The 57155-nt window shown below is 60.8% G+C and carries 56 protein-coding genes (2 of these 56 cut by a window edge); 45 read left to right on the top strand and 11 right to left on the bottom strand.

The window, feature by feature from the left end; genetic code table 11:
* The 8 genes from NA8A_RS11785 to NA8A_RS11750 form a co-directional block, all read right to left on the bottom strand.
* A protein-coding gene (locus NA8A_RS11785) for a YfcC family protein (protein WP_009450511.1) crosses the window boundary here: on the bottom strand, nt 1-1103 show its 5' portion. The gene continues 331 nt to the left of window position 1, outside the view; 1103 of the gene's 1434 nt are visible here — the first part of the coding sequence; it begins with the start codon at nt 1101-1103; the stop codon falls past the left edge of the window.
* Nucleotides 1104-1464: 361 nt separating this feature from the next.
* A complete protein-coding gene (locus tag NA8A_RS11780) occupies nt 1465-2115 on the bottom strand; it encodes a CBS domain-containing protein (protein WP_009450508.1) in 651 nt (216 codons plus the stop codon).
* A 37-nt stretch (nt 2116-2152) separates the two neighbouring features.
* The gene (adhP, locus tag NA8A_RS11775; protein ID WP_040672457.1) at nt 2153-3193 is read right to left on the bottom strand and encodes an alcohol dehydrogenase AdhP; all 1041 of its coding nucleotides are present in this window, start codon (nt 3191-3193) and stop codon (nt 2153-2155) included.
* An 85-nt stretch (nt 3194-3278) separates the two neighbouring features.
* Nucleotides 3279-4391: an ABC transporter permease gene (locus NA8A_RS11770; protein WP_009450506.1), complete on the bottom strand. Its 1113-nt coding sequence runs from the start codon at nt 4389-4391 to the stop codon at nt 3279-3281.
* A 3-nt stretch (nt 4392-4394) separates the two neighbouring features.
* The gene (gene rbbA, locus NA8A_RS11765) at nt 4395-7181 is read right to left on the bottom strand and encodes a ribosome-associated ATPase/putative transporter RbbA (protein WP_009450505.1); all 2787 of its coding nucleotides are present in this window, start codon (nt 7179-7181) and stop codon (nt 4395-4397) included.
* Nucleotides 7178-8245 (bottom strand): HlyD family secretion protein, encoded by a 1068-nt coding sequence (locus NA8A_RS11760; protein ID WP_009450504.1) that lies wholly within the window; start codon nt 8243-8245, stop codon nt 7178-7180. Before NA8A_RS11760 ends, rbbA begins: the two co-directional genes overlap by 4 nt.
* Nucleotides 8246-8683: 438 nt before the next feature.
* Nucleotides 8684-9718 (bottom strand): Lnb N-terminal periplasmic domain-containing protein, encoded by a 1035-nt coding sequence (locus NA8A_RS11755; RefSeq protein ID WP_009450503.1) that lies wholly within the window; start codon nt 9716-9718, stop codon nt 8684-8686.
* 44 nt (nt 9719-9762) lie between these two features.
* Nucleotides 9763-10155, bottom strand: coding sequence for an HdeD family acid-resistance protein (locus NA8A_RS11750; RefSeq protein WP_157174143.1), 393 nt, complete (start codon nt 10153-10155; stop codon nt 9763-9765).
* Between the two features lie 400 nt (nt 10156-10555).
* On the opposite strand from NA8A_RS11750, the gene NA8A_RS11745 reads away from it, so the two are divergent.
* From NA8A_RS11745 to NA8A_RS11570, 37 genes are all read left to right on the top strand, one after another.
* On the top strand, nt 10556-11212 hold the full coding sequence (locus tag NA8A_RS11745; RefSeq protein ID WP_009450501.1) for a TetR/AcrR family transcriptional regulator: 657 nt from the start codon (nt 10556-10558) through the stop codon (nt 11210-11212).
* A gap of 83 nt (nt 11213-11295) precedes the next feature.
* Complete coding sequence (locus NA8A_RS11740) at nt 11296-11571, top strand: hypothetical protein (RefSeq protein ID WP_009450500.1); 276 nt, start codon at nt 11296-11298, stop codon at nt 11569-11571.
* Between the two features lie 115 nt (nt 11572-11686).
* Nucleotides 11687-12886, top strand: a complete 1200-nt coding sequence (gene gltS / locus NA8A_RS11735) for a sodium/glutamate symporter (RefSeq protein ID WP_009450499.1) — start codon at nt 11687-11689, stop codon at nt 12884-12886.
* 37 nt (nt 12887-12923) lie between these two features.
* Entirely contained in the window at nt 12924-14093 is a 1170-nt protein-coding gene (locus tag NA8A_RS11730) for an HlyD family secretion protein (RefSeq protein WP_009450498.1), read from the top strand.
* 63 nt (nt 14094-14156) lie between these two features.
* A complete protein-coding gene (locus NA8A_RS11725; RefSeq protein ID WP_157174142.1) occupies nt 14157-15125 on the top strand; it encodes an FUSC family protein in 969 nt (322 codons plus the stop codon).
* A 188-nt stretch (nt 15126-15313) separates the two neighbouring features.
* Nucleotides 15314-15931: a TetR/AcrR family transcriptional regulator gene (locus tag NA8A_RS11720; RefSeq protein WP_143088034.1), complete on the top strand. Its 618-nt coding sequence runs from the start codon at nt 15314-15316 to the stop codon at nt 15929-15931.
* Nucleotides 15928-17709: a PHA/PHB synthase family protein gene (locus NA8A_RS11715; protein ID WP_009450495.1), complete on the top strand. Its 1782-nt coding sequence runs from the start codon at nt 15928-15930 to the stop codon at nt 17707-17709. Before NA8A_RS11720 ends, NA8A_RS11715 begins: the two co-directional genes overlap by 4 nt.
* Before the next feature lie 7 nt (nt 17710-17716).
* Nucleotides 17717-19132, top strand: coding sequence for a bifunctional enoyl-CoA hydratase/phosphate acetyltransferase (locus tag NA8A_RS11710; protein WP_009450494.1), 1416 nt, complete (start codon nt 17717-17719; stop codon nt 19130-19132).
* Nucleotides 19129-20304 carry an acetate/propionate family kinase gene (locus NA8A_RS11705; protein WP_009450493.1) on the top strand — a complete coding sequence of 392 codons (1176 nt, stop codon included), beginning with the start codon at nt 19129-19131 and terminating at the stop codon, nt 20302-20304. The genes NA8A_RS11710 and NA8A_RS11705 overlap by 4 nt, the downstream gene beginning before the upstream one ends.
* 3 nt (nt 20305-20307) lie before the next feature.
* Nucleotides 20308-21081, top strand: a complete 774-nt coding sequence (gene fabI / locus NA8A_RS11700) for an enoyl-ACP reductase FabI (RefSeq protein ID WP_009450492.1) — start codon at nt 20308-20310, stop codon at nt 21079-21081.
* Between the two features lie 118 nt (nt 21082-21199).
* A complete protein-coding gene (locus tag NA8A_RS11695; protein WP_009450491.1) occupies nt 21200-22318 on the top strand; it encodes an alpha/beta hydrolase in 1119 nt (372 codons plus the stop codon).
* A gap of 48 nt (nt 22319-22366) precedes the next feature.
* Complete coding sequence (locus NA8A_RS11690) at nt 22367-22954, top strand: HdeD family acid-resistance protein (protein ID WP_009450490.1); 588 nt, start codon at nt 22367-22369, stop codon at nt 22952-22954.
* Nucleotides 22955-23304: 350 nt separating this feature from the next.
* Nucleotides 23305-24153, top strand: coding sequence for a universal stress protein (locus tag NA8A_RS11685; protein WP_009450489.1), 849 nt, complete (start codon nt 23305-23307; stop codon nt 24151-24153).
* 76 nt (nt 24154-24229) lie between these two features.
* Complete coding sequence (locus tag NA8A_RS11680; protein ID WP_009450488.1) at nt 24230-24760, top strand: DUF1269 domain-containing protein; 531 nt, start codon at nt 24230-24232, stop codon at nt 24758-24760.
* 71 nt (nt 24761-24831) lie between these two features.
* Nucleotides 24832-26079 carry a Na+-translocating NADH-quinone reductase subunit A gene (locus NA8A_RS11675; RefSeq protein WP_009450487.1) on the top strand — a complete coding sequence of 416 codons (1248 nt, stop codon included), beginning with the start codon at nt 24832-24834 and terminating at the stop codon, nt 26077-26079.
* On the top strand, nt 26076-26882 hold the full coding sequence (locus NA8A_RS11670) for an RnfABCDGE type electron transport complex subunit D (RefSeq protein WP_009450486.1): 807 nt from the start codon (nt 26076-26078) through the stop codon (nt 26880-26882). Before NA8A_RS11675 ends, NA8A_RS11670 begins: the two co-directional genes overlap by 4 nt.
* Entirely contained in the window at nt 26875-27693 is an 819-nt protein-coding gene (nqrC, locus tag NA8A_RS11665; protein ID WP_009450485.1) for an NADH:ubiquinone reductase (Na(+)-transporting) subunit C, read from the top strand. The genes NA8A_RS11670 and nqrC overlap by 8 nt, the downstream gene beginning before the upstream one ends.
* Nucleotides 27690-28349: an NADH:ubiquinone reductase (Na(+)-transporting) subunit D gene (locus NA8A_RS11660; protein WP_009450484.1), complete on the top strand. Its 660-nt coding sequence runs from the start codon at nt 27690-27692 to the stop codon at nt 28347-28349. The genes nqrC and NA8A_RS11660 overlap by 4 nt, the downstream gene beginning before the upstream one ends.
* The gene (gene nqrE, locus NA8A_RS11655; protein ID WP_009450483.1) at nt 28346-28948 is read left to right on the top strand and encodes an NADH:ubiquinone reductase (Na(+)-transporting) subunit E; all 603 of its coding nucleotides are present in this window, start codon (nt 28346-28348) and stop codon (nt 28946-28948) included. Before NA8A_RS11660 ends, nqrE begins: the two co-directional genes overlap by 4 nt.
* On the top strand, nt 28945-30165 hold the full coding sequence (gene nqrF / locus NA8A_RS11650) for an NADH:ubiquinone reductase (Na(+)-transporting) subunit F (RefSeq protein ID WP_009450482.1): 1221 nt from the start codon (nt 28945-28947) through the stop codon (nt 30163-30165). The genes nqrE and nqrF overlap by 4 nt, the downstream gene beginning before the upstream one ends.
* Nucleotides 30166-30169: 4 nt before the next feature.
* Nucleotides 30170-31144, top strand: coding sequence for an FAD:protein FMN transferase (locus NA8A_RS11645; protein ID WP_009450481.1), 975 nt, complete (start codon nt 30170-30172; stop codon nt 31142-31144).
* 4 nt (nt 31145-31148) lie between these two features.
* Entirely contained in the window at nt 31149-31310 is a 162-nt protein-coding gene (locus NA8A_RS25260; RefSeq protein WP_167495040.1) for a hypothetical protein, read from the top strand.
* Nucleotides 31307-31702: a CBS domain-containing protein gene (locus NA8A_RS11640; protein WP_009450480.1), complete on the top strand. Its 396-nt coding sequence runs from the start codon at nt 31307-31309 to the stop codon at nt 31700-31702. Before NA8A_RS25260 ends, NA8A_RS11640 begins: the two co-directional genes overlap by 4 nt.
* Before the next feature lie 31 nt (nt 31703-31733).
* Nucleotides 31734-32396 (top strand): nitroreductase family protein, encoded by a 663-nt coding sequence (locus NA8A_RS11635; RefSeq protein WP_009450479.1) that lies wholly within the window; start codon nt 31734-31736, stop codon nt 32394-32396.
* A gap of 70 nt (nt 32397-32466) precedes the next feature.
* The gene (locus NA8A_RS11630) at nt 32467-33435 is read left to right on the top strand and encodes a calcium/sodium antiporter (protein ID WP_009450478.1); all 969 of its coding nucleotides are present in this window, start codon (nt 32467-32469) and stop codon (nt 33433-33435) included.
* 587 nt (nt 33436-34022) lie between these two features.
* Nucleotides 34023-35339, top strand: coding sequence for a purine-cytosine permease family protein (locus tag NA8A_RS11625; RefSeq protein WP_009450477.1), 1317 nt, complete (start codon nt 34023-34025; stop codon nt 35337-35339).
* Between the two features lie 69 nt (nt 35340-35408).
* A complete protein-coding gene (locus NA8A_RS11620) occupies nt 35409-36431 on the top strand; it encodes an alpha/beta fold hydrolase (protein ID WP_009450476.1) in 1023 nt (340 codons plus the stop codon).
* 75 nt (nt 36432-36506) lie between these two features.
* Nucleotides 36507-37646, top strand: coding sequence for a transporter substrate-binding domain-containing protein (locus NA8A_RS11615; protein WP_009450475.1), 1140 nt, complete (start codon nt 36507-36509; stop codon nt 37644-37646).
* 56 nt (nt 37647-37702) lie between these two features.
* Nucleotides 37703-38356, top strand: coding sequence for an ANTAR domain-containing response regulator (locus tag NA8A_RS11610; protein ID WP_009450474.1), 654 nt, complete (start codon nt 37703-37705; stop codon nt 38354-38356).
* 222 nt (nt 38357-38578) lie between these two features.
* The gene (locus NA8A_RS11605) at nt 38579-39826 is read left to right on the top strand and encodes a transporter substrate-binding domain-containing protein (RefSeq protein WP_009450473.1); all 1248 of its coding nucleotides are present in this window, start codon (nt 38579-38581) and stop codon (nt 39824-39826) included.
* Between the two features lie 72 nt (nt 39827-39898).
* Entirely contained in the window at nt 39899-40768 is an 870-nt protein-coding gene (urtB, locus tag NA8A_RS11600) for an urea ABC transporter permease subunit UrtB (protein ID WP_009450472.1), read from the top strand.
* 31 nt (nt 40769-40799) lie between these two features.
* A complete protein-coding gene (gene urtC / locus NA8A_RS11595; protein ID WP_009450471.1) occupies nt 40800-41930 on the top strand; it encodes an urea ABC transporter permease subunit UrtC in 1131 nt (376 codons plus the stop codon).
* Nucleotides 41927-42691: an urea ABC transporter ATP-binding protein UrtD gene (gene urtD / locus NA8A_RS11590; RefSeq protein WP_009450470.1), complete on the top strand. Its 765-nt coding sequence runs from the start codon at nt 41927-41929 to the stop codon at nt 42689-42691. The genes urtC and urtD overlap by 4 nt, the downstream gene beginning before the upstream one ends.
* Nucleotides 42684-43379 (top strand): urea ABC transporter ATP-binding subunit UrtE, encoded by a 696-nt coding sequence (gene urtE, locus NA8A_RS11585; RefSeq protein ID WP_009450469.1) that lies wholly within the window; start codon nt 42684-42686, stop codon nt 43377-43379. Before urtD ends, urtE begins: the two co-directional genes overlap by 8 nt.
* A 37-nt stretch (nt 43380-43416) precedes the next feature.
* A complete protein-coding gene (locus NA8A_RS11580) occupies nt 43417-44454 on the top strand; it encodes an aliphatic amidase (RefSeq protein WP_009450468.1) in 1038 nt (345 codons plus the stop codon).
* Between the two features lie 108 nt (nt 44455-44562).
* Nucleotides 44563-45426, top strand: a complete 864-nt coding sequence (locus tag NA8A_RS11575; protein ID WP_009450467.1) for a CbbQ/NirQ/NorQ/GpvN family protein — start codon at nt 44563-44565, stop codon at nt 45424-45426.
* 11 nt (nt 45427-45437) lie between these two features.
* Nucleotides 45438-47690: a nitric oxide reductase activation protein NorD gene (locus tag NA8A_RS11570; protein ID WP_009450466.1), complete on the top strand. Its 2253-nt coding sequence runs from the start codon at nt 45438-45440 to the stop codon at nt 47688-47690.
* Here NA8A_RS11570 and NA8A_RS11565 read toward each other — a convergent pair.
* The 3 genes from NA8A_RS11565 to NA8A_RS11555 all read right to left on the bottom strand — a co-directional run bounded on the left by NA8A_RS11565 (nt 47680) and on the right by NA8A_RS11555 (nt 49541).
* Nucleotides 47680-47901: a hypothetical protein gene (locus NA8A_RS11565; protein WP_009450465.1), complete on the bottom strand. Its 222-nt coding sequence runs from the start codon at nt 47899-47901 to the stop codon at nt 47680-47682. The two genes, NA8A_RS11570 and NA8A_RS11565, sit on opposite strands and share 11 nt — an antisense overlap.
* Before the next feature lie 132 nt (nt 47902-48033).
* Nucleotides 48034-48672: a cupin domain-containing protein gene (locus tag NA8A_RS11560; protein ID WP_009450464.1), complete on the bottom strand. Its 639-nt coding sequence runs from the start codon at nt 48670-48672 to the stop codon at nt 48034-48036.
* Nucleotides 48669-49541 (bottom strand): alpha/beta hydrolase, encoded by an 873-nt coding sequence (locus tag NA8A_RS11555; RefSeq protein WP_009450463.1) that lies wholly within the window; start codon nt 49539-49541, stop codon nt 48669-48671. Before NA8A_RS11555 ends, NA8A_RS11560 begins: the two co-directional genes overlap by 4 nt.
* A 152-nt stretch (nt 49542-49693) precedes the next feature.
* Here NA8A_RS11555 and NA8A_RS11550 point away from each other — a divergent pair, with 152 nt between their 5' ends.
* The 8 genes from NA8A_RS11550 to NA8A_RS11515 all read left to right on the top strand — a co-directional run.
* A complete protein-coding gene (locus NA8A_RS11550; RefSeq protein ID WP_202802940.1) occupies nt 49694-50848 on the top strand; it encodes a mandelate racemase/muconate lactonizing enzyme family protein in 1155 nt (384 codons plus the stop codon).
* Nucleotides 50835-51872 (top strand): ABC transporter ATP-binding protein, encoded by a 1038-nt coding sequence (locus NA8A_RS11545; RefSeq protein ID WP_009450461.1) that lies wholly within the window; start codon nt 50835-50837, stop codon nt 51870-51872. The genes NA8A_RS11550 and NA8A_RS11545 overlap by 14 nt, the downstream gene beginning before the upstream one ends.
* Nucleotides 51869-52879, top strand: a complete 1011-nt coding sequence (locus NA8A_RS11540; RefSeq protein WP_009450460.1) for an ABC transporter ATP-binding protein — start codon at nt 51869-51871, stop codon at nt 52877-52879. Before NA8A_RS11545 ends, NA8A_RS11540 begins: the two co-directional genes overlap by 4 nt.
* Nucleotides 52863-53831: an NAD-dependent epimerase/dehydratase family protein gene (locus NA8A_RS11535; protein ID WP_009450459.1), complete on the top strand. Its 969-nt coding sequence runs from the start codon at nt 52863-52865 to the stop codon at nt 53829-53831. Before NA8A_RS11540 ends, NA8A_RS11535 begins: the two co-directional genes overlap by 17 nt.
* Nucleotides 53828-54286 (top strand): RidA family protein, encoded by a 459-nt coding sequence (locus tag NA8A_RS11530; RefSeq protein ID WP_009450458.1) that lies wholly within the window; start codon nt 53828-53830, stop codon nt 54284-54286. Before NA8A_RS11535 ends, NA8A_RS11530 begins: the two co-directional genes overlap by 4 nt.
* A 97-nt stretch (nt 54287-54383) precedes the next feature.
* A complete protein-coding gene (locus tag NA8A_RS11525; RefSeq protein WP_009450457.1) occupies nt 54384-55988 on the top strand; it encodes an ABC transporter substrate-binding protein in 1605 nt (534 codons plus the stop codon).
* A 91-nt stretch (nt 55989-56079) separates the two neighbouring features.
* Nucleotides 56080-57024: an ABC transporter permease gene (locus NA8A_RS11520; RefSeq protein ID WP_009450456.1), complete on the top strand. Its 945-nt coding sequence runs from the start codon at nt 56080-56082 to the stop codon at nt 57022-57024.
* Between the two features lie 13 nt (nt 57025-57037).
* A protein-coding gene (locus NA8A_RS11515) for an ABC transporter permease (RefSeq protein ID WP_009450455.1) crosses the window boundary here: on the top strand, nt 57038-57155 show its beginning. Its footprint extends 743 nt past the window's final position; 118 of the gene's 861 nt are visible here — the first part of the coding sequence; the start codon lies at nt 57038-57040; the stop codon falls past the right edge of the window.

Genomic DNA, 57155 nt, shown 5'->3' with positions numbered 1-57155 from the left:
AGGCCTGCGACCGAACCTTCGGCCCAATGCAGTATGGTGTCGGTAATCTTGCCCTCATCCATGATGACAACGATGCCGCGCGCCAGACCTATGATCAGGGCAACACCGAGAAGGTCGCGTGCTCCGTTAACGAAGGCATCCGTGAAGTTCTTCTCACCCGTTCGCGCAATGACGCCTATGACAATGGCGGAGGCGAGGAAGAGACCGCTCATCTCGCCCATCCACCAGCCGCCCTTGAGCACACCCCAGATCATCACCACGAAGGTGATGCCGAAGACCGCAAGCACGACCTTGTGTACCAGGGTGAAGTCGATCGTCCCCTCGTGATGAGCGCTGAGGAAAAGCTTCTCGTTGTCGGCTTTCATGTCGTAGACGAGCGATTTGCTCGGATCGAGCCGAACCCGTTCCGCATAGCGCATGACGTAGGCAACGCAGGCGAGCCAGCTCAGCCCGAGAATGACGACGCGCAAAACCAGCCCTTGCGTGAACGGCACGCCGGCCGCGTCAGAGGCGATAACGGTGGCAAATGCGTTGACCGTGGACCCCAAGACACCAACGCCTGCTCCAAGGAGGATGATGGCGACGGCGGTAACCGCGTCATATCGCGCGGCGATCATAATCGGGATCAGCAGCATATAGAAAGCGAGCGTTTCTTCGGCCATTCCATAGGTGGTGCCGCCGAAGGCAAACAGCGCCATCAGGAACGGGATCATCCACTTTTCCCGTCCCTTGAGCTTGGCCATAGCGCGCTCGATTCCGGCATTTATCGCGCCTGTCGAGGTGACGACCCCGATGAACCCGCCAATCACCAGGACGAAAAGAGCGACATCGATGGCGTTTGCGGTGCCGGCTGCGGGGTCGTAGAACCCGCGGATTGGCGCCATGATGATGTCGACTATCCCCTGCGGCGCCGGCTCAGCGACCGCATAGGTCCCGGCGACGGGCACTTGCTTGTTCAGGGCCGCATTCTGAACACGGTCGTACTGCCCGGCCGGTATGATCCATGTGAGTGCGGCGACTAGAACGATCAAGCCAAAGAGGATGGTGAATGCGGTTGGGAACTGAAAACGTCGTTCCTCCGGTGCTTCAGAAACAGTGCTCATACCCCCTCCCAGGAAATAGTTGACAAGCTAAGCTGGCATCTGACCGCAAGCGAATGCTCCGGAACAGAGAAAGGCTTCTCCATCGAGCCAAAGTGACCATTGCTTATTTTCTAGGCCAGGGAATTGATCTGAGTCAACAGATGATGACTAGTAGAATTCAACGCTATGGCACTTTCCCGAAGGCTGATTCCTGGGCTGTTGTGTTCAACCAAAGCGTCGGTCAACGATCTCGCGCTGCATTGTCTGCTTGCTGACCGAATTCTGGGAAAGGAGCCGCGCTTCGATATCCGGCGCAGTCAGGTAAGGTATACCGGATGCCAAGCGTAGATATCGATCAACATCGGTTTGGGCGAAGACAATATCAAGTCGGTTTGCCGGAGAAGCTCGCACCCGGTATGCCCTCGATGACACATTTCACGGCCCGGAGTTGAAGATCTGTCAAATGTACTCCGGTGACCGCGACCGTCCCGCCGTGCACGTCGATCTTCAGCCTTTCCGGATCAAATCCGAGGTCATTGCGGATACGCGCCGAAGCTGCAAGCCTGATACCTTCGTCTCCACGCGCAATGTGTTCGATACCCGAAAAGGAGGTCGCCTTTAAAAGGTCGCGGCGGCTGACGATCCCGATAACCGCACGGTCGGACGTTACCGGAATACGCTTGATGTTGCGGCTCAGCATCATCTCGGTCACCGTCGCCAAGGAGGTGGTATCAGCTACTGTCACAACTTCCGGGGACATGACATCACCAACGCGCCAGCTGTTGCAATGAATGTAATTTTTAAGATCGTTCTCATCGGTCATCGGATGGTCCTGCCGATCGAGCAAAGACCTTCCGATCTCCTTGCGGGACATCAGATCGCCTTCCGTAATGATCCCAACGAGCTTTCCGTCGCTATCCGTCACCGGCAGACCGCTGACGCCACGCTCCAGCATGACTGAAACAGCGTGACGCACATGAGCATCCACACTGATCGTGGCAACGTCCCGCGTCATGATGTCGGATGTGATCATGTCTAACCCCTTTTCAAAAACCGCAGCGCCAAACTGATCAGGCTGCCTTGCCTGTCATGTCGAGAACCACACGGCCGTCGACGCGGCCGGCTTTCAGCTCCTGAAATATCCGGTTGATGTCCTCAAGCGGCGCCGGCGTGACCTGAGCCTTGATTTTGCCTTCGGCAAAAAAGGCGATGGCCTCGTCAAGATCCCGGCGCGTGCCGACGATTGAGCCCCGCACGGTTATGCGCTTCAGGACGACATCGAAAATAGGGGTCGCGAATTCGCCTGGCGGCAATCCGACCAAAGCAACGGTGCCTTTTCGTCGAACGAGCTGGAGCGCCTGCGAGAACGCCGGAGGCGATACCGCGGTGACGAGCACTCCGTGTGCTCCGCCGCCTGTTGCTTCGAGGGCCTCGGCGATGGCGTCCGGGGACCGCGCGTCAAGCGCCAGATCGGCTCCGGTTCTTCTGGCCAATGTGAGCTTCTCAGACGCCAAATCCAGTGCAACGACCTTCAGTCCCATTGCTTTGGCGTATTGGATGGCTACCTGGCCCAGGCCGCCGATGCCGGAGATTGCGACCCATTGCCCGGGTCGCGCTTCGGTTTCCTTGAGCCCTTTGTAAGTCGTGACCCCGGCGCAGAGAATAGGCGCGACCGCCGCGAAATCAACGTCGTCAGGCAGTCTTGCGGCGAATGCAGCATTGGCAATCGCGTATTCCGCGAAGCCTCCATCGCAGCTGTAGCCCGTATTGTGTTGATGCTTGCAAAGCGTCTCCCAGCCGGTTTCGCAATGTTCGCACCGCATGCAGGCGTCATGGAGCCATGCGATGCCGACGGCATCGCCGATTACAAAGTCCGTGACACCTGGACCGAGTGCCGCGACGGTGCCTGCTACCTCATGGCCGGGAATGAAGGGCAGGGATGGCTTGACCGGCCAGTCGCCGGAGGCGGCATGCAGATCGGTGTGGCACACGCCACAGGCGGCCACTTTCACCAGCAGTTCGCCCGGGCCGGGTACGGGTATCGGAACGTTTTCGATCAACAGTGGCTTTCCGAATTCATGAACAATTGCAGCTTTCATAAGTCCTTGCATGACGACAAACCTCCCGTTCGAATAAATCGCTGCTGTATTTCGATCGATTACCTGGATAAGGCTGCGCGGATCACCGCGGCCTCACTTATTGCAAGAAGGTTCGGAAGCGGCGGAGCGCAAACACAAAGAGCGCCGCGCCGATCAGCACGAGAGCCAGCAGCTGTGGCCAGACCACATCGAGGCCCGCGCCGCGAAACAGGATCGATTGTGCAAGGATCACGAAGTGGGTGTTTGGCGCCGCGAGCATGATGTCCTGAATGATCTGCGGCATGCTTTCGCGCGGTGTGAGGCCGCCCGAAAGGACCTGAAGAGGAAGCAGGACCAGCATCAGCAGCAGGCCGAACTGCGGCATCGAGCCGGCGATGGTGGCAAGGAAAATTCCCATGCATGTGGTGGCGATGAGCTGCAACGCTGCACCCGCCAGAAAAAGGCCGACGGAACCCTGGATCGGCACCTGAAGAACCCCCTGCACGACGAACACGATCGACACGGCGCAGGCAACAAGCACGACCAGCCCCATCGACCATATTTTGCTCAGCATGATCTCTGTCGGCGTCACCGGCATCACGAGAAGATGCTCGATGGTGCCATGCTCGCGTTCACGTATGAGCGCCGCGCCCGTGAGCACGATCGAAAGCATCGTGATCGATGAGATCACATTGGAAATGGCGCCGAACCAACCCTTGTTGAGCTCCTGGTTGAAGCGAGAACGCAGAGCGAGATCCACAGGAACCTCGGTGGTTCCACGGTAGCGGTCGAGATACTCGTTGACTTCGCTGGAAACGATGGACTGGATATAGCCGCCGCCGCTGAAGGCCTGCGACATGCGGGTGGCGTCGACATTGAGCTGGATCGTCGGCGTTCGACCGGCAAGCAGATCACGCTGGAAATTCGGGGGAATGTCGAGGGCGAAGGTGTCGAGCCCCGCATCCATGCGACTGTCCATCTCATGCTGCGATATGATCTTGGGAATGGAAAAATAAGGCGGATAGAACGCGGTCAGGATCCGGGAGGAGACAGGCGACTGGTCCTCGTCGACGACGGCGATGGCTGCCTTGTTGAGCGTCTCGGGCATCGAGGTCGAGGCCGTGTAGATCGACAGGGTGAAGGCATAGAGGATAAGGACGACAAGCATAGGGTCCCGGGCGAGACCGCGTAGCTCCTTGACGCCGAGTTGAAGGATATTGGCCAAGCGCATGGATCACCCCGCCTGTTTCTTGAGGAGCGCCGCGCTGCTGGCGAGAAGAACCGGGACAGCGATCAGGAGCGGGATGAAGGACGCTGCGAGATCGCGGAACTCCAGCGCTTTGGAGAACGTACCGCGGGCGATTGTGACGAAGTAGGTCGCCGGATAGATCTGTCCGATAAATGCGCCGGCCCCCTCCAGGGAGGAGACCGGATCGATCATTCCGGAATACTGGACGGCCGGAATGAGTGTGATCAGCGCGGTCCCGAAGATCGCAGCGATCTGGCTGCTCATGAAGGTGGAAATGAGAAGTCCCAGCCCGGTCGCCGCCGTGACGTAGAGAAGTGCAGCACCGGTCAGCGTCAGGAAGCTGCCTGTCACCGGCACCCGGAACACGAAGATCGCGAAGGCCGTCAACATGAAGAAGTTGAGCATGGCAAGCGCGGTATAGGGTAACTGCTTGCCGAGGAGGAACTCCACCCGAGTGACGGGCGTCACGTAGAAATTGATGATAGAGCCGAGTTCCTTTTCGCGCACGACGCTCAGAACGGCGAGCATGGCGGGGATCATCATCAACAGCATCGGGATGACGGCCGGCACCATGGCCTTGAGGCTCTCGACGCTCGGATTGTAGCGGTATCGAAGGGCGATCTGGAAGGTGCCGGTGGTTGCCGCGTCGCCATAGAGTTCACGTGCCTTCTGGGTGAGCCATGTCTGATGCATGCCTTGCACATAACCCCGCACAGTCTCGGCCCGCGAAGGCATTGCACCGTCGATCCAGGCGCCGATTTCGACCTTGGTGCCCCGCGCGACATCGCGCCCGAAGCCTGGCGGGATCTCCAGTGCGAGGCTGAGTTCGCCATTGCGCATGCGTCGATCGAGGTCGTTGTAATCGACGATCGGCGCCTTCTCCGTGAAATAGCGGGATCCGGCGATCTGGAGTGTGTAGTCGCGGCTGATCGTGGTGTCGTCCCGGTCGAGCACGGCAAAGGACAGGTTCTCGATATCCATGTTGATGCCGAAGCCCACGACGAACATCAAAATGACGCTGCCGAGAATGGCGAGCGTCGCGCGGATCGGATCCCGGCGCAATTCGAGCGATTCCCGCCGCGTATAGGCGAGCATACGGCGTAGGTTGAAAGTCGAGCTGGCGGATGAAGCCGGCGGGGGCGCGGCGGCTTCATCCGCCTCTTCACGCTGCGCGATTGGGGCGGACGCAGGTGAAGTCTTGTCGCCGATAGCCTCCTCCAGATAGGAAATGAAGGCTTCCTCCAGCGTCCCAGCTGAACGCTTTTCGATGATGCCGCGTGGCGTGTCGCTGACAAGCACTTTGCCGGCATGCATGAGTGAAATACGGTCGCAAAGCTCGGCTTCGTTCATGAAATGGGTCGAAACGAAGATCGTCACGCCATCCTTGCGCGACAGGTCGGAGAGGATCTGCCAGAACCCGTCGCGCGCCACCGGATCGACGCCCGATGTTGGTTCGTCCAGGATCAGAATGTCGGGCGCGTGGATCATCGCTACGGCGAGCGACAATCTCTGCCGGATGCCGAGCGGCAACGCATCCGGCAACGTATCCATGATTTCATCGAGGTCGAAACGTTCGGCCATGTCTGCAATGCGCGCCGGGATTTTATCGGGCGGCAGGTTGAAGAGCCTGGCGTGCAAGTCGAGGTTCTGGCGAACCGTAAGCTCGGTGTAGAGCGAGAAGGCCTGGCTCATATAGCCGACCTTCCGCCTGACCTCGATATCTTTCGGATCGACCTCGTGGCCGAACAGCTTTGCGGTTCCCTCGCTCGCCGGCAGGAGGCCGGTGAGCATCTTCATGGTCGTGGTCTTGCCGCAGCCGTTCGAGCCGAGGAACCCGAAGATTTCGCCGCGCGGAATCTGGAAGCTGACATTGTCGACGGCGGTGAAGTCGCCGAAACGCATGGTCAGGTGTTCGGCTTCGATGGCGAAGTCCGACCCTCCCTCATCGGATCGGGGCGGTATGACCACCTCGTGGTGACCGGAACGCCTTTCTTCAGGAAGAAGGGCGACGAAGGCGGCATCGAGATTGGCCGCTCCGGTGCGGGCGAGCAACTCCTGCGGCGTACCCGTGGCAAGGATCTTGCCGTCATCCATGGCAACCAGCCAATCGAAGCGCTGCGCCTCTTCCATATAGGCGGTCGCGACGACGACGCTCATCGACGGGCGGTCGCGGCGGATATCGTCGATCAGCTCCCAGAATTGCCTGCGTGACAGGGGATCCACGCCTGTCGTCGGTTCGTCGAGGATCAGCAGATCCGGGTCGTGGATCAGGGCGCAGCAAAGTCCGACCTTCTGCTTCATACCGCCCGACAGTTTGCCGGCCGGGCGGTCGGGGAAGGGGGCCAACCCGGTACGCCGGAGCAGGTCGTCGATGCGGAGTTCACGCTCGCGCTTGTCCTGGCCGAACAGGCGCGCGAAAAACTCGATGTTCTCGAACACCGACAGTGTCGGGTAGAGGTTCTTTCCGAGACCCTGGGGCATGTAAGCGATCTGCGGGCAGGTCCGGTCGCGGTGCTTCTTGTCGGCGATGTCGCCGCCTAGCACATCAATATGGCCGTCCTGGATCTTGTGGGCGCCCGCAATCAGGCTGAGCAGACTGGATTTTCCGACGCCGTCCGGGCCTATCAGCCCGACCATGATGCCGGCGGGAATGTCTAGGCTGACAGCATCAAGGGCGCGCGTCTTGCCGTAAGACAGGCTGACGTCCTTAATTCTTACCACTGCGGCAGAGGGCTCCTGCGCGTCGTGCACTCCCGACGACAGGCTGCTCATTTCACCAGGGCCTCGGTGAGATGTGCAGGCCATTCGGCATCCTGCGCAATGCGGACATAGGCCATCCCGGGGAGCCCCGTCTTGACGTACTGAATGTGCTCGCGCAGCAGTTCCGGCGATATTTTCGCCCTGATGCGGAACATCAGCTTCTGGCGTTCCTCCTCGGTCTCGACGGTCTTGGGGGTGAATTGCGCGACGTCCGCCACAAAGCTTGCGGTGGCGGGTATGACGTATTGAGGAGCGGCGTCGAGAACCAGACGAACCTCAGATCCCATCTGAATGCGGCCCGCTTGCTCGGTTGGCAGGAAGAAAGTCATGTAAACGTCGCTCAGGTCGACAATGTTGAGGACGCGGCCTCCCGACGACAGCACTTCGCCCGGCTGGGCTACGCGGTACTGTACGCGCCCTTCGCGGGGTGATCTCAGCGTGCTGTCATTGATATCCGCAACGATGCTTTCGATGGCCGCCTGGGCGGCCACGACAGAAGCTTCTGCATCAGTGATCTGGGCCTTGGCGGCACCGATGGCAGCATCGGAGGCGGAAAGTGAAGCCTTCGCAGCCGCGACGGCTGCCCGTGCTCTCTGTGCCGATGCCCTGTCGTCATCAAGTGTTTGCAGCGATGTCGTATTGGTTCTGATCAGTTGCTCGGTGCGTGCGAGTTTCCGCTCGGCAGCATCCTGCTCGGCTTCGTGTTGGCCGATCACCGCAGCGGCAGCTTCACGCTCCGCCTCGCGCTGCGACAGAAGGCTTCTTGCCGTATCGACGCTGATGACGGCGCGCTGCAGCGAGGCTTCTGCCTGTTTTTTCTGCGCCTCCAGCTGCTGTGTGTCCATGGTAGCGAGCACCTGGCCGGCTGTTACGAATGAGCCTTCCTCAACCAGGATCTCCTTGATCCGGCCCGCGGTCTTCGTGGAGATATCGATTTCCGTGGCCTCGATCCGACCGTTTCCGCCGGCGATCCCGGCCGGCAGCCCCGATGCATCATAAATGCGCAAGCCGTAATAGGCTCCGGCGACCACGGCAATGACGACGATCGCGACTATCCAGTTCTTGAGCGATTTCACGCGCGGACCTCCCCTTGCGGAGCGGCCGCACGAGCGTACCGCGGATGGCTATGGAGACTATCTGAGGTCATCATGCGAAATTTCATTGTCATGGAAAAGACCCTGTGTTGGTCATGGAAAGCGGCGCTCGGGCAAACACGAGACGGTCCCGCTTCCTTTCCCGGGTGCGAACGAGCGATTGATTGCGCGCGATAATCGAGAGAGCGTGGAAGTCGGGTGAGAATGAGCCGTCGCGGCGCTCTGCTGCCTTCGCACGGCCTGCAACTAATCTGCCTTGTGGTCTCGAGATTCAAACCTAATAGAAAGCTCGTCGTAGACGGGTTTTTTTGCACGTTCTTCATGGCACCAGAGTGTTTGCGTGAAGAACTGCTACTCGCCCCAGCCTCATCAACGCTTGTCTTGAAATCGCGAGCATATCATCACTCGATGACTAGAATGTCAACGGTGGACGCCGATTTGTCGTGAGCGGATGGTTTGGGAGTAGTCGGCCAAGGAAGAGGTCTGCCGGGCGATGTCGCTGATCACGGCCTCCCGTTTCAGTTCCTGTAGCGGACGATCTGTCCGGATGACCCCGAGATCATGGAGATAGTCGGGAAGATAGCCCGAGAAAAGGATGCGCCAGTCCGTGGGAATGCGCGGCTCCAGAAGCTGTGCCAGCTGGAAGATCACCGTCGTGCAGTTGGTCGTGATCGTGTGGTAGAATCGTGGTTCGGCGGCCAGTTCATTCGCCTTTCCGAGATAGGACAGGAACAGCGCCCTGGCCTGCTCGGGTGTCACCTCGAGAGGGAAAAGGGAAACCTCGTCCTTGCGGATATTGGTGCGCAAGCGGACGATGTCGTTCTCCTCTGCCGCGATCATGACCAGTTCGAACTCGCGGAAAAATCCGCCGATTTCGGAAAACGACTCATGCTCTTCCCGCCGGATCTCGGCAGAGAACACCAGATGCCGGCCGTCGGAAAAGCCGAAGCTGATCAGGGTGTGCGCGATGGCGGGGTTCGCCCATACGGAGCTGATCAGATCAACTTGGCCGATTTCGTTAAGGTCGTAGCGGCGCGTCTCCCAGCGCGGCATGAAGTCCTCGGCGCTACGCCATTCGAAGTTCCGGACGTTGCGGAGCGTCACCTGCGATCCGCTGATTTCGCCGGTCACGCCATGAGCCACATCGGCCGCCCAGTTGCGATCATTCGATGGCGTGATCGAACTCCACCAGACCGCGATGATGAAGACTTCGAGGACGAGCAGGAGCCAGGGCGACAGCCGCCGGCGCCTTCCAACGACAAGGATGGCGAGCGCTGCCGCCGCAGCGGCTGCTAGGGAGGGCCAGGTGAATGGTGGCTCAACCTGATGCCAGATCGCCAGCATCGTCCAGATCGATACCGACATGACGGCGAGGGCCAGCAAGGCACGGCCGACACGCGAGCGTGAGCGGCTTTCGGTCGTGAGGGCGAGGTCTGGCCTGACGCGGTCGCTCATTGTCTCTCCATGGCACGCGCCCTCCCAAAGGTGGCGAAAGAAACTCAAGCGGGTGACTGTGGTCGCCGCCTCAGCGCAAAGGCAAAAATGATCATGGCCAAGCCGTTGAAAAGGAGATCGAACCCCAGCAGCGCCCCGATCAGCCACAGGCTATTGACAGGCCATCCGGCAATCACGATCGCCCCGGCGACGAATGCAATAATACCCGCCGGCACTAGCCAGCCCCATCCTTGCGCGGGTCGCAACGCAAAGCCGGTAACGATACGCATAGCGCCCGCCGTGATGATGCTCAGAGAAAAAAGCAGCGTCAGGATCGTCGAGGCGAGAAGCGGGTTGGCAAATGCGAACAGACCGGCGACGATGTAAAAGGCACCGATCAGCAGCCAGCCGGCGAACTGTCTCCAACCTTTGACGTTGAAGGCGCAGATGACCTGCACGGAGCCTCCGACGAGCATCATCGCACCGACGAAGAAAACTGGCCGTGAGGACATTGGCGAGCGCCAGTACTCCAACTGCCGCAAGGGCGATGCCTGCGCCGCTCAGCACCTCCCATCTCGATCGCAGACGTTCGAGATCGTCCCGAGTGAGCTTCAATGAGTTCAATGCTGCCATGCAGCTCTCCTTATGTCTGTGCGGCGCAGAGCGATTCGCGATCGCCGCACCCAAGCCGTAAACCCCGGATGCAAAACGGTTGAAATTCTATATAAACAAAGTAAACGAAACCGTATCGTTTAACTAGCCAGCTCGTCAAGGAGCGGCATCTGAAGGAATGTTCCGTCTCCGGAGGCATTCCCTGCCAATCCCTGTTCATAAGGCAACGTAGCAAAAAGCGCTTCAATGACGCCGACCGACAAGATCAATCATGCGCGTGTGGCGAGCCACCACGGCGGACGGCCGACACCGGCGGAGTCTGAACGCATATCGGCCCGGATCATGGCGGCTGCGCGCAAGCTGTTCCTGCGAGACGGGTTTGCGCAGACGAGCATGGACGCGATCGCCGCGGAAATTGGAATTTCCAAGCGGACTCTTTATTCGCGCCATCCAGGCAAGGCCGCACTTTTCGAAGCGATTGTCCTCGATGTTGTAAACACGGGCCTATCGAATATCGTCACGGAGCAGTTGTCGGGCAAGACTCCGCGGGACAAGCTGCTGGCTTTGTCGTTGCGCATTCTAGAAGTAGCGACTGATCCGCTCATCATTTCCCTGGAAAGAGTTGTTGTTGGCGAGTCGTGGCAGTTTCCGAAGTTGGCGAGTCTCGTCGGCCAGTATGGAATGCCGCCGATCCGCGAGGAGGTAATGGCCGTGCTGCGCGACCACGGTGCAAGTGAACCCGGTCTGGCCCGTGATGCGGAGATATTCCTGTCCATCACGATGATACCGCAACTGCGGCAGGCCGTTCTTCAGCGGACGCCGCCGGGGATCGCGGGGATAGACCGGGCCGCCCTTGAACGCACCATCGATATCTTCGTCCGAGGAATTGAGATGGAACTATGAGTGGCATCCACACGATCGGAAAACGCCGCGCAATAACACGCTGGCTGCCTGTTTCGGACTGTGCTTCCCGATCTCAGGACACAATGGTTCCGAGCAGAGCCACGGTTGAAGGCGTCACGCAGGTGGGTGCGCTGGGGGCGGCGACGAGACACGCGAGCATCGATGCCGACGTTGGTCTGGGGGACCACCTCGGGGCGGGGGCGATGCAAGCAGCGCAGACCGTCGGCGTAGCGGCGAGCGTGGCCGTCAGTGCGCCGATCACTGTTTTCGAATCGACTATGCGGCGCAGCATCGGCGAGCAGGTCGAAAGACTTGGCCGCGCGGCAGGTAACGCGCTCGGATCGGCAGTAAGCCGATGACCCGAGCCTCTTCTGCAAACGCATGGAATCGAAAGGCCACCACTGGAATGGGTTGTCTGCGCACGCTTAGGGATGGTCCCGCCAGAAATCAATCAATGGAAGTCCGCCGAAAAAGATGATTCAAGTTAGCCCCTTTCTATCTTTCACGATTGCGGTCCTGCTCCTCATCGTGGGCAAGATCTTGACGATGAACATCGCGGTGCTGCGAAAGTACTCGATACCGGAGCCTGTTGTCGGCGGCATTTTGTGCGCCTTGCTAGTGGCTTTGGCCTACTGGATTGCGGGCTGGAGAATCCAGTTCGAACTCGGCGTGCGTGACCACCTGCTACTGCTGTTCTTCGCCAGCATCGGTCTGAAGTCGGATACGGCCACCCTTTTGCAGGGCGGCAGGCCGCTCATCGTGCTGCTCGCGCTCGCAACCGCGTTCATGCTCATCCAGAACGTCACGGGGATGGGGATCGCCGCATTGTTCGGGCTCGATCCGAAGGCCGGCCTGATGGTCGGGTCCGTCTCGCTGACGGGCGGGGTCGGCACCACGGTCGCCTGGGCGCCGATCTTCGTCGGGGACCTCGGGATCGCCAACGCGATGGAGCTCGGCATCGCCAGCAACACGGTCGGGCTGATCGCGGCATGTGTGATCGGCGGCCCCATGGCCGCCCTGCTGATCCGCCGCAATGGAATCGTCACCTCGGGCGACGCAGATATCGACGTCGGCGCCGCCCATGAGGAGCCGGAGCCGAAGATGGACTATTTCTGCCTGCTCTGGGCGATCCTGGCGCTCAATGTCGCGGTCATGCTCGGCATGGCGCTCGACTCCCTGATCGCGCTGACGGGCTTCAGACTCCCGACCTTCGTCAGTTGCCTGCTGGCCGGCATTGCAATCCGCAATCTGATGCCGCTGGCAGCCGGGGCGGCCATCACCCGCATCTGGCCCGGCGTGCGACAAGGATTGTCGCTTCTGTCCGACCTCTCTCTCGGCCTGTTCCTGACGATGGCGCTGATGGGCCTGCAACTGTGGCAGTTGAGCGGCGTCTTCACCTTTGTCGTCGCCGCGCTCGCGGTGCAGATCGCGCTCACGATCGTCTACACGGTTTTCATCGTCTTTCCCGCCATGGGGCGTGACTACGAAGCGGCCGTGATATCTGCCAGCTTCGGAGGCATCACGCTCGGATCCACTGCCACTGCCATCGCCAACATGACGGCCGTCACCCAGCAATATGGCGCGGCGCACAGGGCCTTCATCGTCGTGCCGCTCGTCTGCGGCTTCTTCATCGACCTCGTCAATGCGGTCGTGATCGCCATATTCGCAGGATAGCGCCGGCTACGTTTCGTCCGAACCCCAAGAGAAAAAAATGGATGATAAGAACCAACATGACCTGCCGACAGGCTCTTCTGAGGACAGGCCCGCCGACCGTGCCCCCGAAGCGTTGGCTGACGCTCCGGTCGAGGCGGGGCCGACCAGGACGGGAGTCCGGGTCGGCGTGCTCGTTATCGGGCTCATGGTCGCCTTCGTAGCCTGGTACGCCGTTTCCGACAAGCTCGCCCCCTATACCGACCGCGGCACGGTCAGCGGCTACATTGCCCGACTAGCGCCCCGTGTTTCAGGCCCGGTAATCAGCGTCCACGTTGAGGACAATACGATTGTCCAGGAGGGCGATCTTCTTTACGTGGTCGACCCGCGCCCGTTCGAGATCGCGGTCCAGCAGGCGGAAGTCGAACTCGAACAGGCGACCCAGTCAATCAACGCCTCGTCGGCGGCGCTGATCGCTGCACAGGCCAAGGTGTCGCAGGCCAGGGCCAAATTCGAAAACGCCAAGACCTCGAACGCCAGGACGCAAAGCCTTGTCCAGCGTGGTGTTGCCGCGCGGAAGCAGGAGGAAGCATCTCGCGCGGAACTCGAGGTCGCGCAGGCGGAGGTCGATGCGGCGGAGGCTGATCTGTCTAGCGCGGAAGCCGAGTTGGGGGCGGCGGGCGCCAGCAATCCGCGCATCAAGGCCGCTCGACTCAAGCTGGAAAGGGCGCAGCTCGACCTGATCTACACACGGGTCGTGGCACCGACGCTCGGCGTGGTCACGAATCTCGATCTAGCAGTCGGCCAGTACGTGAGCGCGGGTTCGGCCGCTCTCACCTTCATCGACGGAAGGGGAGCCTGGATCACGGCCGATATGCGCGAGAACCAGCTCGCCAATATCGAGCCGGGCAACAAGGTGGGCCTGCTTTTCGATGCCTTGCCGGGGCAGATTTTTACCGGGACCGTACACAGCGTCGGCTGGGGCATCGATACCGGACGGACCGCATCCAGCGGTCTGGTGCAGAACGAGCCGGAAACGCGCTGGTTCGAGCCGGCCCGCCGGTTTCCCGTGCGCATTGAACTCGATCGAGCGCTTTCGGAATGGCCTCGCACCGTCAGGGTGGGCGCGAAGGCCACCGTCGTGGTCTACGCCGCAGGCGAAAGCAATCCGTCAGCGTGGATCGCAATGGCCCTGCACCGCGCCCAGTCGCTTCTGTCCTATCTGTATTGAGGTGGGGCCATGTATGTTTCGCCCCGGCCGAGCTTTCGCGACGACCCAAATTTTCCTTTGCGCATGGCGCTGCTTGCGGTGATCTCGGTGGGCGCGATACCCTTTGTCATGCCCTCTATGCCGGCGCTGATGGCGGCCCTGCCGTTTGGCCTGATGGCCGGCATGCGCAAGGCCTTCGATCCGAAGAAAGCCATAGGAGGTCCTCTGGCGCTCATCATGATGATTTGGTTGGCAAGCGGCGTGCTCACCCTTCTCATGTCTTGGCCGGTGGCGTTCCTGATCGCGGTCGGCAGCCTCTATTTCGTCGCGTTCTATCTCATCCAGAGCACCGGCAACCCGATGGGGATGCTGATCCTGGTGTCCGTTGGCCTCGCCTCTATCCTGGGTATGAACTCCATCACTGCGCTCGACGCCCTAAGTGATTCGGTGGTCGAGGCGGGCATCCTCGCATTGATCGCGATTCCGGTCCTTTACCTCCTCATTCCGCCGGCTACCCAGGAGAAAATGATCGACGAATATACGCCCGCACCGGGCAATCACGTGCGATCGGCGCTCATCCGGGCGGTCGTCCTGCTCGGGCTCAGCTTCTGGCTCTACAGCTTCATCGATATGTCCAACATGATGATGGCGATCGCCGCGATATTCGTGCTGTGTTTCCCGACACGCGAGCAGTTGTTTGCAGAGGCCCGGGAACGGATCTTTGCGACGGTGCTAGGTGCATCCGCAGCGGGTGTCGCCCTGTTCCTGATGACCCTGAACGCCCATTTCTTCATGCTGGTCGGTCTGGTCTTTCTCACGGTGCTATATTTCGCCACCATGATGATGATCGGCCGCCATCCTCCGATGGTCTACCAGTTCAGCGCATCGGCCGCTCTGTCACTGATCGTTGGTGCCCTTACCACGCAGGAACCTTCCTATGCAGCGTTAACCCGCCTGGCACTGACCTTCGTCGGAACCGCAGTCGCAGCGCTGATGACGGCGACGCTCGAAAGCATGGCCAATGCGTGGGAACGACCAACCCTGCGGCGCTGAACGAAAGCAAGGGTTTGAACATTTTTAATGACTCGCGATCAAGCGCTCCTCTCTCAAGGTAATTTGGCGCGATTACTCCGAGTTTGTGAAAAAACGCGAAACGAAGAGCACATCACAGCGTCGGTCATCGGCTGTTGACTGCCTTTCGTTGCGCCGATAGACTGGACAACCGTTTATTTGGAGAAATTATGCCCAACCGAATGATCCGGCCCGTCCCGGAAGACACCACCCGTGAGCGCATCCTGAAAGCCGCGATACTTCGCTTCTCCACCCACTCCTATGAGGAAACCGGGTTGCGAGACATTGCCGCCGATGTCGGTGTCGACATGGCCTATGTTCATCGTTCCTTCGGTTCGAAGGAAGAGCTGTTCCGGGCAGCAGTCAAGGCGATACTTCAACCGGAGGCCTGGCTCGTCGGCGAGGCGAGCGAGTTGCATATGACGCTCGCGCAAGACATCCTCGCTGAGAAGGGCGCCAACGAAATCCGGCCTTTTGACATCCTTGCCCGTTCGTTTTCCAGTCCCGAGGCCTCGCGTGTTTTTCGCGAGCTTATAGACGACGGGTTTGTCAAGCCGTTTGCTTCCAAATGCCTGCTCATGTCCGAGCAGCGCGCGTCCATGGTCGCCGCGTTCCTGGCCGGCGTCAGCATCCTTCGTGACGTCATCGGTACGCCAGCGCTGCAGAGTGGTGGAAATGATCGTGAACTGATGGCTCTGGTCTCCCAGGTCGTCGAGTTCATCATGAACGAAGACAAGGGATGTCAAACCATGACGACCGCCGTGCCGATCAGTCGGGAGCCGCAATGAATGATTTGAGCCGGCGAGACATCAAGGCGGCGGACGCCCGCCACGACACTTTCGACACGGAAACCTACCGCGCAATCGATCGGATGCGCGAGGCGCTGAGCGCGCGGATGACTGGCGGGCTTTCTCCGGCGGCACTGGCGCTGGCCTTGTTCGACTGGTCGATCCATCTGGCCTCGGCGCCTGGAAAGCGTCTGGAACTTACCGACAAGGCCGTGCGGAAAAGCGCCCGGCTGTCGGGTTATCTCTGCGCCGCCAGTCTCGATGACGACACTCCATGCTGCATCGAGCCCTTGCCGGGCGACTACCGCTTCACCGGGGAGGCGTGGAAGGAACTCCCCTATGCGGCCTATGCTCAGGCGTTCCTGCTCGCCCAGCAGTGGTGGCACAATGCGACACGGGAGGTGCCAGGCGTCGCTCCTCACCACGAGGACGTGGTCTCCTTCGCCGCGCGGCAAGTGCTCGACATGTTCTCGCCATCCAACAATCCGTTCACCAATCCCGAGGTGATCAACAAAACCATCGCCACTGGTGGGGCAAACTTCCTCGCGGGGTTTCAGAACTGGTTCGAAGATATCAACAGGCTTGCGGGCGGTCGCCCGCCCGCGGGCACGGAAGGGTTCGTACCGGGGCGGGATGTCGCGGTCACTCCCGGAAAGGTCATCTTCCGAAACCATCTGATCGAACTGATCCAGTACAGTCCCACAACCGACACCGTTATGGCGGAGCCGGTGCTGATCGTGCCTGCCTGGATCATGAAATACTACATCCTTGACCTGTCGCCGGAGAATTCCCTGGTGCGCTATCTGGTCGGGCAGGGGCACACGGTCTTCGCCGTTTCCTGGCGAAACCCTGGGGCAGACGATCGCGATCTCACGCTGGACGATTATCGCCGTTTGGGTGTCATGGCCGCGCTCGACGTGATCGCCGCCATCGTTCCCGACAGCAGGATCCATGCGACGGGCTATTGCCTGGGTGGCACGCTTCTCGCGATCGCGGCGGCTGCGATGGGGCGCGCCGGCGACGGGAGGCTGGCAACGCTCACCCTTTTCGCAGCCCAGACGGATTTTTCCGAACCCGGCGAACTGGCGCTCTTCATCGACCCGAGCCAGATGCATTTCCTCGAAAGCATGATGTGGGATCGGGGTTATCTGTCGGCGGACCAGATGGCGGGTGCCTTTCAGATATTGAAGAGCAACGACCTCGTCTGGTCGCGACTGGTCCACGACTATCTCATGGGCGAACGCACGCGGATGAACGACCTTATGGCGTGGAATGCCGATTCCACGCGCATGCCCTATCGGATGCATGCTGAATATCTGCAACGCCTCTACCTCGACAACGAGCTTGCAACCGGCCGCTTCATGGTCGATGGCCGTCCGGCGGCGCTGCAAAATATCCGCGTGCCGATGTTCGTCGTGGGAACGGAACGCGATCATGTCGCGCCATGGAGATCGGTCTACAAGATCCACCAGCTAGCCGATACCGATGTTACCTTCGTTCTCGCCAGCGGCGGGCACAATGCAGGCATTGTCAGCGAGCCGGGCCATCGCGGTCGCCGTTATCGCATCGCGACCAGACTGGCAGTCGACATCTGCCTTGGCCCCGGCGAATGGGCAGCAGAGGCTGAGGCCCGGAACGGTTCCTGGTGGGAGGCCTGGCTGCCGTGGCTTGCCGCGCACTCAGGTAAGGATCGTGTTGACCCGCCTTCACTCGGTGCCGCCGACAAGGGCTTTCCTGCCATCGCCGAGGCGCCCGGCGCCTACGTATTCCAGAAGTGAGAGGGTGATGACCGACAGCTTGCTGACAAATCATACCTTCGCCGATTTACAGGTCGGCGATACCGCAAGCCTCACACGGGTCGCAGGGGATAACAACATCGATCTGCTGGCGGCGATGGCCGGTGGCAACAGGCTGGCTCCCGGTGACGCGGCAGCGAAGGCAACGACCCTCTTCAACGATATCGTTGCCAACGGGCTTTGGACGGGCGCGCTGGTCTCGCGCGTGATCGGGACAAGGCTTCCGGGGCCTGGGACGATCTATCTGGGACAGGATTTTCGCTTCGTGAAGCCGGTCGCCTCCGGCGACACGATCACGGCAACCGTGCGGGTTGTTCGCAAGAACCCCGAAAACCGGACGGTTGCGCTGGAGACAATCTGCGCCAATCAAAAAGCCGAACATGTCCTAACCGGCACGGCCATGGTGATCGCGCCCGACAAGTCGATCGAATGGACCGAAGCGTCGTCCTCCGTCGCATTGCCGGATACGAAACGTGCAAGCCGCTATGAAGGCTTTGTGGCGGAAGCCCACGGTTTGCCCCCGGTGCGGGCGGCCATCGTTCACCCATGCTCTGCCGGAGCAATCCTGGCTGCGGTCGAGGTCCGCCAACAGGGCCTGTTCGACCCGCTGCTGGTCGGGCCGGAAGCGAAGATCCGCGCCGCGGCCGAAGCCGCAGGGATCGATCTCGGCGACATGGCGATCGAGGATGTTCCCCATAGTCATGCCGCAGCCGCGCGCGCTGTCGAACTCGCGGTCGGCCGTGCGGTATCGGTTCTGGTCAAGGGCAGCCTGCATACCGACGAGCTTCTAGGTGCCGTCATCGCCACCGGGTCCGGTCTCAGGACGGAGCGGCGCATCAGCCACGTCTTCGCGTTCGACGTCCCGGCCTATGGCAAGCCGCTGATCGTCACCGATGCCGCGATCAACATTCAGCCGACGCTCGACCAAAAACGCGACATCTGCCAGAACGCCATCGACCTTCTTCGGACTCTTGGTGTCGATGAGCCGCGCGTGGCGGTGCTCGCAGCGGTCGAGACCGTCAATGCGAAGATGCCGTCGACTCTCGACGCCGCCGCGCTGACAGTGATGGCGGCGCGTGGTCAGATCACGGGCGGGCGTGTCGATGGCCCGCTTGCCTTCGACAACGCCATCGACCTTGATGCGGCGAAGACGAAGGGCATTGTCTCCCCGGTCGCGGGTGAGGCCGACATTTTGCTCGTGCCGGATCTTGAAGCCGGCAACATGCTCGCCAAGCAACTGATTTATTTCGCGGGGGCGACGGCGGCTGGCATCGTGCTCGGCGCCCGTGTGCCGATCGTACTGACCAGTCGCTCCGATCCGCTTTCGGCACGCATCGCCTCGGCAACGCTCGCAAGACTGCTCGTCGCCCGCAACCAGGTGCCCGGGGCGGGGGCCATCTCATGAGCCGGCAACTGCTTGTCACCTTCAATGCCGGCTCCTCCACGGTCAAGATCGGCCTGTTCGCCATTGAAGGCGGTGGCCTCACGCGAGTCGGCAAGGGAATGATCGATTTCCGCAAGGCCCCGTTGCGCTTCGAGCTTTCCGAAGGCCCGGATCGCTTCGATGTCGAGCTGGAAGCCAAAGCGGAGGAAGAATTGGACGAGGTCTTGCGCGAAGCGTTCGATCGGCTGTCCTGGCACTATGATTTGTCCGGCATCGCCGCTATCGGCCACCGCGTTGTGCACGGCGGTGACTTGTTTGACGGACCGGTGCTCATCAACGATCAGGCGATGTCGCAGATGGAAGCGCTGATACCGCTTGCGCCGCTCCATCAGCCCCAGGCGCTGCGCCTTGTCCGGGCGATCGCGCGCCTTCGTCCGGAAATCAGGCAGACCGCCTCCTTCGACACGGCTTTCCATCGCACGCATGCCGAGGTCGTCCGCCGCTTCGCCCTGCCGAGGCGGCTCTACGAAGAGGGTATCAAACGCTATGGCTTCCACGGCCTTTCTTATCGATCGATTGCCAACCAGCTTATCAGCAAATGGCCGGAGCAGGCGGCGGGCAAGGTCATCGTCGCCCATCTCGGTTCCGGCGCCAGTCTTTGCGCGATGCACAACTGCGTCAGCCGCGACACCAGCATGGGTTTCTCGACGCTGGACGGGGTGCCGATGGCGACGCGTTGCGGGGCGCTCGACGCCGGCGTGGTCATACACCTCTTAAAGGCCGGGCGAGATCCCGGCGAAATCGAGGATCTCCTCTATCACCGTTCGGGTCTGCTGGGCGCTTCCGGCATCAGCGCCGACAGCCGCGTGCTTCTGGAGAGTGATGAGCAGCAAGCCAAGGAAGCAATCGAGCTGTTCACCTTCAGGGTCGCCGGTGAGATTGCCCGGCTTGCCTCGACGCTGGGCGGCCTCGACACTCTCGTATTCACCGCCGGGATCGGCGAGCATCAGCCGACGATCAGAGCTGATATCTGCACCCGGCTGATGTGGCTCGGCATTGATCTCGATCCTGGAGCGAACGCCGGGAGCGGTCCCGTCATCAGCAGTCCTGCCAGTCGTCTTACCGTCCTTGTCATCCCGACCGATGAGGAGCAGGTGATCGCCACTGACGCCTTGAGAATCTCGGGAGGCTGAGCGATGGCTGCGATCGTTGATATATTCGGAAGACGTGGCCTCGTCGTCGGCATCGCCAACGATTCCTCCATCGCAGCCGGCTGTGCAACCGCGTTCAAGGCTGCCGGCGCCGATCTGGCGGTCACCTATCTCAACGATAAGGCTGTCCCGTTCGTACGCCCGGTCGCCGATGCCCTGGGCGCGTCGCTGTTCATGCCCTGTGACGTTCGCATTGATGGGCAGCTCGAGGCGGTTTTCGACACCATAGCAAATGAATGGGGCCGCCTCGATTTCTTGCTTCATTCGATCGCCTTCGCGCCACGACAGGACTTGCAGACGAGCATCGTCAACTGCTCCGCTGACGGTTTCGCGCAGGCCATGGATATATCGTGCCATTCCTTTATCCGAATGGCGCGGCTCGCCGCCCCGCTGATGAAGGAAGGCGGATCCTTGATAACCGTCAGCTTTTTCGGGGCTGAGCGCGTCGTCGACAACTACAATCTGATGGGACCGGTGAAGGCGGCCCTGGAAGCAAGCGTACGCTACCTGGCCGCCGATCTCGCAGCGCGGGACATCCGCGTCCATTGCCTGTCCACCGGGCCGATCGCCACCAGGGCAGCTTCCGGAATCGAGCGTTTCGATGAGCTCATCGACACGGTGCGTGAGAGAACACCATCGCGACGCCTCGTGAGCATCGCTGAGGTTGGGCGTATCGCCGCATTCCTGGCAAGCGAGGCGGCAACGCCTCTGTCGGGGTCGGTGGTATACGCCGACAACGGTTTCCACATCACGGCCTAGCCAGAAGGCGGGCTGATGCAAACTAAGTCGGGGTCGCCGCTCGCGCGGCGACAGGGTGAACTCTGTCATATCGAGAGCGCGATGCTTCGAATGCATAAGTAAGAAATCGGTTCAGTCAATGCGTGAATTCAGTCTACGCCTTACGCTACTTCTTCTCACAAGCCTGCTTGCAGCCTGTGCCGGCCGCCCCGGCCCGGAACTGCTCGCCCAGAGGGCCGAAGCCGTTCCGGGGGCCAAGCTCACGACGGTTTATGTGGCGACCACGCGCAAGCGTGATGAGAACGGTATCTACACGTCGGGTCGTAGCCGCGAGGTTAGCTATATCCGCTACAGGGTCTCCATCCCGCCAGGTCACAAGACGGGCAATGTCGAATGGCCGAAATCGAAGCCGAACCCGAAGACGGATTTTGTCACCGTCGACCAGCACATTCTCGACGCGGCGACATTCGAGGCGGAAGTCACGCGTAAACACAACGGCAAACCGCCGAGTGTCGGCGTGTTCGTGCATGGCTACAACACCAATTTCACCGAGGCCGTGTATCGCATAGCCCAGATGACAGCTGACGCCGGCGTCGATGCCGCCCCGATCCTGTTTGCCTGGCCGTCCGAAGGCGCTTTGAGCGGCTACGTCGCCGACAAGGACGCGGTGACGTTCTCGCGGGACCAGTTGGCGGATCTGCTCAGCACCCTGGCGCGCAAACAGACCCAGGGTCCCATCACGCTCGTCGGCCACAGCATGGGGGGATGGCTGACGACGGAAGCCGTGCGCCAACTGCGGCTTACCGGCAAGGACGCGGCGATCCGTCGACTGCAGGTCGTGCTTGCGGCGCCCGATATCGATGTCGACGTGTTCCAGGCACAGCTTGCGACGATCGGGACACTGAACCCGCCGATGACAATCCTTGTTTCCAAGGATGACAGGGCGCTGAAGGTCTCGGAATTTCTATCCACAGAACGTCAGCGCCTGGGCAGGATTGACGTGACGGATCCGAAAATCGAGGAGGCGGCGCGCAGGGCGAATGTGCAGGTGATCGATATATCGGATATCGAGGCCTCAGACAGCTTCCGCCACAATCGTTTCGTCGGTCTCGCTGCCTACTATCCGAAGCTTTCGGGCCGGGATGGAACGAGCGACCCCCGAAATCTCAGGCAAGCCGGAGCGTTTGTATTCAATTCGGCTGGCGCGGTCCTTTCCAGCCCGTTTGTCCTTGCCGGCAAGATCGTCGGCGGAAACTGACACGACGCGAAGCAGCTTTCTTCACGCAACTATCGCAGGAGAATACTTATGATATTCAATTACACCGCAAGCCTCGACGCCGCCGACCTGCAACTGTTGCGATCGCGATGGCGATGGCTGCTGGTCGCCGGCATCGTGCTCGTGTTGATAGCTCTTGTCGCCCTCTCCAACCTGTTGCTGGCCACGGTCGTTTCCGTCCTCTTTGTCGGTGTCACGATGCTACTGGCGGGTGCGGCGCATATCGTCTTCGCATTTCAGATGAAGCGATGGGGCCAAACTGTCGGTTTGCTCGTTGTCGGTGTGCTTTATGTCGCGGCCGGTGTGATGACATTCTGGAACCCGGTCCTGGCATCCACTTTCCTGACACTACTGATGGCTCTCAGCATGCTCGTCGCAGGCATTGTCAGGACTGCCGCCGGTCTGGCGATCCGCCCGGCTTCCGGTTGGCTATGGCTCGCGGCGGCCGGCGCCGCGACGGTGCTTGTTGCACTTGTCATCCTTGCGGGCTGGCCGGTCAACAGTTTGTGGATCATCGGCGCACTGCTGGCGATCGACGTCATGGTGACCGGCTGTGCCCTGAGCGCATTGGCGCTCGCGCTGCGACGGTCCCTCAGGATCGACCGCAATCACGAATAAGAACCGGAGGTTGGAAACGACAATGAAGCAAACAACACCGTTCACCGTGGAGGTCCGAAAGAAACGCCGGATGCAACAGCACGAACTCTCTCCAAGCCGCGCCCTGAAAAAGACAGACGAGACCAGATCCGCGCCGGAAGGGGAAAACACAGCCCCGAATGAAATCACGCCTCAGAACGACCCTGCGGCCCACCGTCCCCGCACACGGTAAGGCTGAACGCTGGCCCGCCGGACTCCCTGACACAATCGTGAGGCACAAGAAAAAGGATTTTCGCCCTCTCAATCATCAGCTGTTGACTCACGGAGTATGTTCATTAGGGTAAAGCTGATGTTTGGTGACGAGGGGGGGAATGAAGACGCCAAAAGATATTGTCGTTTATATCGATACAGCCGATGTTTCTGTTTGTCGGGTTTATATTGATTATGCTGTCTCACTCGCAAGCGCATGGGATGCGCATGTCGTTGTGGCCTTCGTGCCGGAAGATTTAATCGCCACTCCCTCCCATGGCTTCGCCCGAGGGCAGGCGATCAACAGCATGATAACCTCCTTCGAAGGGCGCCGGCATGACGCCGAAGAGCAGCTGCGGGGGCTCCTTTCGGATGTAGCGTCCGCTACCGGCGTGAATTGCGAGCTTCGCATATGTTCCGGTGAAACGGGCGAGGCGCTGATGCTGCACGCCCGCCACGCAGCCTTGGCGATCGTCGGAACGGGGCGTGACCCGGACCGCGCTGAGACGGCTCTCACCGTCTCGGAGGATATCATCTTCGCCTCCGGTCGCCCTTCGATCCTTTTGCCCACATTCTGGCAAAGCGATGGCGCCGTGCCCGAGACGATCGTGGTTGGATGGAATGCCAGCCGGGAAGCGGCCCGCGCCATTGCCGATTCGATGGCGTTCCTGGCCACCGCTCGCGCCGTCCACGTCGTCGTTGTTCCCGAGCCCAAGGTCGCGCGGCTTCTGGGGGAGGACCCCGGAAGCGATATCTCTCTCCATCTCGCGCGCCATGGGATCAGGGTGACGCTTGACCGCCTGGAAGGCAGCAATGCCGGTGATCTGATCCTGTCGCGCGCGGAAGAGGTTGGCGCCGACCTGGTGGTCATGGGCGCCTATGGGCAGTCCCGGATCACCGAGTTCGTTTTCGGCAGCGCAACACGCACCATTCTGGCCAATCCGAAAATCCCGATCTTTCTTTCGCGATAAGACGTGATCGTCCAACAGGGTGGGTGGGCCCCGCAGGCCGTCGGCAAAAAGAGATTACAACACAGGAGAAGAAAACATGTCCGATCTGGTCGTCGTCGGTTTCGATACGGTTGATGAAGCCGACAAGGTGCTTCTCAAGCTCGCTGCTCTCAGAAAAGAATATCTGGTCGATCTGGAAGATGCCGTCGTCGTCGTTCGTGACGGCGAAGGCAAGGTCCATCTCAAGCAGAGCCTTAACCTGGCGGCTCTCGGCGCCACATCGGGCCTTCTCTCGGGAACGATCTGGGGCGGCCTTGTGGGCCTGCTCTTTCTCAATCCGCTTGCCGGCATCGCCATTGGCGGCCTGACGGGAGCGGGTGTCGGCGCCTTGTCCGGCTCCCTTGCCGACTATGGCATCGACGATACGTTCATCAAGTCTCTGGGCGAGACCATTCCAAGCAATTCGTCTGCGCTGTTCGTTCTTGTCCGCAAGGTCCAGCCGGAAAAGGTGCTGGCGGAGTTCGAAGGCCTGCGTGGTCGAGTTCTCAAGACGTCCCTGTCGCCAGAGCAGGAAGAGAAGCTGAGGATCGCCTTGTCCGAAAATGTAACCGGGTCAGGCAACGCCTAGGTGGCCACGCCCGGTTGATGTCCGATCGGGAAGGGAAACGTCCAGCATCGCTTACGTGGGAGGGGTATTTTTTGCAGGTACATATCAGGGGCGGGATCGATCTTCGATGGGAAGGCAAGCCGATAGACACGATTGAAGATGCGGTCGTGGCTCGCTCGGTTGCGCTTATGGGAGAAGATTACCCGCGCCTGCGCCCGGTTATCGATGTCGCGATCGGACAAGCCGTGCGAGCCGGCGAGCGGCTGTTTACGGATCGTCACCGCCCTCATCTGACGTTTACAGCCCCTGTTGCTGGAACAATCCGCGCAATCTCGCGCGGCGCGCGTAGAAGCCTCGATTCCATTATTATCGACGTCGAGGACGAAGCCGCCGTCGAATTCGACAGGCCCTCACGGCCAGATCGCATGACCATGCAGTCGCTCCTGCTCCAAAGCGGTTGCTGGCAGTCATTTCGCACCCGGCCATTCGGTCGGCTCGCCGATCCCCGGCAGGCTCCTGATGCGATTTTCGTAACAGCCACCGATACCGCGCCGCTCGCAGGTGATCCGGCCCCCGTCATAAGGCGCTTCGAATCATGGTTTCGTCTCGGCGCGGAGGCGCTGCGTCACCTGACCGACGGTCCCGTTTACGTCTGTCACGGGGCCGATGCCTCCCCGGCCGTTCCCGAAGCCGTCAAGGCTGTCTGTTTCGCGGGCAGGCATCCGGCGGGTCTGGTTGGAACCCATATCCATCATCTCAATCCTGTCGGTGTAAACAGGATGGTTTGGCACATCGGCTATCAGGACGTAATCGCGCTGGGATGCCTGCTCGATACGGGCCGGATATGGACACGGCGCGTCGTTGCGCTGACCGGACCGGGGACGTGCAGTCCGCGCCTCGTTGTCGCTCCCGCAGGCGCGAATCTGAAAGATCTTTTCGGCGCCTCGCTCACCGGTCCCTCGGTTCAGTTGCTTTCGGGCTCTCCGCTCGGCGGAACGGTCGAGCATTTCCTGCGGCGTTATGACGTGCAGGCCACCGCCATCCCACACAGGCATCCGCTCCGGCGCTCCTTTCTCATGCGCTACCTGACCTCATTCAACGAGCAATTTCCGGCGCCGCTCATTCCCAATGCCGTTCATGAACGGGCCGCGCCTTGCGGGATCCTGCCCGCGCCGTTCCTGCGCGCCATCAGCACGGGCGATGTGGAAACCGCCGCGAAACTTGGTGCGCTGGAACTTGTGGAAGAGGATCTGGCGCTCCTGAGCCATGTCGACGGGTCGGGCACGGATTATGGCGCCCTGTTGCGTGCGACGCTCGATGAGTTGGAGGAAGCGATATGATCGCCTTCTTCCATGACCTGCAGGCGGGCCGCGTCGGCCGCACCTTGTTGTCCGACAGCGCCACGCCCGCGCTGCTCGGCGTGATCGTCCCGGTCGTGTCCGCGCTTGTCGCAGATACGGAACAGTTCGCAGCGCGGCTGCTGATCTCTGTCAGCCTGACCCTTGCGTGGCAGCATGTCTTCACACGTGTCCGGGGTCTCAGGCCGGGACTTGACGGTATTGTCGCCGCCACGCTGATCGCCCTTCTTGTCCCGGCCGATGCGCCGCTCTGGCAGCTCGCTTTGGGCGTCAGCTTCGGCGTGGTGATCGCCGAACAGGTGTTCGGTGGGCGCGGGCGCAATTTCGTGCATCCTGCCGTCGCCGCCCTTGCCTTCGTGATGTTCTCCTTCACTGAAATCGACTATCGAGCCGGGCCAAACATTCCTCTGGCGGCATTGCTTCCGGCTTTGGTTCTCCTGCTCCTCAGCGGCCAGGCGTCATGGCGATTGCTGCTTGCGGCCTACTGCACGATGGCCCTCATGGTTTGGGCGCAGGGAAGCGATCCGTCGGTCAACCTGCTTTCGGGTGCGATCGGCTGCGCGATCCTCTTTCTGGCGGCAGATCCTGTATGTTCCTGCACGACAAATCCAGGTCGTTTTGCACAGGGCATTCTGACCGGCGTGCTCATCGGCCTGTTCTCGCAGGCCGGATCGACTTTTGGAGCCGCGATCTTCGCGATCCTGATGAGCAGCATTTTCGCACCATTGATCGATTACGTGGTCGTGGCGATCCATGTAAGGCGGAGGGCAAGGCGACATGGCTGACGCTCGTCCTCCCAGCCCGCGCCCGGGCATGTGGCGCCGCTTTCTGAACCGTCCGAACACCGATGGCGTCAAGACGATCGGCATGTCGCTTCTGGTGGCCATTGGCTGCGGCTTTACCGTCTCCATCGCAGCGGTCGTCCTGCGGCCGATCCAGCAGGCCAATATCGTCGCCCAGCAACAGGGCCGCATGGTGCAGATGCTGGAAAACGTTCCGGGCATCGGGGAGATATTGAAGGAATCTGGCGCAAGCGGCGTCGAAACGCTCGTCATCGACCTCGCAAGCGGAACGGTCGCCGCCGATGTCGATCCGGGAAGCTTCGATCAGCGAGCGGCGGCGGCGGACGCAGAGCGAAGTTCGGCCCTGCCGCGCGCTGACGACCTCGCTGGTCTCAGCCGCCGCGAAAACCACGCGCTTGTCTATCTTCTGCGCCGCGGCGAGGAACTGGCGCTCGTTGTGCTTCCGGTCCGCGGCGCCGGCTACCAGTCGACCATCCGGGCCTATCTGGCGCTGGAGGCCGATCTCGACACCGTTGCCGCCTTCACGGTTTATGAGCAGGGTGAGACGCCCGGCCTCGGCGCCCGCGTCGCCGAGGACGGTTGGCAGGCGCAATGGGCAGGCAAGCGCATCTTCGACGATGGCGATTTCGCCATTTCCGTGGTGCGCGGCAATGCCAGCGGCCCCAATGAAGTCGACGGCATCTCCGGCGCCAGCGTCACGAGCTATGCGATCTCGGACATGCTCGAATTCTGGATGGGCGAGCACGGCTTCGGGCCGTTTCTCGACAGGCTGAAGAAAGGCGAGATCGAATGACTATCCCTTTCCGCAACCTGACAGATCCGCTCATCGACAAGAACCCCGTCACCGTCCATATCCTCGGCATCTGCTCGGCACTGGCGGTCACGACATCGATGTCCACCGCTCTCACCATGTCGATCGCCCTGACCGTCGTGCTCGGCCTGTCGGCAGGCGTCATCAGCGCCATCCGCCGACACATCCCGTCCTCCGTGCGCATCATCCTGCAGATCACCATCATCGCCTCGCTGGTCATCGTCGCCGACCAGATGTTGCAGGCTTTTGCCTATGAGATGAGCCAGCGGCTGACGGTGTTTGTCTCGTTGATTGCCACGAACTGCATCGTGCTCGGGCGCACCGAAGCCTATGCGCTGCACAATCCGGTCGTTCCCAGCATCGTGGATGGCGTCGGCAATGCACTCGGCTACAGCCTGGTGCTGCTCACTGTCGCCGCCATCCGCGAGTTGTTCGGCGCCGGAAGCCTGTTCGGCGTCGGCCTGCTGCCACTCGTGGCCGACGGTGGCTGGTACCAGCCACTCCGTCTTATGCTGCTCGCGCCGAGCGCATTCATCATCCTTGGCCTTCTGGTCTGGGCTGTTCGCAGCCTGCGCCGGGGCCAGAGGGAAGCGCCTGAATTCGAGTTGCGCGAGCAGCAAAGGACGACTGAGACATGATCGAACTGTTCCAGCGCTCCATTTTCGAAGAAAACCTCGCGCTGTCCTTCTTCCTCGGCATGTGCACCTTCCTCGCCGTCTCCAAGCGCGTGGAAACAGCCTTCGGCGTGGGTGTTGCGATGATCGTCGTGCAATCGCTCAGCGTGCCGGTGAACTACCTGCTGCACGCCTATATCCTGAGTGCCGGGGCGCTCGCGTGGATGGGGCTGCCGGATGTCGATCTCGGTTTCATGCGGCTGATCACCTTCATCGGCATCGTCGCGGCGATGGTGCAGATCATCGAGATGCTGCTCGATCGTTACGTGCCCGCCCTCTACGGCGCGCTTGGCATCTACCTGCCGCTGCTCGCCATCAACTGCGCCATTATCGGCGGCAGTCTGTTCATGGTCGAGCGGCAATATGATCTCACTGAAAGCACGGTCTATGGGATCGGCACCGGGATCGGCTGGGCGCTGGCCATCGTCGCGCTCGCGGCGATCCGCGAGAGGCTGCGCTATGCCAATGTCCCCGAAGGATTGCAGGGCCTCGGCATTGCTTTCATCGTCACCGGTCTCCTGTCCATGGCGTTCTCCGCCTTTGTGGGAGTGCGCGTGCTATGACGGAGATCCTGCTCGGCATCGGCTTCATTTCCTTGCTGCTCGTCGCGCTGGCAGCCGTTGTCCATAAGGTTCGGGAGTATCTGCTGCCGTCGCGACCCGTGGCGGTCACCGTTAACGGCGGGCGTGAGATTGGCGCTCTGGCGAATTTCAAGCTTCTCGATATTTTGAATTCCAACGGCATCGCCGTGCCCTCGGGCTGCGCCGGCGCGGGAACGTGCGGCCTGTGCCGCGTCAGCGGCGTCACGGGTACGGGAGAGCCGTTGCCGACGGAACGCGCCCGGCTTTCTCCTGCCGACGTTCGGGCTGGAATGCGGCTCGCCTGCCAGATCGTGGTGCGAAACGACCTCGCCGTCACCGTCCCGGACGAGGTGCTCGGCATCACCACGATGAACTGCCGCGTGGCATCGTCGCGCAGTGTCACGCCTTTGATCAAGGAAATCGTGCTCGCCTTGCCGGAGGGCGCGGAATTCGACTTTCGTGCGGGCAATTTCGTGCAGGTCACCGCACCGGCCTATCGTCTCGACTTCTCCGGCATCGCGCTTGAACCGCAGCATGCCGCCGAATGGAAAAAACTCGGAATTGACAAGCTCTCGTCGCAAAGCCCTCAGCCCGTCTCTCGCGCCTATTCGGTTGCCAGCCGACCCAAGGATGTCGGCATGATCGTGCTCAACATCCGTCTGGCCACGCCACCGCCAGCCAAACCGCATGCACCTCCCGGCATCGTCTCGTCATGGCTGTTCGGTCTGCGCGAGGGCGACCCGATCGAAGTGGCGGGCCCGTATGGTCACTTCGGGGCGCAGGATACCGGGCGCGAGATGGTGTTTATCGGCGGCGGCGTCGGCATGGCGCCCTTGCGCGCCATCATAACGGACATGCTCGAGCGTCAGGGAAGCCGCCGCAAGATCAGCTTCTGGTACGGCGCGCGAAGCCGTGGCGAACTGTTCTACGCCGACGAATTCGACGAGCTTGCCCGGCGTCATGAGAACTTCCGCTGGGTGCCAGCCCTCTCCGAACCAGCCAGAAACGACCCCTGGGACGGTGAGTTAGGCTTTGTCCATGATGTCGTCTTCCGCGCCTATCTGAAGGATCACCCGGCGCCGGAGGACTGCGAATATTATCTGTGCGGCCCTCCGCTCATGATCGAGGCCATCTACGCGATGCTCGATGAATGCGGTGTGGAGAGCGAGAGCATCTTCAATGACGATTTCGGGATCTAGGAGCATGACGACAAGGCGCGAGATCGTATTTGGACTGGGAGCCCTGGCCGGACTGATGTCCTTGCCGTCTTTGGCCCGAGCCGGTGCCGATGATCTCACGCGCATCTCCGGGCGCGCTTTCGGCACACGATGGCAGGTCACCGTTCCGGCCGATGCCGATGCCCGCAAGATTGGCGCGGATCTCCGGCACTTACTGGCCGGGATCGATCATTCGATGAGCCCGTTTCGTGCGGGTTCGGAGCTTTCGCGCTTCAACAGCCGTTCGGAAATCACACCGTTCGCAGCCTCCGAGCCGCTTCGGACGGTTGCTAGCAAGGCACTCGAGATTGCGCGATTGACCGGCGGCGCGTTCGATCCGGCCGTCGGGCCCGCTGTCCATCGTTACGGTTTCGGGCCGATCGCTGCCGGGCGGTCCGGTCGCTACACCGCTTTTGCCGTCAGTGCCGAAGGCCTCTCCAAAGCAGAGCCGGAACTTTCGCTCGATCTGTGCGGCATAGCCAAGGGCTACGCCGTCGACCGGCTTGCAGGACACCTGAGAGATCAAGGGCTGCCGAGTTTCCTGATCGAGGTGGGTGGCGAAGTCTATGGTTTCGGTGCGCGCCCTGACGGCCGTCCATGGCGCGTCGGCATTGCGGACCCGCTTCGCACCGGTGTCCACACGACGCTTCCCCTGACAGGCGTGGCGATGGCGACCTCGGGCGATGCGATCAATGCCTATGAGATCGCGGGCCGCCGCTACAGTCATACGATCGATCCCGCAACCGGAGAGCCGGTTCGCAACAGCGTCGCCTCGGTTTCCGTTCTGGCCCCGACAGCGCTGGAGGCCGACGCGTTTGCGACCGCCCTTCTGGTAATGGGTCCTGAAGGCGGCCTTGCATTCGCCTCCGCCAACCGTCTGCCCGCGCTTTATCTGCTTCGCGAGGCGGGAGGTCTTAAGGCCAGAGCCAACAGGTTGTTCATCGACCAGGGGAGGGCATAAAGCCATGCAGACCATTTTCGCCGCTGTTCTTCTGACCGGGCTTGCCATGCTCGCGCTGGCCGCCGGCCTTTTTGCCGGCCGCGCACCGCTCAAGGGATCGTGCGGCGGCGCGGCCTGCGGCGGCAAATGCCATGCTTGCGAACGATCCGAAGGAAGCGGGACATGAAACTCGACACGGTCGCCGATCATATGCGCACGGACCTGATCACGCTAACGCCGGACATGGAGATAGTACGGGCCGTGTCCGTGCTCATGCAAAACGGCGTGTCGGGTGCATGCGTCATCGACGGCGCCGGCGATCTCGTCGGCGTTCTGTCCAAACGCGATTGCCTGAAGGCCGCACTCAACGCCTCCTACTACAAACAATGGGGTGGCAGTGTCGCCGACTATATGAGCACCGAACTCGAGACGCTCGATGCGGGTATCGACATCGTCGAAGCGTGTGAGCGCTTTGTCGCAAGCTCGTACCGGCGGTTCCCCGTCACCCGCCATGGCCGACTTGTCGGCCAGATCAGCCGTACCGACGTCCTCAACGCCCTTTCACGGCAGTGGACATAACAAAGCCCCGGAAAAGAAAAGGACCGATATCATGACACGACAGCTCTCCAGAAGATTGTTTCTCGCAGGAACCAGTGCGGCAGCGTCCGCAGGTATCGTCGGGACAGCCAATGCGCAGGTGGCCTCCGGCGGCGCTGCAACCGTCTCCGTGCAGGAAGCCCTGAAACAGCGCCGCTCTACCAAGCGCTTCGGGCGTGGTGACGTTGCGCGCGAAAAGGTGCTCGAAGCACTGTGGGCGGCCAATGGTGTCAACCGCGCGGACGGTGATGGACGCACAGCGCCCGCCTGGCACGGTGCGAAGAACGTCGATATCTACGTCGCGCTGGAAGATGGCGTCAGTCTCTACGACCCCGTGGCAAACGCTCTCAACAAAGTGGCCGATACAGATATTCGCGCGGATGTCAGCCCCACGGCTTTCGTACGCAGGGCGCCCGTGGTGCTGATCTATGTCTCTGATGCCGAGAAACTTGCCGCTGCCGCCGGTGACCTGGCCAAGTCTGCGCCCGAAGAACTGGTTATCGCCGCACGCGTCAACTCAGCCATCATGGCCCAGAACGTCTATCTGTTCTGCGCTGCCGAAGGGCTCGGCACATGCCTCCTCGGTACGGTGGACCGCGAAGCTATTAAAACAGCGCTGAAGTTCCCGGATCATCTTTCGGTGACATATATCCAGCCCTTAGGCGAAATCGGCTGATCCGGAGCGTGGTCATAGAGCGGCATGCAGGCCTTGCCGCATATCCGGTGCTTCTGCAGAGACACAAGCCTTGACGGCCGCAATTCTCTGGTGCGCGCTTGGCCTCCTCGCTTTGGTCGGCGGAGCGGATATACTGGTGCGCAGCGGGTCGACGCTCGCGCGCCGGCTGAGCATATCCCCGCTCGTCATCGGGCTCACATTTGTTGCGATCGGGACAAGCACACCTGAGCTGGCGGTGGGCATCAATGCCGCGTTGACGGGAGAAGGAGGGTTGGTCGTCGGGAACATCGCCGGCACCAACACCTTCGGTCTGCTGTTCATCCTTGGACTATGTGCTATCGCTCGGCCCGTTGTTTTGGAACCGGTCTCCGTTGGGCTTGAACTCCCTGCAATGATAGCCGCCGCACTGGCGTTCTGGGTGTTTGCAGCTGATGGTTATCTGTCGAGAGCCGAGGGCCTTGTGTTCCTGCTTGGTGGTATCGGCTATATCGTCCTGGTCGTTCGAAGCGCGCGCTTAAGAAGTTCGCCACCCGACAAAGAGTTGCCAGTCCTGCCACGCCCGATGCGCGACGCTCCGCGGAGCGGATGGTTGAACGTCGCCGTCATGATTGGTGGTATTGCGGTCATCACAATAGGCGCGGATTGGCTCGTATGGGGATCCTCCGATCTTGCTCGCAGGTTGGAGGTCTCCGAAGCTCTTATCGGACTGACCATAGTTGCAATCGGCACATCGAGCCCTGAACTGATCACGACAATCGTCTCGACCGTACGCAATGAGCGCGAGATCGCGGTAGGCAATCTTTTGGGCAGCAGTGTCTATAATATTGCAGTCATTCTTGGGCTGACGATGCTGGTTCCGAGCGAAGCGATCACCGTGGAAAGAACGCTCATCGCCGTCGACATTCCTGTTATGGCTGCGGCAACTGTGCTTTGCGTTCCAGCCTTCCTCACGGGCAGAACTCTGTCGCGGGCCGAAGGGGCAGCATTTGTCGGTTGCTACATAGCTTACTTCGCCTACCTTATGCTCGCTCGGACTTAACTCTGGCGCAGGCAGGGTAATGAAACTGGACGCATCGATTTGCTCCGCGAAGGTTGTCGCTTCCGTTCGAAAAATTGACGGATACAGCGCGCAATAGGTCACCCACGAGTAGGTTATGCAGCTGTTTCGAATAGCAAGTTATGATGGCTGCCCGTCCCCGCAACCATCTTTACTTGCTCGGGCAGCAAGTAAAGATTAGATCCTGCCCCCGCAACCAAACGACATACCCCCTAAACCTCCCGGTTGGCGGTCGCTGAGGCTGCTCGTGCCTCTTGGTTAACCTATTTCCTTCCCCGCGCCGCTTCCTCGAATGCTTAGGGCCGTCTGCCACCACAACCAAGTCAACGATATTCGTGCGGGATTGACACAATTCTTGTCGAGGTCTAACTTTTTTACAAACCGATGACGGTTTCTCGCGCGGCAATGTTGCCGGCAAAAATTGCAGGCGAAAAGGCCTCCCGATGCCTCTGGAAACAGAGACGTGGGGAGGCCTTTTCTTTTGCGCTCAATAAAACTGCTGCCATGCAACGTCCCGGGAGGGCGAAGGATGGCCGCATTCAAACAAAAAAGCGAGTGAGGGGCTGATTATGAGCAAGATAAGCAATGAGGCCGAAGCCTTCGATGAGGTCGACCACGTCCTCGGCGAGGAATATGAACACGAGTCCGTTCCGCAATCGGCGAGGCGCAGCACATTCTCCGTCACCACGGTATGGATCGGCTTCCCGATGATCATCACCGGTGCCATGACAGGCTCCATCCTGGTGCTCGGCATGGGGTTCACCAATGCGCTCTGGGCGATGGTGATCGGCAATCTCATCATGTTCGCCTATGTGGGTGCGCTTGGCGTGCTGGGCACCAATCGGGGCATGAATTTCGCGCTTCTGGCGAGTGTCGTCTTCGGTCGCAAGGGGTACATGCTGGCGTCGGGACTGCTGTCGACCCTGTTGCTCGGCTGGTATGCCGTGCAGACGGGCATCACCGGTTCTCTGATCAGCACCGCTTACGACCTGAACTATGTGGCGATGACAATCATCGCGGGCCTGCTCTATATCGGCATCACCTTTGTCGGCGTGCATGGCCTGCATCTTATCGGCCTTATCTCGGTGCCGCTGTTCGTCGTGCTGGGAGGCTGGGTTGTGTTCGATGCCGCTTCCACGACCACATGGGATGCGATCTTCGCATATCCCGGAAATAACGGTGCCGCCTCAATGTCGATGGGCATCGGATTGACGGTGGTGATTGCGCTGTTCATCGACGCGGGCACGGTGAGTGCCGATTTCAACCGCTGGGCCAAGGACAAAAAGAGCTCGATCATCGCCACTTTCAGCGCTTTCCCCTTCGCCAATCTCTGCGCCATGCTGGTGGGCGGGATCATGACGGCAGCACTCGCAGTGCCGGATGCAAACCCGTTCGGTGCCGACAACATGTTCGGCTACATGAATGCCAAGCAGGCGACATTGCTCAGCGTGCTTGCCTTCCTGTTCCTGTATTGCAATCTGGGCTCCGTCTGCGCTCACTGTCTCTACAACGCGGCCACCGGCTGGTCCCGTATCCTCAACAGCCGCATGCGCGTCTTCGCCGTCGTTCTGGGCGCCATCGGTATTGCTGTTGCGGCAGGAAATGTCTGGGCCTTCTTCATTCAATGGCTGTCGCTGCTCGGCATTCTGGTGCCGCCGATCGGCGCCATCATACTGGTCGATCAATATCTTCACCGCCGCAACGCCGAAATCGACCGCGACTGGCGCCCCACGGCCTTTATCGCATGGGGCTTCGGCTCTCTGGTCGCCGTGATCGTCGAATTTTATGCGCCGCACCTTTCGACAGCGATCTCGGCAGGGCTTGCCGGCGGCATTGCCTATGCCGTGATCAACCGCATGCCCGTTGCCGCCCGCGCAAGCGCGTAGCACAAAATAACAGGAGCCATCTTCCGGTGGCTCCGCACTCTGTTCCATTCAACTGGAGGATTGCCGGCCATGGCCGACCACGAAATTTTCGATCTGGGCGATTTTACACTGCAAGGCGGAGCGACGCTGCGCGATTGCAAGCTGGCGTATAAGAGCTTCGGCAAGCTCAACGCGAAACGTGATAACGTGATCGTCTATCCCACCTGGTATTCAGGTCAGCATGTCGACAATGAATGGCTTGTGGGAAAGGGCATGGCGCTCGATCCGGACAAGTATTTCATCGTCATCCCGAACATGCTCGGCAATGGGCTGTCGTCATCCCCCTCGAATACGCCAGAGCCATACAATGCCTCGCGCTTTCCTAATGTCACGGCCTATGACAACGTTCGTGCACAGCACAAGCTGATGACGGAGAAGTTCGGCGTCAAGACCATCAAACTGGTTACGGGCTGGTCGATGGGCGCGCTGCAGACCTTCCACTGGGGGGCTATGTTCCCCGATATGGTCGAGCGCATTGCTCCATTCTGCGGTTCGGCCAAGTGCTCCCGGCATAATTTCGTCTTTCTTGAAGGCGTCAAGGCAGCACTGACTGCCGACGCAGCCTTCAAGGAGGGCTGGTATGAGAAGAAGCCGGAACGCGGTCTGCGCGCCATGGCTCGTGTCTATGCCGGCTGGGGCTTTTCGCAGAGTTTCTACCGGCAGGAGCTGGACCTCAATACGCTCGGCTATTCATCGCTCGAGGACTTCCTCGTCTCGTTCTGGGAGGGATTTTTCCTGCCGAAGGATGCCAACAATCTGCTCACCATGCTGTGGACCTGGCAGAATGGCGATATCAGCGCCAACGAGCTCTATGGTGGCGATTTCAAAAAAGCACTCGGCGCAATCAAGGCAAAGGCTTATGTTATGCCGGGACGGACGGATCTCTATTTTCCGCCCGAAGACAGCGAGATCGAAGTTGGACATATGCCGAACGCGACCTTGATCCCGATTGAATCCGTCTGGGGACACTTCGCCGGTGGCCCGGGCACCAGCCCGGTCGATGTGGCGTTTCTGGATGAAAAGCTCAAAGAGCTTCTGGCGAGCGATGCATAAAAAAACAACGCGTCGTTCGTGATGACAGGCCGCGCCGGGGAACGTGCGGCCGGGAAAAATGGGAGAGTGTGATTGATGCGTTCAAACAACACTTCCGAACCTTGGCGTGTCGGGATTCTCTTTTCGCGCACGGGCTTCATGGCCGTGATCGAGGAAACCCAACTCCGGGGAACGCTGACTGCCATAGATGAAATCAACGACAAGGGTGGCATCAATGGCCGCCCGGTCGAACCGATCGTCTACGACCCAGGTTCGGATTCGAAGGCCTACGGCCTTTACGCCAAGAAACTCATGGTCGAGGATGGCGTGAGCACCATTTTCGGCTGCTACACCTCGTCGAGCCGCAAGGCCGTTCTGCCGGTGGTCGAACGGCTGGACGGCCTGTTATGGTACCCGACCCTTTATGAGGGCTTCGAATTCTCGTCGAATGTCATCTATACGGGCGCGACGCCGAACCAGAACAGCGTGCAGCTCTGCCGCACGCTCATGGAACTTTACGGCACGCGCTTTTATTTCGTCGGCTCCGACTACATCTACCCGCGTGAATCCAATCGCATCATGCGCGAACTGATCCGTCATTCGGGCGGTAGCGTGGTGGGCGAGCGCTACGTGAAATTCGGTGCCGACCGCAGCGCCTTCGTGCCGATCATGCGCGACATCCAGCAGGTTCAGCCCGATGTGATCTTCTCGACCGTGGTTGGCGAAGCGACGGTCTTTCTCTACCAGGCCTATGCGGATATGGGGCTCGATCCGAAAGTGACCCCCATCGCCAGCCTCACGACTTCGGAGGCGGAGGTTCGTGCCATGGGTTTCGATGTGGGGGAAGGGCACCTCACCGCCGCTCCGTATTTTCAGGGCGTCGGCAATGACAGCAACACCACCTTCGTCAACCGCTACAAGAAGCGCTATGGCGACGATGAGCCGACCAATATGTGTCTCGAGGCGTCCTACTTTCAGGTCAACGTCTTTGCCAAGACGCTGGAAAAAACCAACTCGATGGAAACCAACCTCATGCGCGACAGCGTCATGGGATCGGAATTCGATGCGCCGCAAGGCGGCGTGTCGATCAATCCCATCTGGGGACATGCGGATCTGTGGACCCGCATCGGTCGCGCCAATCGGCAAGGCCAGTTCGACATCGTCTATGAATCCCCGACGAGTGTGAAGGCCGATCCCTATCTGATCGGGTATGGACGATGCCTCGAATACAGCTGAATGATAGTCCGGGGATCATCGGACCACGCGAAAACGCTCTAGGTGAGACGCACAAAATGGCAAGATACGATCACGCTGCAGGCAAGCGTGGCCCATCGCACAAGACTGCGGCCAGCGCGGGCCAATCGAATATCCAGGCTCAGCAGAAGGCGTTCTGGGATCTCGACGTCGCCATCATAGCCAGGCGCGACGACGAGGGAGAACGGCTGATGCGTGAATTGCAGCGCCTGCGCTGCAATGTGCGGCATATCTGGCCGATGCCGCCGCAAATCCCAGTGCAGTTCGATCTTGTCTTCTGCACACTGACCGAGGACCTGCCGCAACGCATTCCCTGGATTCCGGGCGAACCCGAGGCGGCATTGGTGGTGATCGATTGCGGTACCGGAGAGCTCGACTTGCAGCTCATTCACAATTGCGCAGCGCATGGCGTGTTGCATTATCCCGCCACGCCGCGCACCACGCAAACTTGCGTTGCTTTGGCCCGTGGTCATTTCCTCTACGAAAAGCGGCTACGTGGCCGGATCGACAAGCTCGACGAAAACCTGCGCACCATGCGCAGCGTCGAAAGAGCGAAGTCCCTGCTCATCCGCATGAAGGATGTTACGGAGGAGGAGGCCTACAACTATCTGCGGCGGCAAGCGATGGAGCGGCGAGTCACTATTGGCGCCGTGGCCAATGCGATTATTGACTCACACGAACTTCTTAGCTAGCTTTTCAGTGTCATTCGCGGCAACGGTGCCGCGCACATACGGGTAATGGAACCCCACGGATTTCGCGCAGGCGGGACGTGGGGTTTTTTATTGTCCGAACCACAGTGAAGGTGCTTGCGGCAGGGACGCCGCAACGAACAATCAGAGGCGACGAAGCCCCGAAACGAGCTGCCGAGAGGCAGCAGCGTTTCGGGGCTTTTATATTTTCAGGGAGCAACAAAGGTGACAACCAATCGGCGTAAGTTTCTTCAAGGCACGGCGGCGTTGGGCGCGGCCTCCCTCGGCGGCTTTCCCCATATCTGGTCGAAAAATGGCATGCTGGCGCGTGCCGCCAACGGCCAGATCAAGGTCGGTGTCCTGTTTTCGCTGACCGGCACGACAGCCATCATCGAGGAATCGCTCAACAAGGCGACGATCATGGCGATCGAGGAGATCAATGCGGCCGGCGGCATCAACGGCATGGAGATCGTCCCGGTCGTGGAAGATCCGGCATCCGACCCGGCAACCTTCGCCGAAAAGGCACGCAAGCTGGTGCTGTCCGACAAATGCGTTTCCGTCTTCGGCTCCTACACTTCGGCCAGCCGCAAGGCGGTTCTTCCCGTCTTCGAGAAGCAGAACAATCTCTACTGGTATCCGACCCTCTATGAAGGACGTGAGTGCTCGAAGAACGTCATCTACACCGGTGCGGTGCCCAATCAGCAGCAGGACGATTTTGTGCCGTGGCTGCTGGAGAACTTCGGCAAGCGCTGGTACCTGATCGGTTCCAACTACATCTATCCGAAGGAAGAGAACAACTACTGCAAGAAGCTCCTGGCAGAGCTCGGCGGAGAGGTGGTTGCCGAGGAATATGTGCCGCTCGGCCATTCGGAGTTCTCTTCCGTCATCAACAAGCTCAAGGCTGAAAAGCCGGATGTGATCTTCTCGACGGTGGTGGGCGATTCAGTCGTTGCGCTTCACCGGCAGTACCACGCCGCAGGGCTCGATCCCGAAACCATGCCGATGGCGAGCTTGACGACATCGGAGAACGAGGTTGCCGCCATGGGCGGAGCGGCTGCCGCAGGCCATTTCACATCCGCACCGTATTTCATGGTTTGGGATTCGCCCGAAAATCAGAAGTTCGTCGAGGCCTACCGCTCTCGCTGGGGCGGCGACAAGGTCACGCATTTCGTCTCCGAGCCATCCTATTTCCAGATCTATCTGTTCAAGCAGGCGGTGGAGAAGCTTGCGGCCAGCGACATCGATCCCAACACCATCCGCGAGGCGGTCAAGGGTGAGCAATTCCAGGCGCCGCAAGGGCTCGTCAAGGTCGAGCCGGAAAACCTGCACACATGGCTGCGCCCGAAGATCGGCCGCTGCAAGTCTGACGGTCAGTTCGAGATACTGAAGCAGTCGGCCGACTGGCTGGAGCCTGATCCCTACAAGGCATATTCCAACCAGAGCTGCACCGCCGAAGGCTTGAAGGAAGTCTGACGCGCAGCGCCCGAGAGGCGATGGCGCCCGGGCGCCATCGCCTGCCCGTTCACGCTTTTCGAAAGCAGGCAGATGGAACTTGTCGTATCGCAGCTTCTGACCGGCCTCAGCATAGCCTCGATCCTGATGCTCGTGGCGCTTGGTCTCGCCGTCATCTATGGCGTCACCGGCGTCATCAATCTCGCGCATGGCGAATTTGTCATGCTCGGCGCTTACTGCGCCTGGTTCCTGCAGACGGAATTCGGGCTAGGCCTTATCGCCAGCCTCGTTCCGATCTTCATCGTCCTGGCGCTGTTCGGCTGGATTATCGAGGCGTTGGTCATCCGGCATCTCTACAACCGACCACTCGATACAATCCTCGCGACATGGGGCATCGGCGTCATGGCGCAACAGGCGGTGCGGCTGATGGCTGGCGGCGAACTGCGTTACGTGGAGATGCCGGCAGCACTCAGCAGCAGCGTCAATATCTTCGGCGCAACGGAATCGGCCTACCGCCTGTTCATTCTCGGCCTGGCGCTCAGCCTCTTCGCGCTGACCTGGTATATCTATCGCCACACCGCCTTCGGCCTGAAGCTGCGCGCCATCACGCAGAACCGCGACATCGCCTCGAGCTTCGGCATCAATTCGGGCCGTGTCTACCGGGCGACCTTTGCCTATGGCGCAGGCATTGCAGGTCTTGCCGGAGCCCTGGTTTCGCCGCTCAAGAGCGTGTCGCCGGAAATGGGTACGACCTATGTGGTCGACGCTTTCATGGTGGTGGTGCTCGGTGGGACGCAGAGCCTGTTTGGCACCGTAGCGAGTTCCGGCATCCTCGGCGAGCTTTCGGGCTTCCTGGCATTCCACAGCAACGACACCATCGCCAAGGCTTTGGTGCTGCTCGCCATCGTCATCCTCATCCGTTTCCGCCCGCAAGGCCTGTTCGCCGCGCGTGTGCGCACGTGAACGGCTCCGGACAGAAGGACCAAACCGCATCATGAACCTGACCGGCAAATCCGCCCAACAAACCTTGCTCTACGGCGCGTTCTGCGTTGCCATCCTGCTGGTACCGCTGTTTCTCGACGACGCCTTCCTGCTCAACAAATATTCCCGCTATCTGGTGTTTGCCATGCTGGCCGTCGCGCTCAGCCTGTCCTGGGGTTATGCGGGAATCCTCAATCTGGGGCAGGCGACGACGTTCGGCCTTGGCTCCTATTGCATGGCCATGGCGCTGAAGCTCGGCACCGTGCCGGTACACACCGGCAGCGACGGGCTTCCCGACTTCATGGTCTGGAACAATGTTACCGAACTGCCCTGGTTCTGGGCGCCGTTCCACTCGATGGCCTTTGCCTTGATGGCGGGCATTCTGGTGCCGGCGGCCTTCGCCGCCCTGCTCGGCTGGTTCATGTTCCGTGGCCGCATTACCGGCGTCTACGCGGCGATCATCACGCTTGCGGCCATGGTTGTGGTCAATCTGGTGATCATCGATCAGCAGCGCTTCACCGGCGGCTTCAATGGCATCACGGATCTCGCTCAGTTCGAAGTCGCGGGCCTTGCCTTCGATGCCTATTCTTCCTCGACCTATTACCTGGTGGCGTTCTGTCTATCGGCAGTGCTCCTCCTGTCCCTTGCGATCACTCGCAGCAAGACTGGCATGATCCTGCAGGCGATCCGCGACCAGGAGGACCGGGTGCGCTTCTTCGGCTATGACGTGGCGCTCTACAAGATCTTCGTCTTCGCGGTTTCGGCGGGCATCGCCGGGCTGGCGGGCATGCTCTACACCATCGTGATGGAATTCGCTTCGCCGACCTTCCTCGGCGTGCCGCTCAGCCTGTCGGTGGTGATCTGGGTGGCCGTCGGAGGCCGGCAAAGCCTGCTCGGCGCAGCAATCGGCGCGCTGATCGTCACCGGTGTGCAGGGCGCACTGTCGGAATCCGAAACCTTCCTCGAAAGCTGGATGCTGATCATGGGCGGCCTGTTCGTGCTCGTCGTCCTGTTTCTGCCGAAGGGCATTGCCGGTGCGTTCGAGATGCTGGCGGCACTCTTTCTACGACGGTCCGCCGCCAAGGTGCCGTCCGTATCCCAACCGGCTGGCGAGGCCATCACCCACGGGGAGGGCGCATCGTGAACAGCGAGAGCAACAGTCAGCTGGCATTGTGTGATGTCAGCGTTTCGTTCGGCGGCTTCGTCGCCGTTTCCGGGCTCGACCTTGCAGTCGACAGGGGCGAGCTGCGCTGCCTGATCGGCCCGAATGGTGCGGGCAAGACCACGGCGCTCGACCTCATCTGCGGCAAGACCCGGGTATCGGGCGGTGAAATCCGCTTCGAGGGCAGGCCGATCCACGAACTGAAGGAATATGAGATCGCCCGTGCCGGCATCGGGCGCAAATTCCAGGTGCCGAGCGTTTTCCGCGAGCTGACGGTGCGCGAGAACCTGCAGATCGGCAGATCGCACCACACCGGTGTGTTCGCCAATCTTGTCCGCTTCGGCGGCAGCACGGACGACAACGAGGTCGAGCGCCTGGCAGAGCTGGTCGGCTTGAGCGATGCGCTCGAGATGGCTGCTGCCCATCTGTCTCACGGGCAAACGCAATGGCTGGAGATCGCCTTGATCCTCGCGCAGGACCCGGCGCTGATCCTGATGGACGAACCAACCGCCGGCATGACCGGACAGGAGACCCACAAGACGGCGGAGCTGTTCAACCGGCTGCGCGGCCAGCACACGCTGATCGTGGTCGAGCACGACATGGGGTTCGTGCGCGACATCGCCGAGACGATTTCGGTGATGCATCAGGGCAAGCTTCTGGCGGAGGGAACGCTGGATGAGGTGTCCAGCGACCAGAGGGTGCGTGAGGCTTATCTGGGGTCGGGAGGGATCGGCCATGCTTGAGCTTGCCAATCTCGACGGCTTTTATGGCCGCAGCCGGGCGCTGCAATCGGTTTCGCTTTCGGTTGATACGGGCGATTTCTTCAGCATTCTGGGGCGCAACGGCGTCGGCAAGACAACGCTGCTGCGCACCGTTCTCGGCCTGATGAGCCGCACAACCGGTTCGGTCCGGCTCGATGGCCGCGAGTTGATCGGCCTGCCCACCCATGAGCGCGCGTGTGCCGGGCTTGGTTATGTGCCGCAGGGCCGCGGCATCCTGCCTGCCTTTACTGTGCGCGAAAACCTCATGGTGGGCACTTTCGCCGCGCAATCGGCCCATGGCGACATCGCGGAATGGGTGCTTGAGCTCTTTCCCATTCTCAAGGAGTTCATCAACAGGCGCGGGGGCAATCTGTCGGGCGGTCAGCAACAGCAACTGGCGATCGCCAGGGCGCTGCTTTCGCAGCCGAAGATATTGCTGCTCGATGAGCCGACGGAGGGCATCCAGCCGAACATCGTCGAGCAGATCGAACAGGTGCTGATCGATCTCAATCGCGACAAGGGACTGACCATCGTCCTTGTGGAGCAGAACCTCAAATTCGCCCGCCGCGCATCGAACCGCTTCGCGATCCTCAACAGGGGCAGCGTCGCGGTCGACGGGAAGATTGCGGGCCTCACCGACGACCTCATCCACGAACACCTCGTCGTCTGAACGACGCGGCGGAAATCCAACAGGAGGAAATGAAAAAATGTATCACGGCGATATTTCGAGCAGCAAGGACACGGTCGGCGTCGCGGTCGTCAACTACAAGATGCCTCGGTTGCATACACGTCAGGAGGTGCTGGCGAACGCCCGCAACATCGCGGACATGATCCAGGGGATGAAAATCGGCCTGCCGGGCATGGATCTGGTCATCTTCCCGGAATACTCGACGCACGGGATCATGTATGATTCCAAGGAAATGTATGAAACCGCCTCGCAGGTGCCGGGCGAAGAGACGGCGATTTTCGCCGAGGCTTGCAAGAAGGCCAATGTCTGGGGGGTGTTCTCGCTGACCGGCGAACGCCACGAGGAACATCCCAACAAAGCGCCCTACAACACGCTCATCCTGATGAACAACAAGGGTGAGATCGTGCAGAAATACCGCAAGATCATGCCCTGGGTGCCGATCGAAGGCTGGTATCCGGGCGATTGCACCTATGTCACGGAGGGGCCGAAGGGGCTGAAAATCAGCCTGATCATCTGCGATGACGGCAATTATCCGGAAATCTGGCGCGATTGCGCCATGCGTGGTGCAGAGCTCATAATTCGCTGCCAGGGCTACATGTATCCGGCCAAGGAGCAGCAGATCCTGATCTCCAAGTCGATGGCCTGGGCCAACAACAGCTATGTGGCAGTGGCCAACGCTTCCGGTTTCGACGGTGTCTATTCCTATTTCGGCCATTCGTCGATCATCGGTTTCGACGGTCGTACGCTGGGCGAGTGCGGAACCGAGGAGAACGGCATCCAGTATGCACAGCTCTCCGTCTCGGCCATCCGCGACGCGCGCAAGAACATGCAGTCGCAGAACCACCTCTTCAAGCTGCTGCATCGGGGCTACACCGGCATGATCAACTCCGGCGACGGCGACCGGGGTGTGGCCGCATGCCCGTATAATTTCTACGCCAACTGGGTCAACGATCCCGAAGGGACGCGGGAGATGGTCGAGGCCATGACGCGCACCAGCGTGGGAACCGAGGAATGCCCGATCGATGGCATTCCCAGCAATGGCTCCGGGCACCGCTGAGGCGCATTGGACAACCCGTGCCCGCGCGGAACGCGCGGGCATCCTCCCGGACGCCGCAGCGCCTTTTCAGGAGGCGTTGCGGCGGAACCCCGAAAGGACGACTGACGCATGACTTCCATGTCCGGTGCCGGAGCCATCGCCGCGCAAACAGATCACCTGGCAGATCATCTGGCAGATCATCTGGCTGAATTCCGTATCGCCAGCGAACCGTATTACCGCCCGGTCGGGCAGGAGGTCGAGCTCTTCGACGCCGCCTATCAGGCGCGCATGCCGATCATGCTCAAGGGGCCGACCGGATGCGGCAAGACGCGCTTTGTCGAGCATATGGCCTGGCGGCTCGGGCGCCCGCTGATCACCGTGTCTTGCCACGAGGATATGACCGCCTCCGATCTCGTGGGCCGCTACCTGCTCGATGCCGAGGGCACGGTGTGGCACGACGGCCCGCTGACGCTGGCCGTGCGGCTGGGCGCCATCTGCTATCTCGACGAGATCGTCGAGGCGCGCCAGGATACCACGGTGGTCATCCATTCGCTGACGGATGACCGGCGCATCCTTCCCCTTGAGAAGAAGAACGAGGTTCTGCCGGCCCATCCCGATTTCCAGGTCGTCATTTCCTACAATCCCGGCTACCAGAGCGTGCTGAAGGATTTGAAGGAATCCACCAAACAGCGTTTCGGGGCCATCGCCTTTTCCTATCCCGAACCAGCCATCGAGGCGGAGATCGTCGCCCGAGAGGCGGGAATAGAGCGAGGTACCGCCGACATGCTGGTGCGCATCGCCCAGCGCTCGCGCAATCTCAAAGGACATGGGCTCGATGAGGGGGCCTCGACGCGTATGCTGATCAATGCAGGCCTGCTCATAGCCAAAGGCATTGCGCCGGCGCAGGCCTGCCAGGTTGCGATGGTTTTGCCGATTACGGACGATCCGGAACTGCGCGATGCATTGACGGCGGCAATCGCCGCCTGCTTGTGAGCCCGTCAACGATGGATATCGGCCACCGTGTCCGCAGTGCTGATGACGAGGCGGTCTCCATGAAGGAGGCGCGCGCCTTTCCGGGCGAATGGTGCAGTGCGTGGCAGACGGCGCGCGAGCGTATAGAACAGGCAGGTTACGGTCGTGCGGTGAGCTACGCCTATCGCCGGCATGGCGTCGATCTCGCCCTGCAGGCTTCTCCGCAGTCCGCGTTGCGTCTTGGCCGCTGCGTATCGGAACTGGCCATACGTGCAGGCCGCCGCGCAGCTGCGCGCGTGCCTGAAGCAGCGCTTGCCGCAGCCGTGCGATTTTCCCTACCGGACGATCTGGCACGGTGGTTCGAGCAGGTGGAGCTGACGGCACGGCAGGCGCCGGAATCTGTCCTTGCCCTTCTCGACGGTACGAGCCAGCTTCTGGCGGTGCTTGATGGAGCGGGCTTCGAGGCGTTCATACGCATGGGGCTGGCGGCCGGGCGAGGGAAGCCCGAGCGGCGCCTTGCCTTTTTTCGCCGAGAGGACGATGAGGCGCGGCACTTCCTGGACCGGGAAGCCGGCATGACCGATTTCCTGGCGCTGGAAGGGAGGTTGAAAGCCTATTTCACAGCTCTCTGGGGCCTGCGGCCTGCCATTCGCGAGGTGCCGCGGGATGCTCCTGACCATCTGCGGCGCCGGGTAGGCTTCGGTGGCGGGGTCATTCGCGTGCCGCCGGCTTTCGCCGGCTTCGCTGCCGAGGAGAGTCGCAATCTCTATCTTGCGGCCATGGCGCATGTCGGTGCGCATCACCGTTTTACGACGAAGCCGTTTCCGCTTGGCAAGCTGAAGCCTCTTCAGGTGGCGATGATTTCGCTGATCGAGGATGCGCGTGTCGAACGATTGGCCATGGCGCAGATGCCGGGGCTGGCTGCGCTGTGGCGTCCATTTCATGTGGCCCGGCCCGGAGGCGCGGGTATCGCGGTGAGCCTGATGGCGCGTCTGGCGCGCGCGTTGATCGATAGCGGGTACGAGGACCCCGACGGCTGGGTGGTAAAGGGCCGTCGATTGTTCGATGAGGCTTTTGCTGTCGACCCGCAGGATCAGGAGTTCAGTCGCCATATCGGCGGCCTTCTGGGCAATGATCTCGGCCAGATGCGCCTGCAGTTCGATGCGAAGTCCTATGTGGTGCAACCTGCCTATCGCGACGACAATCTGGGTCTGTGGGATTTTGCCGATCAGGAAGAGCAGGCGGCCTTCGAAATGGAGCAGACGGTCGAGACGGCGCGCATCGAGACGGAGGAGCGCGACGAGGGGGAGGCGGATCGCCAGGAACCCGACCCCGAGCAGCAGGAGGAGCTGAACCGCCTGTCGTTGCGCGCGGCGGAGGACGACGGTGTTCTCGCGGCGCGTTATCCCGAGTTCGACCATGTGACGGGACGCGAGCGACCCGAATGGTGCGCCCTGCGCGAATATGCGCCGAAGGCGGTGGCACCCATGGCGATCACGCGGATGCTCGAAAAGCGCGCCGACCTGACCGAACGGCTGAAAGCGCTGATCAGCGCTTCACGTATCAGCCGACAGGAGCACGTGCGGCGGCAGACCGATGGCGAGTTCCTCGATCTCGACGCCTGCATCGAGGCCGCCATTACACGGCGCATGGGCGAGGCACCGGACCCGCGCGTGCATGGCCGCTATGAGAGGCGTAGCCGCGATCTCTCCGTGCACCTCCTGATCGACGTGTCGCATTCGACCGGCGATGCGGTGGCCGGCGCGGCGGGCTCGGTGCTCGATGTGGAGCGCCTCGCGGCCGCCCTTATGGCGCAGGCCATGGACGGTCTGGGAGATCCCTTCGCCATTGCGGCCTTCTGTTCTGATACGCGCGAGGACGTGCGTTATCTGCGGGTCAAGGATTTCGCCAGGCCGTATGACAATGCGGCGCGGGCACGGCTTGCGGGACTGCAGAGCGGTTTGTCGACACGGCTGGGTGCGGCTATCCGACATGCGGGTGCCGATCTCGCACGCCAACAGACCTATCGCCGCCTGCTGCTCCTCATAACGGATGGCGAACCCTCGGATGTCGATGTGGACGATGGCGATTATCTAGTCGAGGATGCGCGGGCTGCCGTGCATTCTCTGAACCGGACCGGCATCGATGTCTTCTGCATCGCGCTCGATTCCGATGCGGAATCCTATGCCGAACGGATATTCGGCCGGCGCAATGTGGTGGCATTTAGCAACATTGAGCGGTTGCCGGAAAAACTGCCGGCGTTGTATCTGCGCCTTATTGCATAGGGCATTCGGCCTTGCCGATTACAATGCCCTCATTTGTGAGGGCGTTCATGAAATCCTCGATGCGCCACAGGTCATCAATGTGGCGAACGCCTCGTTCCTGCCGCTCGGGGATTTTGAGTGCGACTTCTGCGGCCATCAGCGCCGTGATCTCCGCTTCAGCATGGCCTTCGAGATAGGCGCGTCTCGTCTCTTCCCCTGCTCGGGCTTCCACCAGCACGGTCCAGCGTCAGCCCTGTCGTCAGCGAAGGCTCTGTCTTGCCGGAAATTTCGCCTTCGGAGCGTCGTTCGTCTTTTTTGGCGCACGACGCTCCGTCTTTCTTCTGCATTTATGCAGGTGTTCTCGCTACCACAGGATATCGACCTCATCGAAGAGCCGATACTGTACCGCGCGCGGTTTGGCGGCTTCTTCCGGTGAGGCGGGAACGAAGGAAGATTTGCCGCCCTTCAGTTCAGCCGGCAGGGCCATGACGCGGATGAAGGTGTTTCCGGCCTGGCTGATGTTGGAGCCCACCACCCATTCCTTGCCTGTTTCGAACCAGGCTTCGCCGGCTCTGATCCGCTTCGTGAAATCGCCGACTTCGGCCATCAGCAGTCCCTTGCTCAGGCGGCGTATGCCCGGGCCCCGGTGACCGTGACGCGGGGTCGCCGCACCGGGAGAGGAACTGACGCCATCCGCCCGCAGGAAAAACGGGCCGTCGCCTTCCAGAGCAATTCCCGCGGCAAGTTCGATTTGCGCAACGGACGTGGGCAGGAAGGGGACTTCCGGGCGCGTCATCTCGAACAGCCAGCCGCCGCCGCGCAGCATGGTTTCCGGAGGCAGGAAATGACCGTCGCCTGGGGCAATCTTCCGGGTGCCCTCCTTTGCGATGAACTCCAGTTCCGTGTTGTCGGCATATGCGAAGCGCAGACCTTTGGTCTCCGGCATGTACCCTTCCGCACTCGAGAAGTCATAGGCGGTCAGGCGGAAAGCACGTGCGGTCATGATTGGGAACTCCCGGCCAGAAGGGCGCGACCCAGGATGCTGTGCGGGTCCTTGAAGGGGGTGATGATGTCGAAATGCCCGTATTCGGGGAGAATGTGGACTTCTGCGGTTATGCCGCTTCGGTGAAGATGGTGGGCGTAACGATAGGTCTGATCGATCCAGTGCCAGGGCTCGAGCCCCCCGGCAAAAAGGGAAACCCGGCATCTGGCATGGAGCGGCCGTTTCTCGACATTGTGCCGCTCGATAATCCCAGGTGTCAGGCGCAGTTGCTCGTTCACGCTGGTCAGCATGGCCGGGGCCGGGTCGTAAATCCCGCTGACGGCGACAGCACCCTTGATGAAGGAAGCGTCGATACCTCTGGCCTGCCAGTCCGCAGCCAGTGCTTCCGCCACAAGATGCGCCCCTGCCGAATGCCCCGAGATCGTCACGTCGTTGGGATTGCCGCCGTAGTCGGCGATATTCCGGTGAACCCATTCAAGGGCGGAAAGTGCTGAATTCGCAACGCCATCAAGTGTGGAGGCGGGGCATAATTCATAGTTTGCAATAACTGTTGTTATGCCTTGTTCGACAAGCATTCCCGCGATGTACGCGAAATTCTCCTTGTCCTGCGAACGCCAATACCCCCCATGGTAGAACAAGTGAACAGGAGCAATTCGGTCCGAATTGGCCGGATATATGTCCAGTTTGTGCAGGGGATGGTCGCCATAGGCTATGTCTCGATGCTGAACCAGACTTTCCAGTGCGGCCTTGTTGGCCGGTTCACGATCTACCCGGGAGGCGGCAAAGTCAGGAAAGGCCTTTTGCGGATTGTACTGGAATTCAAGTTCGTCCGGCGTAAGATCGGCCCAGATGGGATTGCGGTCTGGCATTGGCCCCTGTTTCCTCCGGTTGATTTGACGGGCCCCGAGAAGGCCGCCGTGCAACAAATTTGATGTAGCCTCTTGCTTATTGCACGATTAATGGTTCAGATATAGTCTGAATTTGGTTGGATATGGTCAACCAATAAAAGCAAGAATGCAGAGTGGAACTGGAGAGCGCCGCGTTGAAGGTCAGGGCTGTCGAATTTATCGCGCTGAGCGTCCCCCTTGGGACGGGCAAAGCTTATGGCATGTCGAAGTCGCTTGCGGCCGGGCGCCAGTCCACATTGGTCCGGCTTACGCTCGAGGACGGCACCGCCGGTTATGGCGAGGCCTGGGGCATGCCGGCGGTCAACAAGGCTTATCTGCCCTTTCTGAGCGGATACCTGGAAGGGTGCGATGTTTTCGACATCGAGCATGCGTTCGGTCGTATCCTGGCGCGGCATTATCATTTCGGCCTGCAGAACGGCATGATGCATGCCATCAGCGGCATCGACGTGGCGGCGAAGGATGCTCAGGGCAAATTGCTGGGCCTTTCCGTCGCGAGATTGCTGGGTGGCCAGCGCCTTCGGCATGTTCCGATATACGCGTCCGGCGGATACATGACGCAGACGCCTGCCGCAGACTACCGTCCCCAGATCGAGCGAATGGCCGAGGCGGGGCACAAGGCCGTCAAGATCAAGATCGGCCTCAGCCCGGCAAGCGATGAAGAACGTATGGGGATCGCGCGCGAAGTGCTGGGCGACGATGTCGAGATTCTCGCCGACATCAACACGAATTACACCTATGACATCGCGCTGGAGGCAATGGAGCGGCTGAAGCCGTTTCGGCCGGGCTGGATCGAGGAACCATTATGTCCGCAGGACCTTGACGGATATGGTCGCCTGCGTGCGCGGGCGAGCCTGCCCATCGCTGCCGGCGAGGCGCTTTATACGGTTCATGATTTCAAACGTCTCGTGGAATGCGGTGGCGCCGATATTCTGCAACCCGACCTGTCGCTCTGCGGTGGGTTCTGGCAGGGGCGCAAGATCGCCGAACTGGCGCATGCCAGCCATCTGCGGCTTTCGCCTCATGTTTGGGGCGGGGCAGTCGGCCTTGCGGCCGCGTTGCACTATATCGCTTCGCTGCCGGTTTTTCCGCATGCCGACAATATCCCCAAGCCTGTTCTGCTCGAATACGATCTGGGCGACAATCCGCTCAGGACCGAGTTGCTGAAGTCTCCGATCATCGTCGAGGGTGGTTGCATCGCCGTTCCGGAAGGGCCGGGCCTCGGCATCGAAATCGACGAGGAGGCCGTTGCCCGCTATGCCGTCGATTGAAGCAGGGGTGCCATCGGAAACGCAGCGGCCAGTCCTGTCGGTAAAGGACCTGAAAACGCATTTCCATACCGATGCCGGAGTGATCAAGGCCGTTAACGGCGTCAGCCTGAGCGTTGGCGAAGGCGAAACGCTGGCCGTGGTGGGGGAATCCGGTTCGGGAAAGTCCGTAACGGGACTAACGGTGATGCGGCTTCTGGCGCGCACGAGCGCCCGGGTCGTCGGGGGCTCCATCGAATTCATCGATCGCGGCGGTGAACTGATCGATCTGCTTGCCCTTTCCGATCCCGGCATGGAGCGTATCCGGGGCAAGGATATCGCGATGATCTTTCAGGATCCGATGTCCAGCCTCAATCCGGTGTTCACGGTCTGCGACCAGATTGCCGAGCCGATCCGCATCCATCAGAAACTCGACAAGAAGCAGGCGCGCGCCAAAGCCCTGGACCTGCTCCGAAAGGTCGGCATTTCAGATCCCGAAAGCCGCATCGATGCCTATCCGCATCAGCTGTCCGGAGGCATGCGGCAGAGGGTGATGATTGCCGTCGCTCTTGCCTGCGACCCGAGGCTCCTGATCGCGGACGAACCGACAACCGCGCTGGATGTCACGATCCAGGCCCAGATCATCGACCTTCTGCGGCGGCTCCAGCAGGAGCGGCGGATGGCTATGATTTTTGTCACCCACGACCTGAAGCTGGTTGGCGAAATCGCAGATCGCGTTGCTGTCATGTATGCCAGTCAGGTCGTCGAGGAGGGACCGGTTGCGGAGGTTCTGGAGAGGCCACGCCATCCCTACACAAAGGCGTTGCTGGAGTGCATTCCAAGCGGGCGGTCGGCCGACGGCAAGCGCCATCATCTGCAGCCCATTCCCGGAACCCTTCCCAATCCGCTCGCGCCACCTCCCGGTTGCAGGTTCAGTCCGCGGTGCGGGTTTGCTGCGCAGGACTGCCGCGAAGTCGAACCGGTTCTGGAAGACGCTGCGCCGGGACATGTCACCAGATGCCTGCGCTGGAAGGAGATTGCGCTGTGACCACACATGCACTCCTGAAGCCGTCGGATTCCTCCAAGCCGGCACAGCCTCTCGTTCAAGCGCGCGCGGTATCGAAATATTTCGATCTCGGCGGTGGCTTCCTTTCAGGTTCCAAGCCTCTCTTGAGGGCGGTCGAGGGGGTCGATCTCGACATTGCGGCAGGTGAGGTGCTCGGGGTTGTCGGAGAGTCCGGGTCGGGAAAGTCCACGCTCGGACGCCTCATGCTGCGGCTGCTCGAAGCCTCTCGGGGTTCGGTTTCCTTCGACGGAAAGGAACTGGGCACGCTTGCTCCCTCGGAAATGCGCCGCTTCCGGCGGCATATGCAGATGGTCTTTCAGGACCCGTTTGCCAGCCTGAACGCGCGAATGACCATCGGGGAGGCGCTGATCGAACCGATCGCCCTGCACCGGGGACTGAAGGGACGGCAGGCCGAAGAGGAGGCCGCAGCCCTGCTGGAGCGGGTCGGCCTTTCGGCGGATCACCTCAAACGCTACCCGCGGATGTTTTCGGGCGGTCAGCGCCAGCGCATTGCAATCGCACGCGCATTGGCTTCGGCTCCCCGTTTCATCGTCGCGGACGAACCCGTCTCGGCCCTGGACGTTTCCGTTCAGGCGGAGGTCATCAATCTTCTGCAGCGGCTTCAGGAACAACTCGGCCTGACACTGATGTTCATCAGCCATGACCTGTCCGTCGTGGAGGTGATAACCGACCGGGTGATGGTTCTCTATCTGGGGCGCGTCATGGAGCTGGCGCCGACGGAGAGTTTGTATTCGCATCCGGCACATCCTTACACGGCTGCTCTCCTGCAGGCCGCGCCCGGTGTTGTCACGGCCAGGAAGCATGTTCTCAAGGGAGAAATCCCAAGCCCGGCCAATCCGCCCTCAGGCTGTGTTTTCAGAACACGCTGCCCCTTTGCCATAGACGATTGCGCGCAAACCGTTCCCACGCTGCGCGAGATCGCTCCCAATCATCTCAAGGCCTGTATCCGCGATGACCTCCAGCTTTAGCCAATTCGATAGAAGCAAGCCTGTTCTCGTCATTGGCGGACGCGGCTTCGTGGGGTCGCATATCGTTCGCTGTCTGCTGGGCGCGGGTATGAAGGTGCATGTTTTCGGTCCCAGGATGGATGTCGACCTTCTGGGTGACCTGGCCGGCCGCTTCGATGAAAGCGTGGGGTCGGTGCTGGATCAGGACGAGCTTCGCGCAGCCATCGCAAAGGGCGGATGTGGCGCTGTCGTCACCAATGCTGCCTATGCCTCCGGTGCGCAGGGGTTGATGCGCAGTGGCGATGCGGATGCCGCCCGGGCTATGGAAGTCAATGTCGAGGGGTTCCGCAGGACGCTCGAGGCGGCGTATCTCGAAGGCGTGGAACACGTCATCTGGTCGGACTCGACCGTCGTCTACGGGCCGGCTGCTCTTTATGGCGCCAGGCGTGTCGATGAAAGCGATGAGCGGCGCCCCACCACATTCTATGGGCTGACCAAGGTTCTGGGCGAGGACCTGGCCCAGTATTACAGGGACCGCCACGGCATGAACGTCGTGGGATTGCGGATGGCTCTCCTTCTGGGCGGCGACCTCTGGTACCGGGGCGCGGCCAGTGCGATCAGCGGTGTCATCAGCCAAGCGCGACCGGGCCATGCCCACAGCGTTCAGTTCCATGATGAGCGCATCGATCTGATGCATGTGGCGGATATCGCGCGCAGCACATTGCTGGCGCTCGAAAGCCCAGGACCGCTTGCCGCCCACTACAATGTCAACGGTTTCACCGCCTCGATGAGCGAGATCGTGGCGGCCGTGAAGGCTGCCGTGCCTGGCTATGACGTCGTGCACGATATCATCGAAAGCCCTCTCACCTTTCCGCTCATCTCGGATGCGGCTTTTCGCAGGGATACGGGCTACGCACCGCAATATGACCTCAATGCCGTTATCCGCGAACTGACAGGAGAAGCACGGCCATGATCGAAGCAAAGCTCGACAGTCTTGGGATCAAGCTGCCCGAGGCAGCATCCCCATCCTTCAATTACGTGCCGGTGACACTGCATAACGGGGTCGCCTATGTCAGCGGCCAAATGCCGAAGATCGATGGCGAGGTTCGTGTGTTCGGCAAGGCCGGTGCCGAGGTGGATCTGGATACGGCAAGGGAGCAGGCGCGTATCTGCACCTTGCAGGGGGTGGCCTGTCTCAAGGCCGCACTCGGCTCGCTCGACAGGGTCGAGCGTGTCCTCAAGGTGAACGGCTATGTGGCTTCAGCGCCAGGATTCAACGCGCAACCGCGTGTGCTGGATGCTGCCTCGGAATTACTTGTGGAGATTTTCGGCGAGATCGGCCGGCACGCCCGTGCGGCCGTCGGCGTGGCGGAGCTGCCGCGAAATGCCGTGGTCGAGGTCGAGATGACGGTCGCTTACCGCGACTGACCGCCGCTTCGCATCGACGGGCTTGTCCGTTTGCCGGAGCGGGAGGGCTGCTCCGGAACGGGAGAATTCAATGACGCAACGAAAAAGGGGAATAACAATGTCATTACTGAACATGTTCAACCCGGGGAAGGGGCTTCGGGCCGGACTGGTGGGAGCGATCCTGCTGGGTACGGCGGCCGGCATTTCCCCGGCCAGCGCCCAGACGGAGCCGCTCTACGGTCCGGTTGCCGAAAACCCGACAGCGGGCGGGAGGCTGAATATGGGCCTGCTCGTCGAGCCGCCGGGTCTCGACCCGTTTCATCAGGCGGCAGATGCCCGTATCCGTGTGACCGTGCTCATGTATCAGGGGCTGTTCTACGAAGGCCCCAAAGGCGAGGCGATCCCGCTTCTGGCGGAGAGCTATACGGTTTCCGACGATGGATTGACCTATACGATCAAGCTTCGCCAGGGAGTGACCTTCCACACCGGTGCCCCGATGACGGCGAAGGACGTGGCTTATAGCTACAACTATATTCGCAATGCTGAGAACGGTTCGCCCGGTGCGGGGGACTTCGCGACGATCAGCGACATCTCCGCCGTCGACGATTTCACCGTTGAATTCAAGCTCAACAAGCCGAACGCTTCATTGCCCATGACCTTGGGCAACAAGTATGGCGCCGTCATCCCCGATGGCTATTTCGACGATGAGAGCGCCAAGAACCGCATGAACGCGCAGAGCGTGGGGACCGGGCCATTCATGCTGGCCGAGTTCGCGCCGAATTCGCACATCGTCCTCGACAAGAATCCAGACTATTGGGAGAAGGGCATGCCCTATCTCGACGGGGTCGATTTCGCGATCCTGCCCAACAGCGCCTCCATGCTTGTCGCCTTGCGCAATCAGCGTGTGGATCTGGTCGCGCTCAGCCGCCCGCAAGATGTTCAGCAGGTGCAGGGTGTCGAGGGGCTTGAGATCGAAAGGTGGCCGTCGCTGGGCCAGGCTTCCATCGATCTCGGTACGGAAACCAAGCCGCTCGACAATGTTCTGGTTCGGCAGGCGATTTCGCTTGCCATCGACAAGGACGAGATCATGAAGGCGTCTATCGGCGATCTCGGTACCGTTCTCGGGACCGTGCCGGCAGCTCTTCAGGAGCAGTGGGGATTGCCGCTTGCCGATCTGCCGATGAAAGGGCCGAAGCCCGAAGAAGCCAAGGCGCTTCTCAAGCAGGCCGGCATGGAGGATGGTTTCACCCTCTCGCTCACCACCATCAATGGCTATGACTGGATGGATGCGGCTGCCGTCACGTTGAAGGAACAGCTTTCGCGCGTTGGCATCACCCTCAATATCGAGCGTGTGGATCTCGGCGTCTGGATCAACAATTTCAGGTCCAGCAAGATGGGGTTCACCTTCAATGACTGGGCGACGCAGCCCGATCCGAACCTGCTGTTTTATCGTCATTTCCACTCGAAGCCGGAAGGCGCAGATTTCCGCAACTGGCAAAATGCGGAAGCCAGCGCGTTGCTGGACGAGGGACGGGCGACGTCGGATTCCGCCGCGCGCCGCAAGATCTACAACGACTTCCAGACGATCCTTGCGGAGACTGTTCCTACGATCATGCTGTTTTCGCCCGATCACATCACCGTGCGCAATCAGAAGGTGATGAACTACGTGCAGCATCCGACAGGATGGTATTACGGGCTTGCCCGCACCTATCTCGCGCAATGATTTTCTGCGCTGCCGGGTCACGGCCCGGCAGCGCCCGAATTTTCATGCGGGAGGCAGGCTCCCGCGTCTTTCGGCGTAACGGACAATCCTTATGGGCTTCTATCTTCTCAAGCGCTTGCTGGCTTCGATCCTGACAGCGCTTCTCGCATCGGTTCTCGTCTTTCTGCTCGTACGCCTCGTGCCGGGTGACGTTGTCTCGCAGATGATGGGGCAGGCCGGTGGAGAAACCGCCGAAACCGCAATGCGGCAGTTCTTCGGGCTCGATCAGCCGATCTATGTGCAATATGCCGAATGGCTGATGCGGGTTCTGCAAGGCGATCTCGGCACAAGCTGGACGCGGGGCATTCCTGTCACACAGCTGCTTTTCCAGGCGTTCTTCGTCACATTGGAGATCGGGCTGCTCACGCTTCTGATTGCGACGCTGGTGGGCATACCCCTTGGGATCGTCGCTGCAATCTACGAGGGCAAGCCGCTGGACAATCTGATCCAGGGCTTCAACATACTGGGCCTGTCGGCACCCGTTTTCTGGGTGGGGCTCATGCTTCTGGTCGGCATTTCGGCGACCGTTTCCTGGTCGCCGCCCCTGCGTTACATGCCGCCGACACGGTCGCTGTCCGACAATCTCGAAATTCTGCTCCTGCCCATATTGAGCCTCGGCCTGCTGCAAGCCGCCGCTTACAGCCAGTTCGTCCGGCAGAATGTCCTGTCCGCTCTTCATCAGGAATATGTCCGCACCGCCATCGCCAAGGGCGTTCCGGTAAGGCTCATCTTCTTCAAGCACATTCTGCGCAACGTGCTGATCCCGATTGTCACCTTCATGGGGTTGATACTGGTCCAGATCCTCGGCGGCGTGGTGATCGTTGAATCGCTGTTCGCACTGCCCGGGCTGGGGCGGTTGCTGCTCACGGCCATCGAGACCCGCGATTATCCGATCGTTCAGGGCGCACTGCTGATCGTCGTGGCCGCAGCCATGGTGGTCAACTTGCTGGTGGATCTCACCTATCGCCTTATCGATCCTCGCGTACGCGTTTCCTAGGTTGCGGAAAACAATGTCTCAGTCTGTCAATTCCACTGTTTCGCCGTCCCTGGTCCAGCGCGCGCGCCGCATTGCGAGCCGGGAACCGGGACTGGCGCTCGGTCTCCTGATCCTGACGATCATTCTGGTCG

This window comes from Nitratireductor indicus C115 (genome assembly GCF_000300515.1).
In the GTDB taxonomy this organism is placed as follows: domain Bacteria; phylum Pseudomonadota; class Alphaproteobacteria; order Rhizobiales; family Rhizobiaceae; genus Nitratireductor; species Nitratireductor indicus.
This window is presented reverse-complemented; position numbering and strand designations above follow the sequence as displayed.

What these genes read in the sequence shown, in the direction of transcription:
- NA8A_RS11780 (WP_009450508.1), bottom strand. Translation starts at nt 2,115, where the DNA reads ATGATCACATCCGACATCATGACGCGGGACGTTGCCACGATCAGTGTG.
- adhP (WP_040672457.1), bottom strand. Translation starts at nt 3,193, where the DNA reads ATGCAAGGACTTATGAAAGCTGCAATTGTTCATGAATTCGGAAAGCCA.
- NA8A_RS11770 (WP_009450506.1), bottom strand. Translation starts at nt 4,391, where the DNA reads ATGCGCTTGGCCAATATCCTTCAACTCGGCGTCAAGGAGCTACGCGGT.
- rbbA (WP_009450505.1), bottom strand. Translation starts at nt 7,181, where the DNA reads ATGAGCAGCCTGTCGTCGGGAGTGCACGACGCGCAGGAGCCCTCTGCC.
- NA8A_RS11755 (WP_009450503.1), bottom strand. Translation starts at nt 9,718, where the DNA reads ATGAGCGACCGCGTCAGGCCAGACCTCGCCCTCACGACCGAAAGCCGC.
- NA8A_RS11745 (WP_009450501.1), top strand. Translation starts at nt 10,556, where the DNA reads ATGACGCCGACCGACAAGATCAATCATGCGCGTGTGGCGAGCCACCAC.
- NA8A_RS11740 (WP_009450500.1), top strand. Translation starts at nt 11,296, where the DNA reads ATGGTTCCGAGCAGAGCCACGGTTGAAGGCGTCACGCAGGTGGGTGCG.
- gltS (WP_009450499.1), top strand. Translation starts at nt 11,687, where the DNA reads ATGATTCAAGTTAGCCCCTTTCTATCTTTCACGATTGCGGTCCTGCTC.
- NA8A_RS11730 (WP_009450498.1), top strand. Translation starts at nt 12,924, where the DNA reads ATGGATGATAAGAACCAACATGACCTGCCGACAGGCTCTTCTGAGGAC.
- NA8A_RS11725 (WP_157174142.1), top strand. Translation starts at nt 14,157, where the DNA reads ATGGCGCTGCTTGCGGTGATCTCGGTGGGCGCGATACCCTTTGTCATG.
- NA8A_RS11720 (WP_143088034.1), top strand. Translation starts at nt 15,314, where the DNA reads ATGCCCAACCGAATGATCCGGCCCGTCCCGGAAGACACCACCCGTGAG.
- NA8A_RS11715 (WP_009450495.1), top strand. Translation starts at nt 15,928, where the DNA reads ATGAATGATTTGAGCCGGCGAGACATCAAGGCGGCGGACGCCCGCCAC.
- NA8A_RS11710 (WP_009450494.1), top strand. Translation starts at nt 17,717, where the DNA reads ATGACCGACAGCTTGCTGACAAATCATACCTTCGCCGATTTACAGGTC.
- NA8A_RS11705 (WP_009450493.1), top strand. Translation starts at nt 19,129, where the DNA reads ATGAGCCGGCAACTGCTTGTCACCTTCAATGCCGGCTCCTCCACGGTC.
- fabI (WP_009450492.1), top strand. Translation starts at nt 20,308, where the DNA reads ATGGCTGCGATCGTTGATATATTCGGAAGACGTGGCCTCGTCGTCGGC.
- NA8A_RS11695 (WP_009450491.1), top strand. Translation starts at nt 21,200, where the DNA reads ATGCGTGAATTCAGTCTACGCCTTACGCTACTTCTTCTCACAAGCCTG.
- NA8A_RS11690 (WP_009450490.1), top strand. Translation starts at nt 22,367, where the DNA reads ATGATATTCAATTACACCGCAAGCCTCGACGCCGCCGACCTGCAACTG.
- NA8A_RS11685 (WP_009450489.1), top strand. Translation starts at nt 23,305, where the DNA reads ATGAAGACGCCAAAAGATATTGTCGTTTATATCGATACAGCCGATGTT.
- NA8A_RS11680 (WP_009450488.1), top strand. Translation starts at nt 24,230, where the DNA reads ATGTCCGATCTGGTCGTCGTCGGTTTCGATACGGTTGATGAAGCCGAC.
- NA8A_RS11670 (WP_009450486.1), top strand. Translation starts at nt 26,076, where the DNA reads ATGATCGCCTTCTTCCATGACCTGCAGGCGGGCCGCGTCGGCCGCACC.
- nqrC (WP_009450485.1), top strand. Translation starts at nt 26,875, where the DNA reads ATGGCTGACGCTCGTCCTCCCAGCCCGCGCCCGGGCATGTGGCGCCGC.
- NA8A_RS11660 (WP_009450484.1), top strand. Translation starts at nt 27,690, where the DNA reads ATGACTATCCCTTTCCGCAACCTGACAGATCCGCTCATCGACAAGAAC.
- nqrE (WP_009450483.1), top strand. Translation starts at nt 28,346, where the DNA reads ATGATCGAACTGTTCCAGCGCTCCATTTTCGAAGAAAACCTCGCGCTG.
- nqrF (WP_009450482.1), top strand. Translation starts at nt 28,945, where the DNA reads ATGACGGAGATCCTGCTCGGCATCGGCTTCATTTCCTTGCTGCTCGTC.
- NA8A_RS11645 (WP_009450481.1), top strand. Translation starts at nt 30,170, where the DNA reads ATGACGACAAGGCGCGAGATCGTATTTGGACTGGGAGCCCTGGCCGGA.
- NA8A_RS25260 (WP_167495040.1), top strand. Translation starts at nt 31,149, where the DNA reads ATGCAGACCATTTTCGCCGCTGTTCTTCTGACCGGGCTTGCCATGCTC.
- NA8A_RS11640 (WP_009450480.1), top strand. Translation starts at nt 31,307, where the DNA reads ATGAAACTCGACACGGTCGCCGATCATATGCGCACGGACCTGATCACG.
- NA8A_RS11635 (WP_009450479.1), top strand. Translation starts at nt 31,734, where the DNA reads ATGACACGACAGCTCTCCAGAAGATTGTTTCTCGCAGGAACCAGTGCG.
- NA8A_RS11625 (WP_009450477.1), top strand. Translation starts at nt 34,023, where the DNA reads ATGAGCAAGATAAGCAATGAGGCCGAAGCCTTCGATGAGGTCGACCAC.
- NA8A_RS11620 (WP_009450476.1), top strand. Translation starts at nt 35,409, where the DNA reads ATGGCCGACCACGAAATTTTCGATCTGGGCGATTTTACACTGCAAGGC.
- NA8A_RS11615 (WP_009450475.1), top strand. Translation starts at nt 36,507, where the DNA reads ATGCGTTCAAACAACACTTCCGAACCTTGGCGTGTCGGGATTCTCTTT.
- NA8A_RS11610 (WP_009450474.1), top strand. Translation starts at nt 37,703, where the DNA reads ATGGCAAGATACGATCACGCTGCAGGCAAGCGTGGCCCATCGCACAAG.
- urtB (WP_009450472.1), top strand. Translation starts at nt 39,899, where the DNA reads ATGGAACTTGTCGTATCGCAGCTTCTGACCGGCCTCAGCATAGCCTCG.
- urtC (WP_009450471.1), top strand. Translation starts at nt 40,800, where the DNA reads ATGAACCTGACCGGCAAATCCGCCCAACAAACCTTGCTCTACGGCGCG.
- urtE (WP_009450469.1), top strand. Translation starts at nt 42,684, where the DNA reads ATGCTTGAGCTTGCCAATCTCGACGGCTTTTATGGCCGCAGCCGGGCG.
- NA8A_RS11580 (WP_009450468.1), top strand. Translation starts at nt 43,417, where the DNA reads ATGTATCACGGCGATATTTCGAGCAGCAAGGACACGGTCGGCGTCGCG.
- NA8A_RS11575 (WP_009450467.1), top strand. Translation starts at nt 44,563, where the DNA reads ATGACTTCCATGTCCGGTGCCGGAGCCATCGCCGCGCAAACAGATCAC.
- NA8A_RS11570 (WP_009450466.1), top strand. Translation starts at nt 45,438, where the DNA reads ATGGATATCGGCCACCGTGTCCGCAGTGCTGATGACGAGGCGGTCTCC.
- NA8A_RS11560 (WP_009450464.1), bottom strand. Translation starts at nt 48,672, where the DNA reads ATGACCGCACGTGCTTTCCGCCTGACCGCCTATGACTTCTCGAGTGCG.
- NA8A_RS11555 (WP_009450463.1), bottom strand. Translation starts at nt 49,541, where the DNA reads ATGCCAGACCGCAATCCCATCTGGGCCGATCTTACGCCGGACGAACTT.
- NA8A_RS11545 (WP_009450461.1), top strand. Translation starts at nt 50,835, where the DNA reads ATGCCGTCGATTGAAGCAGGGGTGCCATCGGAAACGCAGCGGCCAGTC.
- NA8A_RS11535 (WP_009450459.1), top strand. Translation starts at nt 52,863, where the DNA reads ATGACCTCCAGCTTTAGCCAATTCGATAGAAGCAAGCCTGTTCTCGTC.
- NA8A_RS11530 (WP_009450458.1), top strand. Translation starts at nt 53,828, where the DNA reads ATGATCGAAGCAAAGCTCGACAGTCTTGGGATCAAGCTGCCCGAGGCA.
- NA8A_RS11525 (WP_009450457.1), top strand. Translation starts at nt 54,384, where the DNA reads ATGTCATTACTGAACATGTTCAACCCGGGGAAGGGGCTTCGGGCCGGA.
- NA8A_RS11520 (WP_009450456.1), top strand. Translation starts at nt 56,080, where the DNA reads ATGGGCTTCTATCTTCTCAAGCGCTTGCTGGCTTCGATCCTGACAGCG.